Annotated in this window: 50 protein-coding genes (1 of these 50 running past the window's edge); 19 read left to right on the top strand and 31 right to left on the bottom strand. The window is 55.3% G+C overall.

All coding sequences use genetic code 11. The features are described from left to right. Positions 1–81: the end of a YaeP family protein gene (locus IPZ49_RS20460; RefSeq protein ID WP_003856146.1), read on the top strand. Its footprint begins 120 nt before the window's first position; only the last 81 of its 201 coding nucleotides appear in the window; its start codon lies off the left edge, out of view; it ends in the stop codon at positions 79–81. Then, positions 68–328 (top strand): Rho-binding antiterminator, encoded by a 261-nt coding sequence (gene rof, locus IPZ49_RS20455; protein WP_023305471.1) that lies wholly within the window; start codon positions 68–70, stop codon positions 326–328. Before IPZ49_RS20460 ends, rof begins: the two co-directional genes overlap by 14 nt. Positions 329–354: 26 nt before the next feature. Here the strand turns inward: rof and tilS are convergent, their stop codons facing one another. The 20 genes from tilS to rpsB all read right to left on the bottom strand — a co-directional run bounded on the left by tilS (position 355) and on the right by rpsB (position 23,835). After that, a complete protein-coding gene (gene tilS / locus IPZ49_RS20450; protein ID WP_058677791.1) occupies positions 355–1,641 on the bottom strand; it encodes a tRNA lysidine(34) synthetase TilS in 1,287 nt (428 codons plus the stop codon). Positions 1,642–1,699: 58 nt separating this feature from the next. Next, a complete protein-coding gene (locus tag IPZ49_RS20445; RefSeq protein ID WP_063146445.1) occupies positions 1,700–2,089 on the bottom strand; it encodes a VOC family protein in 390 nt (129 codons plus the stop codon). A 66-nt stretch (positions 2,090–2,155) separates the two neighbouring features. Continuing rightward, positions 2,156–4,288 carry a lysine decarboxylase LdcC gene (locus IPZ49_RS20440; protein ID WP_063146444.1) on the bottom strand — a complete coding sequence of 711 codons (2,133 nt, stop codon included), beginning with the start codon at positions 4,286–4,288 and terminating at the stop codon, positions 2,156–2,158. Between the two features lie 100 nt (positions 4,289–4,388). Continuing rightward, positions 4,389–5,348 carry an acetyl-CoA carboxylase carboxyl transferase subunit alpha gene (gene accA / locus IPZ49_RS20435; RefSeq protein ID WP_003856154.1) on the bottom strand — a complete coding sequence of 320 codons (960 nt, stop codon included), beginning with the start codon at positions 5,346–5,348 and terminating at the stop codon, positions 4,389–4,391. 12 nt (positions 5,349–5,360) lie between these two features. After that, complete coding sequence (dnaE, locus tag IPZ49_RS20430) at positions 5,361–8,843, bottom strand: DNA polymerase III subunit alpha (RefSeq protein ID WP_063146443.1); 3,483 nt, start codon at positions 8,841–8,843, stop codon at positions 5,361–5,363. A gap of 38 nt (positions 8,844–8,881) precedes the next feature. Next, complete coding sequence (gene rnhB, locus IPZ49_RS20425; protein WP_022647112.1) at positions 8,882–9,478, bottom strand: ribonuclease HII; 597 nt, start codon at positions 9,476–9,478, stop codon at positions 8,882–8,884. Beyond that, a complete protein-coding gene (gene lpxB, locus IPZ49_RS20420) occupies positions 9,475–10,623 on the bottom strand; it encodes a lipid-A-disaccharide synthase (protein ID WP_023305467.1) in 1,149 nt (382 codons plus the stop codon). Before lpxB ends, rnhB begins: the two co-directional genes overlap by 4 nt. Continuing rightward, a complete protein-coding gene (gene lpxA, locus IPZ49_RS20415) occupies positions 10,623–11,411 on the bottom strand; it encodes an acyl-ACP--UDP-N-acetylglucosamine O-acyltransferase (RefSeq protein WP_003856164.1) in 789 nt (262 codons plus the stop codon). Before lpxA ends, lpxB begins: the two co-directional genes overlap by 1 nt. 3 nt (positions 11,412–11,414) lie before the next feature. Further along, positions 11,415–11,870: a 3-hydroxyacyl-ACP dehydratase FabZ gene (gene fabZ, locus IPZ49_RS20410; RefSeq protein ID WP_003856165.1), complete on the bottom strand. Its 456-nt coding sequence runs from the start codon at positions 11,868–11,870 to the stop codon at positions 11,415–11,417. Between the two features lie 104 nt (positions 11,871–11,974). Continuing rightward, a complete protein-coding gene (lpxD, locus tag IPZ49_RS20405) occupies positions 11,975–13,000 on the bottom strand; it encodes a UDP-3-O-(3-hydroxymyristoyl)glucosamine N-acyltransferase (RefSeq protein WP_038415377.1) in 1,026 nt (341 codons plus the stop codon). A gap of 3 nt (positions 13,001–13,003) precedes the next feature. Continuing rightward, entirely contained in the window at positions 13,004–13,498 is a 495-nt protein-coding gene (gene skp / locus IPZ49_RS20400) for a molecular chaperone Skp (protein WP_006810039.1), read from the bottom strand. Positions 13,499–13,621: 123 nt separating this feature from the next. Beyond that, a complete protein-coding gene (gene bamA / locus IPZ49_RS20395; protein WP_022647109.1) occupies positions 13,622–16,039 on the bottom strand; it encodes an outer membrane protein assembly factor BamA in 2,418 nt (805 codons plus the stop codon). 31 nt (positions 16,040–16,070) lie between these two features. Then, positions 16,071–17,423, bottom strand: a complete 1,353-nt coding sequence (rseP, locus tag IPZ49_RS20390; protein ID WP_022647108.1) for a sigma E protease regulator RseP — start codon at positions 17,421–17,423, stop codon at positions 16,071–16,073. A gap of 11 nt (positions 17,424–17,434) precedes the next feature. Continuing rightward, positions 17,435–18,292 (bottom strand): phosphatidate cytidylyltransferase, encoded by an 858-nt coding sequence (gene cdsA, locus IPZ49_RS20385; RefSeq protein WP_003856175.1) that lies wholly within the window; start codon positions 18,290–18,292, stop codon positions 17,435–17,437. Positions 18,293–18,304: 12 nt separating this feature from the next. Continuing rightward, positions 18,305–19,063, bottom strand: a complete 759-nt coding sequence (ispU, locus tag IPZ49_RS20380) for a (2E,6E)-farnesyl-diphosphate-specific ditrans,polycis-undecaprenyl-diphosphate synthase (protein ID WP_003856176.1) — start codon at positions 19,061–19,063, stop codon at positions 18,305–18,307. A 185-nt stretch (positions 19,064–19,248) separates the two neighbouring features. After that, positions 19,249–20,448 carry a 1-deoxy-D-xylulose-5-phosphate reductoisomerase gene (gene ispC / locus IPZ49_RS20375; RefSeq protein WP_063146442.1) on the bottom strand — a complete coding sequence of 400 codons (1,200 nt, stop codon included), beginning with the start codon at positions 20,446–20,448 and terminating at the stop codon, positions 19,249–19,251. Positions 20,449–20,540: 92 nt separating this feature from the next. After that, a complete protein-coding gene (frr, locus tag IPZ49_RS20370) occupies positions 20,541–21,098 on the bottom strand; it encodes a ribosome recycling factor (RefSeq protein ID WP_003856180.1) in 558 nt (185 codons plus the stop codon). A gap of 167 nt (positions 21,099–21,265) precedes the next feature. After that, positions 21,266–21,991: a UMP kinase gene (pyrH, locus tag IPZ49_RS20365; protein ID WP_008501910.1), complete on the bottom strand. Its 726-nt coding sequence runs from the start codon at positions 21,989–21,991 to the stop codon at positions 21,266–21,268. Between the two features lie 149 nt (positions 21,992–22,140). Continuing rightward, a complete protein-coding gene (gene tsf, locus IPZ49_RS20360; protein WP_015572722.1) occupies positions 22,141–22,992 on the bottom strand; it encodes a translation elongation factor Ts in 852 nt (283 codons plus the stop codon). A gap of 117 nt (positions 22,993–23,109) precedes the next feature. After that, positions 23,110–23,835, bottom strand: coding sequence for a 30S ribosomal protein S2 (rpsB, locus tag IPZ49_RS20355; RefSeq protein WP_022647105.1), 726 nt, complete (start codon positions 23,833–23,835; stop codon positions 23,110–23,112). Positions 23,836–24,156: 321 nt separating this feature from the next. On the opposite strand from rpsB, the gene map reads away from it, so the two are divergent. The 4 genes from map (at position 24,157) to IPZ49_RS20335 (ending at position 29,047) form a co-directional block, all read left to right on the top strand. Continuing rightward, positions 24,157–24,951: a type I methionyl aminopeptidase gene (gene map, locus IPZ49_RS20350; RefSeq protein ID WP_022647104.1), complete on the top strand. Its 795-nt coding sequence runs from the start codon at positions 24,157–24,159 to the stop codon at positions 24,949–24,951. Between the two features lie 62 nt (positions 24,952–25,013). Next, the gene (glnD, locus tag IPZ49_RS20345; protein WP_032676702.1) at positions 25,014–27,689 is read left to right on the top strand and encodes a bifunctional uridylyltransferase/uridylyl-removing protein GlnD; all 2,676 of its coding nucleotides are present in this window, start codon (positions 25,014–25,016) and stop codon (positions 27,687–27,689) included. A 32-nt stretch (positions 27,690–27,721) separates the two neighbouring features. Then, positions 27,722–28,546 carry a 2,3,4,5-tetrahydropyridine-2,6-dicarboxylate N-succinyltransferase gene (dapD, locus tag IPZ49_RS20340; protein WP_003856214.1) on the top strand — a complete coding sequence of 275 codons (825 nt, stop codon included), beginning with the start codon at positions 27,722–27,724 and terminating at the stop codon, positions 28,544–28,546. 111 nt (positions 28,547–28,657) lie between these two features. Continuing rightward, positions 28,658–29,047, top strand: coding sequence for a DUF3461 family protein (locus IPZ49_RS20335; protein ID WP_022647102.1), 390 nt, complete (start codon positions 28,658–28,660; stop codon positions 29,045–29,047). 89 nt (positions 29,048–29,136) lie between these two features. On the opposite strand, the gene IPZ49_RS20330 is transcribed toward IPZ49_RS20335, so the two are convergent. The 3 genes from IPZ49_RS20330 to dgt all read right to left on the bottom strand — a co-directional run bounded on the left by IPZ49_RS20330 (position 29,137) and on the right by dgt (position 33,518). After that, entirely contained in the window at positions 29,137–30,294 is a 1,158-nt protein-coding gene (locus tag IPZ49_RS20330) for a CdaR family transcriptional regulator (protein ID WP_003856217.1), read from the bottom strand. A 146-nt stretch (positions 30,295–30,440) separates the two neighbouring features. Continuing rightward, positions 30,441–31,871, bottom strand: coding sequence for a serine endoprotease DegP (degP, locus tag IPZ49_RS20325; protein ID WP_023299364.1), 1,431 nt, complete (start codon positions 31,869–31,871; stop codon positions 30,441–30,443). A 132-nt stretch (positions 31,872–32,003) separates the two neighbouring features. Then, a complete protein-coding gene (gene dgt / locus IPZ49_RS20320) occupies positions 32,004–33,518 on the bottom strand; it encodes a dGTPase (RefSeq protein ID WP_023299363.1) in 1,515 nt (504 codons plus the stop codon). Between the two features lie 82 nt (positions 33,519–33,600). Between dgt and mtnN the strand changes: the two genes are divergently transcribed. The 3 genes from mtnN to IPZ49_RS20305 are packed head-to-tail and all read left to right on the top strand — an operon-like array spanning position 33,601 to position 35,748. Then, positions 33,601–34,299, top strand: a complete 699-nt coding sequence (mtnN, locus tag IPZ49_RS20315) for a 5'-methylthioadenosine/S-adenosylhomocysteine nucleosidase (protein ID WP_003856223.1) — start codon at positions 33,601–33,603, stop codon at positions 34,297–34,299. Next, positions 34,292–35,101, top strand: a complete 810-nt coding sequence (gene btuF, locus IPZ49_RS20310) for a vitamin B12 ABC transporter substrate-binding protein BtuF (RefSeq protein WP_063146441.1) — start codon at positions 34,292–34,294, stop codon at positions 35,099–35,101. The genes mtnN and btuF overlap by 8 nt, the downstream gene beginning before the upstream one ends. Positions 35,102–35,124: 23 nt before the next feature. Continuing rightward, positions 35,125–35,748, top strand: a complete 624-nt coding sequence (locus IPZ49_RS20305; RefSeq protein WP_003856227.1) for a TRIC cation channel family protein — start codon at positions 35,125–35,127, stop codon at positions 35,746–35,748. A gap of 57 nt (positions 35,749–35,805) precedes the next feature. On the opposite strand, the gene erpA is transcribed toward IPZ49_RS20305, so the two are convergent. Continuing rightward, positions 35,806–36,150 (bottom strand): iron-sulfur cluster insertion protein ErpA, encoded by a 345-nt coding sequence (gene erpA / locus IPZ49_RS20300; RefSeq protein WP_003856230.1) that lies wholly within the window; start codon positions 36,148–36,150, stop codon positions 35,806–35,808. Between the two features lie 85 nt (positions 36,151–36,235). Further along, on the bottom strand, positions 36,236–37,636 hold the full coding sequence (gene clcA / locus IPZ49_RS20295) for a H(+)/Cl(-) exchange transporter ClcA (protein ID WP_038415375.1): 1,401 nt from the start codon (positions 37,634–37,636) through the stop codon (positions 36,236–36,238). 177 nt (positions 37,637–37,813) lie between these two features. Here clcA and hemL point away from each other — a divergent pair, with 177 nt between their 5' ends. Beyond that, positions 37,814–39,094 carry a glutamate-1-semialdehyde 2,1-aminomutase gene (hemL, locus tag IPZ49_RS20290; protein ID WP_015572714.1) on the top strand — a complete coding sequence of 427 codons (1,281 nt, stop codon included), beginning with the start codon at positions 37,814–37,816 and terminating at the stop codon, positions 39,092–39,094. Between the two features lie 93 nt (positions 39,095–39,187). On the opposite strand, the gene fhuB is transcribed toward hemL, so the two are convergent. From fhuB to hrpB, 6 genes are all read right to left on the bottom strand, one after another. Further along, positions 39,188–41,170, bottom strand: a complete 1,983-nt coding sequence (gene fhuB, locus IPZ49_RS20285; RefSeq protein WP_032625558.1) for a Fe(3+)-hydroxamate ABC transporter permease FhuB — start codon at positions 41,168–41,170, stop codon at positions 39,188–39,190. After that, positions 41,167–42,057, bottom strand: coding sequence for a Fe(3+)-hydroxamate ABC transporter substrate-binding protein FhuD (gene fhuD, locus IPZ49_RS20280; protein WP_023299359.1), 891 nt, complete (start codon positions 42,055–42,057; stop codon positions 41,167–41,169). Before fhuD ends, fhuB begins: the two co-directional genes overlap by 4 nt. Beyond that, positions 42,057–42,854 carry a Fe3+-hydroxamate ABC transporter ATP-binding protein FhuC gene (gene fhuC, locus IPZ49_RS20275; RefSeq protein WP_022647093.1) on the bottom strand — a complete coding sequence of 266 codons (798 nt, stop codon included), beginning with the start codon at positions 42,852–42,854 and terminating at the stop codon, positions 42,057–42,059. The genes fhuD and fhuC overlap by 1 nt, the downstream gene beginning before the upstream one ends. 50 nt (positions 42,855–42,904) lie before the next feature. Further along, on the bottom strand, positions 42,905–45,154 hold the full coding sequence (gene fhuA, locus IPZ49_RS20270; RefSeq protein WP_045308079.1) for a ferrichrome porin FhuA: 2,250 nt from the start codon (positions 45,152–45,154) through the stop codon (positions 42,905–42,907). Between the two features lie 237 nt (positions 45,155–45,391). Next, positions 45,392–47,914: a bifunctional glycosyl transferase/transpeptidase gene (gene mrcB / locus IPZ49_RS20265; protein WP_063146440.1), complete on the bottom strand. Its 2,523-nt coding sequence runs from the start codon at positions 47,912–47,914 to the stop codon at positions 45,392–45,394. Positions 47,915–48,111: 197 nt separating this feature from the next. After that, the gene (gene hrpB, locus IPZ49_RS20260) at positions 48,112–50,541 is read right to left on the bottom strand and encodes an ATP-dependent helicase HrpB (RefSeq protein ID WP_063146439.1); all 2,430 of its coding nucleotides are present in this window, start codon (positions 50,539–50,541) and stop codon (positions 48,112–48,114) included. A gap of 73 nt (positions 50,542–50,614) precedes the next feature. On the opposite strand from hrpB, the gene thpR reads away from it, so the two are divergent. From thpR to panD, 9 genes are all read left to right on the top strand, one after another. Then, the gene (gene thpR, locus IPZ49_RS20255) at positions 50,615–51,169 is read left to right on the top strand and encodes an RNA 2',3'-cyclic phosphodiesterase (protein WP_032625550.1); all 555 of its coding nucleotides are present in this window, start codon (positions 50,615–50,617) and stop codon (positions 51,167–51,169) included. Then, a complete protein-coding gene (sfsA, locus tag IPZ49_RS20250; RefSeq protein WP_032625548.1) occupies positions 51,159–51,863 on the top strand; it encodes a DNA/RNA nuclease SfsA in 705 nt (234 codons plus the stop codon). The genes thpR and sfsA overlap by 11 nt, the downstream gene beginning before the upstream one ends. 176 nt (positions 51,864–52,039) lie before the next feature. After that, positions 52,040–52,495: an RNA polymerase-binding protein DksA gene (dksA, locus tag IPZ49_RS20245; RefSeq protein WP_001155232.1), complete on the top strand. Its 456-nt coding sequence runs from the start codon at positions 52,040–52,042 to the stop codon at positions 52,493–52,495. Positions 52,496–52,554: 59 nt separating this feature from the next. Next, positions 52,555–53,445, top strand: a complete 891-nt coding sequence (gene gluQRS / locus IPZ49_RS20240) for a tRNA glutamyl-Q(34) synthetase GluQRS (protein WP_022647088.1) — start codon at positions 52,555–52,557, stop codon at positions 53,443–53,445. A 42-nt stretch (positions 53,446–53,487) separates the two neighbouring features. After that, positions 53,488–54,885: a polynucleotide adenylyltransferase PcnB gene (gene pcnB, locus IPZ49_RS20235; protein ID WP_071892880.1), complete on the top strand. Its 1,398-nt coding sequence runs from the start codon at positions 53,488–53,490 to the stop codon at positions 54,883–54,885. Beyond that, the gene (gene folK / locus IPZ49_RS20230) at positions 54,882–55,361 is read left to right on the top strand and encodes a 2-amino-4-hydroxy-6-hydroxymethyldihydropteridine diphosphokinase (protein WP_038415362.1); all 480 of its coding nucleotides are present in this window, start codon (positions 54,882–54,884) and stop codon (positions 55,359–55,361) included. The genes pcnB and folK overlap by 4 nt, the downstream gene beginning before the upstream one ends. Positions 55,362–55,484: 123 nt before the next feature. Further along, a complete protein-coding gene (gene panB / locus IPZ49_RS20225) occupies positions 55,485–56,276 on the top strand; it encodes a 3-methyl-2-oxobutanoate hydroxymethyltransferase (protein WP_022647086.1) in 792 nt (263 codons plus the stop codon). Between the two features lie 11 nt (positions 56,277–56,287). Beyond that, a complete protein-coding gene (gene panC / locus IPZ49_RS20220; protein WP_022647085.1) occupies positions 56,288–57,139 on the top strand; it encodes a pantoate--beta-alanine ligase in 852 nt (283 codons plus the stop codon). 31 nt (positions 57,140–57,170) lie between these two features. Next, positions 57,171–57,551 carry an aspartate 1-decarboxylase gene (panD, locus tag IPZ49_RS20215; RefSeq protein WP_022647084.1) on the top strand — a complete coding sequence of 127 codons (381 nt, stop codon included), beginning with the start codon at positions 57,171–57,173 and terminating at the stop codon, positions 57,549–57,551. Positions 57,552–57,671 lie beyond the last annotated feature (120 nt).

The following is a 57,671-nucleotide window of genomic DNA, read 5'->3' as shown; positions in this document are numbered from 1 at the left end:
GAGAGCCTTTCTGAATCGGTCAGGGAAAAAGCAGCGTATGCTGCGGCGAATTTACTGGTGAGCGATTATGTCGATGAATGATATCTATCAACCCATCAATTGTGATGACTATGACAACCTCGAACTCGCCTGCCAGCATCATTTAATACTGACGCTGGAGCTAAAAGATGGCGAAGTGCTAAAGGCAAAGGCCAGCGATCTGGTTTCCCGTAAAAATGTGGAATACCTGGTTGTGGAAGATGCAGGTGCAACGCGTGAGCTACGCCTCGACAAAATTGCCAGTTTCAGCCATCCGGAAATCGGCACCGTCGTGGTGAGCGAATCCTGATAACCAACGGGCAGCCAGGCTGCCCGTTACGCTTTCCATTCAAAATTGACACCCGCTTCAGCCCACCCTTCCTGGGTAATAAACACACCTGCCGCCGCGATGAGCGTGTCGCCGTAAAACAGAAGCGGCGTGGTATCACGTCGCCAGGGCGGAACGTTCTGTTCCTGCCAGATTTTCTTCAGTTTACGCCCGCCGTTACGCCCAACGATATGCAGCATGCCGCTGGCCCTGAAGCGTATGGTGACGTTCTCGTCCGGCTCAGGTAGACGCACATTGCCCGAATGGCTTAACGCAACGACACCGGCATTCAACGGTAGCGTTAGTGCTTTTTCCGGCGACGGCCAGTCGAGCACAACGTCAGCCAGCGACGGCACAGATTTCACCCACCAGAGTTGCTCTTTATAGCGCCTGACGTCATAACCATTCAGGTGTATACACGGTGCGGCATCTTCCCGCGCCTGTGCAACTTCTTCCCAGATACGGTTGAGCATCGCCCGGGACGGCATAACCGCACGGTGGGAAGCCAGCCAGCGACGAATCAGAGCAGCCCGACGCACGGGGCTCATCACTTTCAACGGCGCAATGTTCAGGGCACCGTCAGCGGTAGTCAGCGTATTCAGCTCCCCGCTCAGCAACTCATCCAGCAAGCTTTCCTGTTCAGCACAAAGCATGGCACTTCTGGCCACCGCTTCGGAAAAATGGGCCCAGCGCTCACTCAGCAGCGGTAAGACGCGCAGGCGCAGGAAGTTACGGTCGTAACTGTCGTCCTGATTGCTTTCGTCTTCAATCCAGCGCAGATGATGTTGCTGCGCCCAGGCTTCCAGTGATGCGCGCGTCTCACCCAGTAGCGGGCGGATGAGCTCTGTTTCAGCAAAACCAGCACGCTCAGGCATGGCGGATAAACCCGCAGGCCCGCTGCCCCGCTTGAGCGCCAGTAAAAACGTCTCGCACTGGTCGTCCAGATGCTGCGCGGTGACCAACGCTTCTCCAGGCTGTAACGCGCCGGAAAACGCGGCGTAGCGGGCTTTGCGCGCCTGCGCCTCAATACCCAGCCCTTCATCCTCAAGCGTGACGCGTTCAACGATTAGCGGGATCGCCCACCCTGAGCACACCGCTTCGCAGTGCGCTACCCAGTCGTCGGCATGGGGGCTTAAGCCGTGATGGATATGCATCGCCCGCAGCTGGACGTCAGGCTCACGGTCGCGCCAGAGCTTAAGACGGTGCAGCAAAACGGTGGAATCCAGGCCACCGCTGAACCCCACCAGCAGCTGGCGGTAGGGTGAAACGGCGTGCGCGATAGCGGGTAAGGTCATAGGAAATTACACATAAAAAATGCCCGAACTGAACGGGCATTATCACACATGACGGCGATTACTGCTGATAAAGCTCCAGCGGCAGACCGTCCGGATCGTTGAAAAAAGTGAAACGTTTATCGGTGAAGGGATCGATGCGAATTGCTTCACAGGCCACGCCGTGGGCTTCCAGATGCTTTACCGCGCTGTCCAGGTTATCGACGCTGAAGGCCAGGTGGCGCAGGCCGCAGGCTTCCGGGCGCGAAGGACGCGCTGGCGGGAAAGGAAAAGAGAACAGTTCAATCACATATTGTCCGTTTAACGCCAGATCGCCTTTCCAGGAATCGCGCTCCTCGCGGTAGGCCTCGCTCAACAGCGTAAAGCCGAGAATGTCGCAGTAAAAGGCCTTACTTTTCGCGTAATCGGTGGCAATGATCGCAATATGATGAACAGCTTGTAAACCCAGCATAGTTTCTCCTTTTTATGGTGCCCTGAACGTTACAACCGACAACCCGCCCCTGGCAAGCGGCCCCTTTTATTTTAGGACTCTCACCCAGTACACGCCGTTATCATCGCGTTTCGCACCGTGAATATCCGTCTCAAAGCCCGGATAGTGGCGCCCTATCGAACAGAGCATCAGCAGGAAATCGAGCACCGCCCGGCTCTCCTCGGTGATCATCTCGCCCGGCATCAGCAGCGGTACGCCCGGCGGATAAGGCAGGATCATGTTGGCTGATACCCGCCCGACCAGGTTCTCCAGCTCAATGGTTTCAACCTCCCCTTTCACCTGGCGTTGCCACGCCCTGTGCGGCGTGAGCTTCATTTCAGGCAGAACATCAAATGCCTGCAGCATCAGGCGCGGCAGATCGTGCTGGCGGATCAGCCTGTGGATCCCCTGGGCCAGATCCTGAATACGCATATTGCGGTAGAAGTCAGGATCTTCCGCGTAGAGATCCGGCAGCATATTCTTCACCCGCAGGTTAAGATCGTATGCGCGCTTAAACTCCATAAGCCCGCGCAGCAGGCCCATCGCGCGGGTTTTATCGATCCCGATACTGAACAGGAACAGCAAATTATAGGGGCCGGTTTTCTCCACCACCACGCCGCGCTCATCAAGGAACTTCGCCACCAGCGCAGCCGGGATCCCTTCCTCACCCATCACACCCTGCTCATTCATGCCCGGCGTCAGGATCGTCACCTTAACCGGATCAAGGAACATGTGGTCTGCATCAGCATCCCGAAAACCGTGCCAGCTCTCCCCCGGCGCGACGGGCCAGCATTCTGCCTCATCAATCTCTTCCGGCTGCCAGATATCAAAGAACCAGCCGTCCGCTTCATCTTTAAGTCGCTGAACCTCTTTTCGGAAATGCAGCGCCCGCTCCACCGAACGATTAATAAGGCGTTTCCCGGGATTGCCGCGCAGCATCGCCGCCGCCGTTTCGATGGACGCCACCAGCGGGTAGCTGGGCGACGTGGTCGTGTGCATCATGAAGGCTTCGTTGAAGGTGTCCTCGTCGTACTCACCCTTGATGTGAATGAGAGACGCCTGGGAAAACGCGGCCAGCATTTTGTGCGTCGACTGCGTCTCGAAGAACACCTTACCCGGCACCCGCTCGCCGCTCATCCCACTTTTACCCGAGTAAATCGGGTGGAAATTGGTGTAAGGCACCCACGCGGAGTCAAAGTGAATCGACGGCACGTCCAGCGTCTGCTTGATCCAGTTCGTGTTGTAAAGCAGCCCGTCATAGGTGGAGTTGGTGATCACCGCATGCACAGGCCAGCTTGCCTCGGGGATCGCCGCGATCTTATTTTCAATGGCTTCATGCGCGAACTCACGGCGAGGAATGCCGCCGAGGATCCCCAGCGCATTACGCGTGGGAGACAGCCAGAGCGGCACGACGTCACTCATCATCAGCAAATGCGCCAGTGATTTATGGCAGTTTCGGTCAATCAGCAACGTGCTACCGGCAGGCGCGGCGTACATGCCGACGATCTTGTTCGACGTTGAGGTTCCGTTGGTCACCATGTAGCTCTGCTCGGCACCAAAGGTCCGGGCGATGTACTCTTCGGCTTCCAGATGCGGGCCGGTATGATCCAGCAGCGAGCCCAGCTTGGTCACCGAAATCGACACGTCCGCCTTCAGCGTGTTACCGCCAAAGAAATCATAGAACAGGCATCCCACCGGGCTTTTTTGATAGGCCGTTCCCGCCATGTGGCCTGGCGTACAGAAGGTGTACTTCCCTTCATTCACATAGGTGAACAGCGCACGCGTAAACGGCGGGGTGATGTTATCCAGATATTCGCCGGTGTACTGCTGAATGCGGGTCGCAATGTCCTCGGCAACGCCGAGTGAGTATTCGAAGAACCACAGCGCCATACGCATATCGTGGGCGCTGACGTCCATGGTCGAGTGAGTGTTGATAAAGGCGTACAGCGGAAGATATTCGTTGAGCTTATTGATCTCGCTGCACAACTCCATGTCGTATTCGTCCCAGTCGAATATCACGCCACAGATGCGCGGATTGTGTTCGATGAATTTCAGCAGGTCGGCGCTGTTTTGCGGCCAGATTAGCTGATATCCGCGTGCTTTAAGGGCCTGCTCAAGCTCCTTGATGGGTTCGTCTTTATAAAAGACACCGTGTGGCCCCATGATGGCAATGATGTTCATGGTTTACCTCCTTGAAAAACATCAGATAAGCATAGTTAAGGTAAACGGCAGGTATAAAAAAAGCCGCAACAATGTGCGGCTTTTAGGATAATTGTGAGGCTTACGCGTAACCGTAGGTCATCAGACGCTGATAACGACGGTTGAGCAGATCTTCTGTGCTCAGCACGTCCAGATCCGCCAGATCTGCCAGCAGCTGCGCTTTCAGGGAAGCAGCCATCACTTCCGGCTTACGGTGCGCGCCACCCAGCGGTTCAGGGATAACGGTGTCGATCAGCTTCAGCTCTTTCAGACGTGGGGCAATGATGCCCATCGCTTCCGCAGCCAGCGGCGCTTTATCGGCACTTTTCCACAGAATGGAGGCACAGCCTTCCGGAGAGATAACGGAATAGGTGCTGTACTGCAGCATATTCACTTTATCGCCCACGCCAATTGCCAGCGCACCGCCGGAACCACCTTCACCGATAACGGTACAGATGACCGGCACTTTCAGGCGAGACATCTCACGCAGGTTGCGTGCGATGGCTTCAGACTGACCGCGCTCTTCTGCGCCAACACCCGGGTAAGCACCCGGTGTGTCGATGAAGGTGATGATTGGCATATTGAAACGCTCAGCCATCTCCATCAGACGCAGGGCCTTACGGTAGCCTTCTGGTGCTGGCATACCGAAGTTACGACGGATCTTCTCTTTGGTTTCACGGCCTTTCTGGTGACCAATGATCATCACCGGACGTCCATCAAGACGCGCGATACCGCCGACGATAGCTTTATCGTCAGCGTATGCGCGGTCGCCTGCCAGTTCGTCAAATTCGTCAAACGCCAGGCGGACATAATCCAGGGTGTACGGACGCTGTGGATGACGCGCCAGCTGGGCGATCTGCCATGCGCCGAGATCGGCAAAGATTTTGCGCGTCAGTTCTACGCTTTTTTCACGCAGACGATGCACTTCTTCGTCGATGTTAATATCCAGTTTTTCATCCTGACGGCTTACGGCTGTCAGAGAATCGATTTTCGCTTCCAGCTCTGCAATCGGCTGTTCGAAATCAAGGAAATTCAGACTCATAGTATTCCTGTATTAGTCAAACTCCAGTTCCACCTGCTCCGAACCAATGAGGCCACGGAGATCGTTCAGTAAACGATCGCACGGAGAGACACGCCACGTTGCACCAAAGCGCAACCGCGCACGTGCATCCGCCCTCTGATAGTAGAGATGTACTGGAATGGTCCCCGAGCGGTGGGGTTCCAGAGACTGACGGAGTCGGTTTAAAAGCTGGTCATCAATTTGCCTGTCCGTCAGCGAGATAGCAAGCCCGCGAGCATATTTTTCCCGGGCTTCGTCAATGTCCATCACTTCGCGGGCGGTCATTTTAAGCCCCCCGCTGAAGTCATCAAAGCTGACCTGTCCGCTGACGATAAGTATGCGGTCTTTTTCCAGCAATTGCTGGTATTTATCCAGCGCGTCGGTGAACAACATCACCTCCAGACGCCCGGAACGGTCATCCAGGGTACAGATGCCGATACGATTGCCGCGCTTGGTGACCATTACCCTTGCAGCAATCACGAGCCCCGCAGCCGTGGTGATTTTACCACGTTCTGTCGGATGCATGTCTTTAAGCCTGTGGCCGCCGACATAGCGCTCAATTTCTTTCAGATACTGGTTGATCGGGTGTCCCGTCAGGTACAGGCCTAACGTCTCACGCTCCCCATCCAGCACCACCTGTTCTGGCCAGGGCTGGCAGTTGGAATACGACTGCTCGATCTGCTCTGGCTCTTCCGCCAGCACGCCGAACATATCCGCCTGGCCAATGGCTTCCGCTTTAGCATGCTGATCGGCCGCTTTCAGCGCATCGCCGAGCGAGTTCATCAGCGCGGCGCGGTGTGGCCCCAGCCGGTCAAACGCACCGGACATGATCAGTTTTTCCAGCACGCGGCGGTTCAGCTTTTTGGTATCGGTGCGGGCGCACAGGTCGAACAGCTCGCGGAAATAGCCGCCGTTGTTACGCGCTTCGATGATCGCCTCGATCGGCCCCTCACCCACGCCCTTGATCGCGCCGATCCCATAGACGATTTCCCCGTCATCGTTGACGTGGAAATGGTACAGGCCAGAGTTAATATCCGGCGGCAGGATCTTCAGCCCCATGCGCCAGCACTCGTCCACCAGGCCAACCACCTTTTCGGTGTTGTCCATATCGGCGGTCATTACCGCCGCCATAAACTCAGCGGGATAGTGGGCCTTGAGCCACAGCGTTTGATACGACACCAAAGCATAAGCGGCGGAGTGGGATTTGTTAAATCCGTACCCGGCGAATTTCTCCACCAGGTCGAAGATTTTCATCGCCAGTTCGCCATCGACGCCGTTTTTCTTCGCCCCATCTTCAAAGATAGAACGCTGCTTGGCCATCTCTTCCGGCTTTTTCTTACCCATCGCACGACGCAACATATCTGCGCCGCCAAGGGTGTAACCAGAAAGCACCTGGGCGATCTGCATGACCTGTTCCTGATACAGGATGATGCCGTAGGTTGGCTCCAGTACCGGCTTCAGGCTTTCATGCTGCCACTGCACATCCGGATAGGAAATCTCTTCGCGCCCGTGCTTACGGTCGATAAAGTTATCTACCATCCCCGACTGCAACGGGCCCGGACGGAACAGAGCCACCAGCGCGATCATATCTTCGAAGCAGTCTGGTTGCAGACGCTTAATCAAATCTTTCATGCCGCGGGATTCAAGCTGGAAGACGGCTGTCGTCTCGGAGCGTTGCAGCATGTCGAAACTTTTCTTGTCATCAAGCGGGATAGCCGCGATATCCAGCGGCGGCTCGCCGTTCTTCTCACGGCGGGCGTTGATCATCTCCAGCGCCCAGTTGATGATGGTCAGCGTACGCAAACCAAGGAAGTCGAACTTCACCAGCCCGGCGTATTCAACGTCGTTCTTGTCGAACTGGGTGACCGGATGCTGGCCCGCTTCATCGCAGTACAGCGGCGCGAAGTCAGTGATTTTGGTCGGGGCGATAACCACGCCCCCCGCATGCTTACCGGCGTTACGCGTGACGCCCTCCAGCTTGCGCGCCATGTCGATCAGCGCTTTCACCTCTTCGTCGGCTTCGTAGATTTCCGGCAGCTGAGGTTCAGCTTCAAAGGCTTTCGCCAGGGTCATGCCCGGATCGGGCGGCACCAGCTTAGAGATTCGATCGACAAAACCGTAGGGGTGGCCCAGAACGCGGCCCACATCGCGGATAACCGCTTTCGCCGCCATCGTACCGAAGGTAATGATCTGTGAAACCGCATCACGACCGTACATATCGGCCACGTGCTCAATCACCTGGTCGCGTTTTTCCATGCAGAAGTCGACGTCGAAGTCGGGCATGGAGACACGTTCCGGGTTAAGGAAACGTTCGAACAGCAGGTCGAATTCCAGCGGATCGAGGTCGGTGATTTTCAGCGCATACGCCACCAGCGAGCCGGCACCTGAACCACGGCCCGGGCCAACCGGTACGCCGTTATCCTTCGACCACTGGATGAACTCCATTACGATCAGGAAGTAGCCAGGGAACCCCATCTGGTTGATCACCTGGAGTTCAATATCCAGACGCTCGTCATATTCAGGACGCTTCTCTTTACGGACCGCTTCATCCGGGAAGAGGAATTCCAGACGCTCTTCAAGGCCCTCTTTCGATTTCATGACCAGGAAATCTTCCGTGGTCATGTCGCCCGTCGGGAACTGCGGCAGGAAATATTCGCCGAGACGCACGGTGACGTTGCAGCGCTTGGCAATCTCTACGCTGTTTTCCAGCGCTTCCGGGATGTCGGAGAAGAGCTCACACATTTCCTCTTCGCTGCGCATGTACTGCTGCGATGAGTAGTTGCGAGGACGTTTCGGATCGTCGAGGGTGAAGCCGTCGTGGATAGCGACGCGAATTTCATGTGCGTCAAAATCGCCCGGCTCAAGGAAGCGCACATCGTTGGTGGCTACCACAGGCAGGCCACGCGCTTCCGCCAGGGCGACGGCCGCATGCAGATAGCTCTCTTCATCCGCACGCCCGGTACGGATTAGCTCCAGGTAATAGCGATCCGGGAAATACTCTTCGTAGAACGAGACGCACTGATCCACCAGCACGTTGTTCCCGCGCAGCAGACATTTGCCGACATCCCCCATACGGCCACCGGAGATCAGCAGCAGACCTTCGTTCAGCTCCGCCAGCCAGTCGCGGTCAATCCATGGACCCAGCGCGCCGTAGCCGCGCTGGTAGGCTTTTGAGATGAGCAGAGTGAGGTTCTGATAGCCCGTGTTATTCATGGCTAACACGGAAATTTGCGTCATCTCATCGCCGAGCAGGTCGCTCTGCACGTGGAAATCCGCGCCGACGATGGGCTTTAATCCTGCGCCATGCGCCGTTCCGTAGAACTTCACCAGGCCACACAGGTTGGTAAAATCGGTGATCGCCAGCGCAGGCATGCCAAGCGAGGCCGCCTTCTTTACCAGCGGCCCGGTCTTTGCCAGCCCATCGATCATGGAGTAGTCGCTATGCACCCGCAGGTGTACGAAACGTGGTTCAGCCATCTTCAGATCCCGCGTTACTTAATTGCTTGCGTCTTGATTCAGGACACCAGTCCCAGCGCGCGTTTCACCGGGCCAAAGCTGCGCCGATGATGTTCAGTTGCGCCATGTTCAGCCAGCTTTTCCAGATGGAAAGCCGTTGGATATCCCTTGTGCTGGGCGAAACCATACGCGGGATAAGTGAGGTCCAGCGCGGCCATTTCGGCATCGCGCGTCACTTTGGCAATGATTGACGCCGCACTGATTTCTGCGACGCGGCTATCGCCTTTAACAACAGCCATTGAAGGCATCGGCAGCGCCGGGCAACGGTTACCGTCGATCAGCACATACTCAGGCACAATCTTCAGGCCCGCAACGGCACGCTGCATCGCCAGCATGGTGGCGTGCAGAATGTTCAGATCGTCGATCTCATCCGGCTCTGCGCGCCCGAGACTCCAGGCCAGCGCCTTCTCTTTAATTTCATCGAACAGCGCCAGGCGGCGCTTTTCGCTCAGTTTTTTCGAGTCGTTCAGGCCAGGGATCGGGCGGGCTGGATCGAGGATCACCGCCGCGGTCACAACGGCACCCACTAACGGACCACGACCGACTTCATCCACACCGGCAACGAGGTGGGTATGGGGATAAATAAATTCCATCATTGTGCTAACTCCAGCACCGCATCGGCCGCCTGCTCATCAGCATTACAGCGGATCAGTTGATGCAGTTCACGGAAAGTATCATGCATCTGGTGGCTGGTTTTACCGTTGGCCAGCAGCGGCAGTAATGCATCAGCCAGTGCCTGCGGCTGGCATTCATCCTGCAAGAGTTCTTTCACCAGCTCGCGACCTGCAAGCAGGTTTGGCAGGGATACGTAGTCTGTTTTTACCAGACGTTTTGCCAGCCAGAAGGTAAACGGTTTCATGCGATAACCGACCACCATTGGGCATTTTGCCAGCATACACTCCAGCGCAGCCGTGCCGGAAGCCAGCAGTGCGGCATCGCTCGCAAACATAGCTTGCCGCCCTTTCCCGTCCAGCAGGCGGACGTGAAGATCCGGGGCAACCTCGGCTTTGATACGCTCAAACTGCTCGCGGCGTTTGGCATTCACCAGCGGCACGACCACTTCAAGGTCTGGGTACGTCTTGCGGAGAATTTGCGCCGTTTTCAGGAAATCGGCACTTAGCATTTCAACTTCCGCACCCCGGCTCCCTGGCAGCAGCGCCAGACAGTGCACATCATGCGGGATGCCCAGTTCGTCACGCGCCGCATTTTTATCAGGGTCCAGCGGCATGGCATCCGCCATGGTATGACCGATAAAACGGCACGGGACATTAAACCTGTCGTAAAACGCTTTTTCGAAAGGCAGAAAAGCCAGCACCAGATTGGTGGACCGTCCGATTTTGAAAACGCGTTTCTGTCGCCACGCCCACACGGACGGGCTGACGTAATGGATAGTTTTGATCCCCTGCTTTTTCAGGTTCCCTTCAAGGGTAATATTGAAATCAGGTGCATCAATGCCGACAAAGACATCGGGCTTGAGGTCGGTAAAGCGGCGGGTAAGATCGGCGCGAATATGCAGCAGGCGACGCAGGCGGCCCAGCACCTCGACGATGCCCATCACAGCCAGCTCTTCCATTTCATACCAGGCTTCACAGCCTTCGGCCTGCATCAGCGGCCCAGCCACGCCCACAAAGCGGGCATTGGGTACACGGGCTTTAAGCGCGCGGATAAGACCTGCACCAAGAATATCGCCGGAGGTTTCTCCGGCGACCAGGGCGATAGTAAGCGGACGACTGTCGACCATTAACGAATCAGACCACGGGTTGAACGTTCAAAGAATTCCATGAACGTTTTCACTTCAGGGTGCTTATTCGCCAGCTCGGCAATTTCCGGCTTCGCCTCTTCCAGCGTTTTACCGCTACGGTACAGCAATTTGTACGCGTTGCGGATCGCGGTAATCGCTTCGCGGCTAAAGCCACGACGCTTAAGGCCTTCAATGTTCACGCCAAACGGCGTGGCATGGTTGCCCTGCGCAATCACAAACGGTGGGACGTCCTGCGCCACACCGGAGCACCCGCCGACCATCACGTGTGCACCGATGATGCAGAACTGATGGACTGCGGTCATGCCGCCAATAATTGCGAAATCATCGACCGATACGTGCCCCGCCAGCGTTGCGTTGTTGGCGAGAATACAGCGGCTACCCACGGTACAGTCGTGCGCAATATGCGCATTAACCATAAACAGGTTGTCGCTGCCCACCTTCGTCAATCCACCGCCTTGCGTTGTACCACGATGAATGGTGACGCTTTCGCGAATGCGGTTACGATCGCCGATTTCCACGCGGGTCGGTTCGCCAGCATACTTAAGATCCTGGTTAACTTCGCCGATGGAGGCGAACTGATAGATCTCATTGTTGCAGCCAATGGTGGTATGACCATTCACGACAACGTGAGATTTCAGTACTGTACCCTCACCAATTTCGACATGGGGTCCAACAATACAAAACGGGCCAATGTGGACGTTTGCGCCAATGATGGCACCCGTTTCCACAATGGCGGTAGGATGAATAAAGGCGGATTTATCAATCACGTATCAGGCCTCCCGGCTACGCGCACACATCATTGTCGCTTCGCAAACAACTTTGCCGTCAACCATAGCTACGCCTTTGAAGCGAGTCAGGCCGCGACGCGTTTTTTCAAAAGTGACTTCCATGATCATTTGATCACCAGGCACGACCGGACGCTTGAAGCGCGCCTCATCGATACCCGCGAAGTAATAGAGTTCACCCGGCTCCAGTTTACCTACGCTTTTAAACGCCAGAATACCGGTAGCCTGTGCCATCGCTTCCAGGATCAACACACCCGGGAAGATAGGTTTACCAGGGAAGTGCCCCTGGAAGAATGGCTCGTTAACGGAGACATTTTTCACTGCGCGCAGAAAACGACCTTCTTCAAAATCCAGCACACGGTCTACCAGTAAAAACGGGTAGCGGTGCGGCAGAAGTTCTAAAATCTCTTCAATATGCAGAGTATGAGTGTCAGTAGTCAAAATACTCTTCCTGTCAAATGTACTAAGTAGCAATAATAACACGGCCTGCCGGTTTATAAACAAAGCCGACAGGCCGGGAAATTTAGCGTTAAACGGATGAACGCTTAGTCTTGTTGATCGATTTTGCGCTCAATCGCTTTGAGTCGCTTGCTCATATCATCAATATTCATCACCAGTGCAGCTGTTTTACGCCATACCTTGTTCGGTTGCAGCGGGATACCGGAGGAATAAACGCCGGGCTCAGTGATGGGACGCATCACCATACCCATCCCCGTCACCGTGACTTTGTCGCATATTTCCATATGGCCATTGATCACGCTGGCACCGCCTATCATGCAGTAACGGCCTATTTTCAGGCTGCCTGCCATGATAACACCACCCGCAACTGCGGTATTGTCGCCAATCACAACGTTATGTGCAATCTGGCACTGGTTGTCTATGATAACACCGTTACCAATAATGGTGTCGTCAAGTGCACCACGGTCAATGGTTGTGCAAGCGCCGATCTCAACGCGATCGCCGATAATCACGCGACCCAGCTGCGGGATCTTAACCCAGTTACCCCGATCGTTGGCGTAACCGAATCCGTCAGAACCAATCACCGTGCTGGACTGTACGAGGCAATTCTCGCCAATCTCAACCTCATGGTAGACAGAAACATTGGCCCACAGACGAGTCCCTGCGCCAATTTTCGTATTTTTTCCAACAAAGCAGCCTGGCCCAATCACCACGTTATCACCCAGCACAACGCCGGATTCGATAACGGCGTTTGCGCCGACTGCCACGTTGTTACCCAGCTGAGCCGTTGAATCAATCGCAGCGCTGGCTGCAATGTTCTGCGCCGGCTGCGGCGTGGTATCAAGAATTTGGGCCATGCGTGCATAGGTCAGGTAGGGATTTTTCACTACCAGTGCAGCGTTAGTGGCAAACGGAAGATCGTCCTGCGTCAGAACAACGGCAGACGCCTGGCACTGAGCCAGGTGTTCACGGTACTTAGGGCTTACCATGAAGGTAATAGTGCCTGCTTTAGCAGATTGCATGGACGCAACAGCGGTGATGACGATATCGCCATCACCGTGTAATTCTGCATCCAACTGCTGAGCTAAATCAGCCAGTCGAATTGAAGGCATTACTTATTTAACCTGTTTCAGAACATCAGCGGTGATGTCTTTAACATCGCTGCTGTTGAATGCAACGGCGTTCGCATCAACAACCAGATCGATGCTCTGATCGGCTGCTACTGCTTTAACGGCAGACTGAATACGCGTCACCAGCTTGCCACGCTCTTCGTTAGAACGACGCTGACGATCCTGCTCGAAAGCCTGCGCTTTCTGAGAGAAGGTCTGGCGCTGAGACATGACGTCTTTTTCCAGTTTGCTGCGCTCGCTCGCTTTCATGGTAGAACCATCACGCTGTAAACGCTGCATCTTGGACTGAAGATCACCTTCCATACGTTGCAGTTCGCTCGCACGGCCTTTGAATTCGTTTTCCAGCGTTGCAGAAACGCCCGTTTTCTGTGCAACCTGCTGGAACAAATTACCCATGTTGACGATTGCAATTTTGTCCGCTGCCTGAGCAGAAGTTGCCATCGCTAAACCGAGACCTGCAGCTAATAACCACTTTTTCACAATTAACTCCTTACCATCCCATTGGCACCCGAGGGGTGCCGTTCTTTGCGTGGCAAGGCGACCGTTTTACCGATCGCCGGTTGTCAGCGCTACACTGCCAACGCATTCCATTGCAGCGGATTATTACCAGGTTTTACCAATGTTAAACTGGAACTGCTCCGCTTTGTCTCCATCGTATTTCTTGAACGGCTGGGCGTAGGAGAAGACCAACGGCCCCAGCGGTGACATCCATTGTAATGCGATACCTGCGGACATGCGAATGTTGCCCGGATCGCTGTAGTCCGGAACGCCCGCTGCACGCATCTGGGCGGTATTCTCCCAGTTGGTATCCCACACCGTACCTGCATCCATAAAGAAGGAGGTACGGACAGAGTTCGCGTACTTATCACTGATAAACGGCGTCGGCGTGATGAACTCGAGGCTCGCCACGGCCATGGCGTTACCGCCTACCGCATCATCAGAGCTACAGACTTGTTTTGAATCGCGGCTTGCGCAGTTATCTTCGTCATTACCGCCGTAGTAAACCGCTTTCGGACCAATGTTATTGGACTGGAAGCCACGAACGGTGCTTGAACCACCGGCGTAGAAGTTCTCATAGAACGGCAGCTCTTTGCTTCCGATACCGTCACCATAGCCCCAGCGGGTACGACCCAGTACGACCCACTTGTGGTCGTCATCAATTGGGAAGTAGGACGCCGTATCCAGAGTGACCTTGTAGAACTCGTTATCCGAGCCCGGGATCGTCACCTTACCGTTCAGGTTAACGCGTGAACCTTCCGTCGGGAAGTAGCCACGGTCAAGACGGTTGTAGGTCCAACCGTAGTTGAAGGTGAAGTCATCCGCGGCGAAACCGTTGTCATCGCTGGACGTACTTGCAGACTGACCGATGGAGTCCAGGTAACGCCACATCGCCACCTGCGGTTGCATGTTAGACAGGTCGTTATGCACGTACCCTAAACCTGCACGCAGGGTGTTGTATTCGTTAACCGGGAAGCCGAGCGTACCATCCAGACCGTAACTCTTGTTGGTATACGAGGAGAGGTCCGCGTCGTCCGCTTTAAAGTCGTTATAGAAGATACGACCACCCAGGCTTACACCGTCCACGGTGAAGTATGGGTTGGTAACGGAGAACTCAGAGTAGGTCTGGTAGTCGTTTTTCGTCCCGTTGATACCGACAGAGTAACCCGTACCCAGCCAGTTATCCTGCTGAACGCCGACCTGGAAGCTCACGCCACTTTCAGTACCGTAACCAATACCGAAGTTGAAACTACCGGTATTACGTTCTTTAACTTTATAAACAACATCCACCTGATCCGGACGACCTGGTACACGCTGAGTATCGGTATCGACCGTTTCGAAGTAGCCCAGACGGTTCAGACGCTCTTTACCCTGGTCGACCAGATCGCTTCCCAGCCATGCCCCTTCCATCTGGCGCATTTCACGGCGCAGAACGGAGTCTTTAGAGGTATCGTTACCTTCGAAGCGGATTTTACGCACGTAGAAACGGTTGCCCGCATCAACGTTAACGTGAAGCTTAACAGTCTTATCCGCGTCGTTAATTTCCGGCTGCGTTTGCACACGCGGATACGCATAACCATAACGGCCGAGCAGCTTCTTAATGCTGTCTTCCATTTTGGTGACTTTAGATCCGCTATACAGATCGCCCGGCTGAATTTTGGTCAGAGATTCAATTTCAGCAGAATGTCCTGCCAGGTTGCCGCTGACTTCAACACCTGAAAGCGTGTATTTATCGCCTTCTGTGATGTTAACGGTAATGTAGATACCTTTCTTGTCCGGAGTCAGACTCACCTGAGTTGAATCGATGTTGAAACGGGCGTAACCGCGATCCAGATAGTAGCTGCGCAGGGTTTCAAGGTCACCCGCCAGTTTCTGTTTCTGGTATTTACGATCGCCTACCACGTTCCACCACGGCACTTCGTCACGCAGTTGGAAGTTGGAGATCAATTCGTCGGTGCTGAACGCGTGGTTACCCACGATGTTGATCTGCTGGATCTTCGCAGAAACACCTTCCTGGAAGACCAGTTTCAGGTCAACACGGTTACGTGGCAGCGGTGTAACAACCGCTTTAACGCTCGCGCTGTATTTACCGACGCTGTAATAGAAATCTTCCAGACCTTTTTCAATGTCTGCAAGGGTTGTGCGGTCCAGAGATTCCCCCACACGAACACCCGATGCCTCAAGGTTCTGCTTGAGCATGTCATCTTTCACCGACTTGTTGCCGGAGAAAGTGATGCTGGCAATCGTTGGACGTTCTTTTACCTGAACCACCAGCGTATCACCATCGCGCAGGACGCGGACGTCCTCAAAGTTGCCAGTGGCAAACAGAGCACGGATGGTGTTACTGATATCTTCATCATTAACCGTATCGCCGGGGCGCACAGGCATACTGAGGAGGGCCGCACCAACGGCGACACGCTGAAGGCCTTCGAAATGAATATCTTTCACTACGAACCCGTCAGCACCGTATACGGTCGCGCTGCTAAACAGCAGCGACGCTATGAGCAACTTTTTCATCGCCATCGTTATTATGCGTTCTTCCTAACTAACTCTCTTACAACCGAGAGAAATCATTGAAAAGTGCAAGCCCCATTAACAGCACCAGCAAAATCGAGCCAATGCGATAACTAAAGTCTTGAACTCGCTCGGATACCGGTCCGCCTTTTAGCTTTTCAATCGCTAAAAACAGCAGATGGCCCCCATCTAATACGGGAAGCGGGAACAGGTTGATTATCCCCAGGTTCACGCTAATCAGCGCAAGGAACATGAGATAGTAAATCACCCCGAACTCCGCTGACATCCCAGCCCCCTGAGCAATCGAAATTGGCCCACTGAGGTTGTTCAGTTTCACATCACCGGTTATCAATTTCCCCAACATGTTGACCGTAAGCTTCATCAGCTGCCATGTTTTATCCGTGGCCTCAACGATGGCGCTAAACGGCCCATACTGGCGTATTGTCTTGTACTCATCTGGCAGTGGGATCACTTTCGGCACAACGCCGGCAAACCCTTCCGCCTTACCGCCGCCCGATTTAGTATCCGGGGTGAGGGTCAGTGAGAGCGAACTCCCCTGCCTTTCCACTTCCAGCGCGAGCGGCTTGCCTGGATTATCGCGCACCAGAGTAACAAAGGTCATCCATTGTGTTAATGGCTGACCATCGACTTTAACGATCCTGTCACCCGCTTGTAAACCTGCTTTACTCGCTGCCGAATTAGACTGTACTTCGGCTAACACCGGCTCGATCTGCGCGCTGCGCGGGCGAATCCCCAGTGTAGCGACTGGATCCTCTTTGTCTGGCTCAAAGCGCCAGTGGCGTAAATCCAGCACTTTTTCCTGCCGCTGGTCGGAACCAAAAGGCGATACGCTGACGGTTGTCTGCTCATCACCGATTTTCGCAACCAGTTGTAACCTCACGGCATCCCAATCAGGGGTTTCGATACCATCAATCGCTTTAAGTTCCATTCCCGGTGTAATTTGCGCCGTTGCCGCAATGGAACCCGTGGTGATTTCACCCACAACCGGGCGTACGCCAGGCACGCCGATAATAAACACCAGCCAGTAGGCGAAGATAGCGAAGATGAAATTGGCTACCGGTCCGGCAGCGATGATGGCAGCACGTTGGCCAACAGTTTTATTGTTGAACGCGCTATGTCGAAGTTCCGGGGCGACAGGCTCAACGCGTTCGTCGAGCATTTTGACATAGCCGCCCAGGGGGATCAGAGCAATGACAAACTCGGTGCCATGCTTATCGGTGCGCTTCCAGAGCGATTTGCCAAAGCCAATCGAGAATCGCTCTACCCGCACACCACAGCGCCGGGCAACCCAGAAATGGCCAAATTCATGCACGGTAATCAGTACACCCAATGCAACAATGAACGCCGCCAGATTCCAGAGAATGCTCAGCATAAAACCTTCCGTTATATCGTCCCAAACACCAGTAAAAGCAGGCAAGCAAATACGGGAACAGCCGCGGTAAGGCTGTCAATGCGATCCAGTATTCCGCCATGTCCTGGAATCAGGTGACCACTGTCCTTAATCCCTGCTTCACGCTTAAACATGCTCTCGGTTAAATCACCCAGTACCGATGCCAGCGCCGCGAAAATCGAACATACCAGCAGCGTGGAGGGGGCAACCTCAAGATTCGCCCAGACGCCATAGCCCCAGGAGATAATCGCTGCCGTAAACAGGCCGCCGATGAAGCCTTGCCAGGTTTTGCCCGGAGAAACCTTTGGCGCCAGTTTATGTTTGCCAAACAGTTTACCAAACATATAGGCTCCGGAGTCAGCCCCCCAGACGAGAATCATCACATAAAGCAGCCATATTGCGCCGCTGTAGTGGTTTTCGTCATAGTGCCAGGCGCGCAGCGCAACCATACCCCAGAAGAACGGAACAATCGTGAGCAGACCAAAAATAAGGCGCAACACTTTAGAGTTACGCCAGATCGCCGCAGAGCCCGGGTAGAAAAGCACTAAAACAAGCGCAGCAATCCACCAGGCCAGCGATATCCATAAGGATCCGGCAACCAGCGGCTGGTGAACATCGTGATGATATTCAGGCAAGGTATACAGCATCAGGGCCAGTAAAAAACCACAGAGTACCGCCAGCCATACCCGCTGAGTGCGCGAGGTAAAGCCGCTAAGCTGCCCCCATTCCCACGCGGCGAGCATACACACCACCAGCGTAACAATAGCGAATCCCACCGGAGGCAGTAAAAACAGCGCTGCGATAACGACGGGTATTAATACAAAAGCGGAAATCAGGCGATACTTCAGCAAAAGCTACCCCCATCAGGCGTTATCGCCACCAGGCTCGGTGCCGCCGAAACGACGCTCTCGATTGGCAAAGGCATGCAGCGCACCTTCAAAGTCTTGTTCATCAAAATCTGGCCAAAGAACATCCGTAAAGTAAAGTTCAGCGTAGGCAATTTGCCACAGCAAAAAGTTACTTATGCGATGCTCCCCCCCTGTCCTTATAACCAAATCCACGGGAGCCAGTTCATTCATGCAGATTTGCTGACTCAGCGCCTCTTCATCAATCTGGTCGGGTCTTAACAGCCCTTCCTGAACCTGCTCAGCCAAATGCCGAACCCCCTGGATAATATCCCAGCGTCCACCGTAATTCGCCGCGATATTGAGCGTCAGGCCGGTATTATTTTCCGTCAGCGCTTCAGCTTTGCGAATCCGTTCCTGCAAACGTGAGTTAAAACGACTGGTTTCGCCAATAATACGCAAGCGGACGTTGTGGCGGTGCAGGCTTTTTACTTCACTATCGAGCGCCCACACGAACAGTTCCATCAACGCAGTCACTTCTTGCGCAGGTCGATTCCAGTTTTCACTGCTAAAAGCATAGAGCGTTAACGCATCAATGCCGTTATTGGCGGCAAAAGAAACGGCGCGGCGAACAGATTTCGCCCCGGCTTTATGCCCAAAGGCTCGTATCTTCCCTTGTCTTTTCGCCCAGCGGCCATTGCCATCCATGATGATTGCAACATGGCGACAGCCATGTGCTGGCAAGTTTTCGCTTATTGGTTGATTCGCAGACAACATAACGCGTTTTTAGTCCCTGAAAGGATTTAACGGTACACAGGAATACTGAAGCCTATACATAAAAAAGCCGTGTCATACCACGGCTTACCTGACCACTTAAAGCCAAATACCTGCGATCAGGTGGCGCAGACTATATCACTGAAGCCCAACGCTAACAAATAGCACGACGACTAGTGCTTGCTTTATCACCAGCTTGCGAGACGTGTCACCTGTTTACGCGCAACAATACGTGCCTGTTCATCCACGGCCAGCACCTCTTCCACACTCTGCGGCTCACGCAAATCCATCATCTCCAGCACGGATAAATTCAACGCGGCGATATCAGTAAAGCGGATCTGCTGATTCAGGAATGCTTCAACGGTCACTTCATTGGCTGCATTAAGCGCCGTTGTCGCCGCCTGCCCCTGATCGAAGGCCGTCATCGCCAGTTTCAGGCAGGGATAACGGTCGTAATCAGGCTCGCTAAACGTCAGTGAACTCAGCTTGCAAAAATCGAGAGGCTTAACGCCCGATTTTACGCGGTTTGGCCACGCCATCGTATGAGCAATAGGCGTACGCATATCCGGCTCGCCCAACTGGGCCAGCACGCTGCCGTCCTGATAGCGCACCATAGAGTGAATCACCGACTGCGGGTGGATCAGCACTTCCATCTGTTTCGCCGACGCATTGAACAGCCAGCGAGCTTCAATGTATTCCAGACCTTTATTCATCATGGTGGCCGAATCGACGGAGATCTTACGCCCCATTGACCAATTCGGATGACGACACGCCTGATCCGGCGTCATTGCGCTCAATTCAGACAGTGGCGTTTCACGGAACGGGCCACCAGACCCGGTAAGCAGAATCGACACAACGCCATTCTGCTCCAGGTCAGCGTACCCCAGGTTTTGTTGAAAAGGTTGGGGTAAACTCTGAAAAATCGCGTTGTGCTCGCTATCGACCGGCAAAAGACGCGCCCCACGCTGTTTTACCGCCTCCATAAAAAGGCGTCCGCAGGTGACCAGCGACTCTTTATTTGCAAGCAGAACATCTTTTCCCGCATCAATAGCGGCAAGCGTCGGCAGAAGACCCGCCGCCCCGACGATTGCCGCCATTACCTGATCAACTTCATCAAGCGAGGCCATATCGCAAGCCGCCTGTTGCCCGCTGAGCACTTCGGTACGACAGCCCTTCCCCTGCAACAGCGTTTTCACCTGGCGGGCGCTCTCTTCATCATCCATCACCGCAAAACGAGGGGTAAACTCCATGCACTGTTCGACCATTCGCTGCACGTTTTTTCCGGCCACAAGTGCGGTCACGGTGTAGCTGTCGGGATTATGACGTACGACGTCGAGAGTGCTGCAACCGATAGAGCCGGTCGAGCCGAGGAGAGTGAGATGCTTCATGAGATGCCCAAAAGTTAGACCAGATAAAAGCAAAACGCCGCCAGCAAGACTCAATGTCCTTCTGAACGGCGTTTATCAGTGTATAGCGAAAATCAGAACTGCATCAGTTCCGCTTCTTTTTCTGCCAGCGCCGCATCAATTTTCTTGATCGCCGCGTCGGTCATTTTCTGAATGTCGTCCTGAGAACGACGATCGTCGTCTTCGCTGATCTCTTTTTCTTTCAGCAGGGCTTTCACTTTATCGTTCGCATCGCGACGCACGTTACGCACGGAAACGCGACCCTGCTCTGCTTCACCACGTACGACTTTGATCAGGTCTTTACGACGCTCTTCCGTCAGCGGAGGCAGTGGAACACGAATATCCGCGCCCGCTGAGCTTGGGTTCAGGCCCAGGTCAGATGCCATGATCGCTTTTTCAACGGCCGGGCTCATTGAGCGATCGAACACGTTGATTTTCAGGGTACGGGTATCTTCTACCGTCACGCTCGCCAGTTGACGCAGTGGCGTAGGCGTACCGTAGTATTCTACGATGATGCCATCCAGCAGGCTTGGGGAAGCACGGCCAGTACGGATTTTGCTGATTTGGTTTTTGAACGCTTCTACGCATTTGTCCATGCGTACTTCAGCATCTTTTCTGATGTCGTTAATCACGATACGAATCCTTGAAAACTTGTCTCAGGCAGACTATCCGCCAGCACAGCGCTACAGGTGTGCTAAGTATAGTCGCGTTTAATTCATGACAGCGCCAAAGGCGCGTCCAGGTAAGATACCACTACAAAGTAAAGCGGAATCTTACCTGTATTTATCGCCGACGGAAATTATTCCGTGATCAAAGTGCCTTCTTTTTCGCCCATCACGACGCGACGCAGCGCGCCAGGCTTGTTCATGTTGAAAACACGGATCGGCAGTTTATGGTCGCGAGCAAGCGTGAAGGCGGCAAGATCCATCACTTTCAGCTCTTTATCCAGCACTTCGCTGTAGCTCAGCTGATCGTACATGGTCGCTGAAGGATCTTTTGCCGGGTCGGCAGTAAACACGCCATCTACTTTGGTCGCTTTCAGCACCACATCGGCTTCGATTTCGATACCGCGCAGGCAGGCTGCGGAATCGGTGGTAAAGAACGGGTTACCCGTACCGGCGGAGAGGATCACCACGCGGTTGTTGCGCAGCAGGCTGATAGCCTCTGCCCAGCTGTAGTTATCGCATACGCCATTCAAAGGAATAGCGGACATCAGGCGAGCGTTCACATAGGCGCGATGAAGCGCATCACGCATCGCCAGGCCATTCATCACGGTTGCCAGCATCCCCATGTGGTCGCCCACTACGCGGTTCATCCCCGCTTTCGCCAGACCAGCACCACGGAAAAGGTTGCCACCGCCAATGACCACGCCAACCTGAATACCCAGTTCGACCAGTTCTTTGATTTCCTGTGCCATGCGATCAAGGATGCTTGCGTCAATACCGAAGCCTTCCGATCCTTGCAGCGCTTCGCCACTCAGCTTAAGCAGAATGCGTTTGTACACGGGTTTTGCATTGGTAGCCATGTTTCTTTCCTGAGACTGTCAACGATTAAGATGGGGTTAATTCTGGCGACATGATATGTCGCAAATCAGCACAGCGATACTGGAGCCTGTCTGATTTCGTGAGACGGGTGACAAAAAGAAGCCGCCCTCAGGCGGCTCCTTTTCAATCATTAAGACTGCTTGGACATGGCAGCAACTTCTGCTGCGAAGTCAGTCTCAACTTTCTCGATGCCTTCGCCCACTTCGAAGCGGATGAAGCCAGTCACGTCAGCGTTGTGCTCTTTCAGCAGCTGAGCAACAGACTTGCTTGGATCCATTACGAAAGGCTGGCCAGTCAGAGAAACTTCGCCGGTGAATTTCTTCATGCGGCCTTCAACCATTTTCTCTGCGATTTCTTTTGGCTTACCAGACTGCATCGCGATGTCCAGCTGAACCTGGTACTCTTTCTCTACCACTTCAGCAGACACGTCTTCTGGCTTAACGAATTCTGGTTTGCTTGCAGCGATGTGCATAGCCAGCTGTTTAACCAGCTCTTCGTCAGCGCCTTTAGCCGCAACCAGAACACCGATACGCGCGCCGTGCTGGTAAGAGCCCAGAACATCGCCTTCCAGGGAAGAAACGCGACGGATGTTGATGTTCTCACCGATTTTAGCAACCAGCGCAACACGCTCTTCTTCGAACTGTGCTTTCAGCACTTCAACGTCAGTGATTTTGCCTGCAACCGCTGCGTCCAGAACTTTGTTAGCAAATGCCTGGAAACCAGCATCTTTAGCAACGAAGTCAGTCTGGCAGTTAACTTCCAGAATGATGCCGTAGTTGCCGTCGATTTTGGTGATGATCACGCCGTCAGCAGCAACGTTGCCTGCTTTCTTAGCTGCTTTGATCGCACCGGATTTACGCATGTTTTCGATTGCCAGCTCGATGTCGCCGTTCGCTTCGGTCAGCGCTTTTTTGCAATCCATCATGCCTGCGCCAGTACGCTCACGCAGCTCTTTTACCAGGGATGCGGTAATTTCAGCCATTCTTAAATCCTCGGGAGATGTGAACTGCCCGGCCGGGAGCCAAACAGTATAAATTGAAAAAAGGGGCCGATAATGGGCCCCTATTCATACACGGTACTAATAAGGGGTAAAACCTTATTATTCAGCTTCTACGAAGCTTTCTTCCGCCTGAGAAGCCAGATCCTGGGAACGGCCTTCACGAACGGTAGCAGCTACAGCGCTCAGGTACAGGCTAACAGCACGGATTGCGTCGTCGTTACCCGGGATAACGAAGTCAACACCGTCCGGATCGGAGTTGGTATCAACGATAGCGAATACCGGGATACCCAGGTTGTTAGCTTCTTTGATTGCGATGTGCTCGTGGTCTGCATCGATTACGAACAGCGCGTCTGGCAGGCCGCCCATATCTTTGATACCGCCCAGGCTGTTTTCCAGCTTGTCCAGTTCACGAGTGCGCATCAGCGCTTCTTTTTTAGTCAGCTTATCGAAAGTACCGTCCTGAGACTGGGTTTCCAGATCTTTCAGGCGCTTGATGGACTGACGAACAGTTTTCCAGTTGGTCAGCATGCCGCCCAACCAGCGATGGTTCACGAAGAACTGGTCGCAGCTGTTAGCAGCATCTTTCACAGCTTCGCTTGCAGCGCGCTTAGTACCAACGAACAGAATCTTACCTTTACGGGAAGAGATCTTGCTCAGCTCAGCCAGGGCTTCGTTGAACATTGGTACAGTCTTCTCAAGGTTGATGATGTGAACTTTGTTACGTGCGCCGAAGATGAAAGGCTTCATTTTCGGGTTCCAGTAACGGGTCTGGTGACCGAAGTGAACACCAGCCTTGAGCATGTCGCGCATGGAAACAGTTGCCATGTTTAAAACCTCTATATTGAAAGTTGGGGTTATGCCTCCACGTATCCCATATTACCGACCCCGAAGGGCACCCCGGAATATGTGCCGATACGTGTGTGTTGTTACACAAAGTGAGATTTGTCGCTCCCGTCCAGCCTGTGTATCTGAGATGGATCGGAAGTCCGGCGCGCTTTATATCACAAAACACGGCCAGAAACCAATAATTGTTGGCGGAGTGTGCTGTTAATGATTCTCAATTTGGCACGGGGTGCGCCTGACTGATACCATTGACAACACTTACACTAGTATTGTCGAAAAAATCGACACCGATGGACAGATTACATGGCTATCTCTATTAAGACACCTGAAGAAATTGAAAAGATGCGCGTCGCCGGTCGTCTGGCCGCTGACGTGCTGGAAATGATCGAACCGTTTGTGAAACCGGGCGTCAGCACTGGCGAACTGGATCGCATCTGTAACGACTATATCGTCAACGAGCAGCACGCGGTCTCCGCCTGCCTTGGCTATCACGGTTTTCCAAAATCCGTCTGCATCTCTATTAATGAAGTGGTTTGCCACGGCATTCCGGATGACGAGAAGCTGCTGAAAGATGGCGACATCGTCAACATCGACGTGACCGTCATTAAAGACGACTACCACGGTGACACCTCTAAGATGTTCATCGTTGGTAAGCCAACGATTCTGGGCGAGCGCCTGTGTAAAGTCACCCAGGACAGCCTCTACCTGGCGCTGAAAATGGTGAAGCCAGGCATCCGCCTGCGCACCATCGGCGCCGCAATCCAGAAGTTTGTGGAAGCGGAAGGTTTCTCCGTGGTGCGTGAATATTGCGGTCACGGTATTGGTCGTGTGTTCCATGAAGAACCGCAAGTTCTGCACTATGATGCAGACGACGGTGGCGTAGTGCTGCAAAAGGGCATGACCTTCACTATTGAGCCAATGGTCAACGCGGGCGATTACCGCATCCGTACCATGAAAGATGGCTGGACGGTAAAAACCAAAGACAGAAGCTTGTCTGCCCAGTACGAGCATACTATTGTGGTTACAGACAACGGCTGCGAAATTATGACGTTGCGCAAGGATGACACCATCCCGGCGATACTGACGAACATTGAGTGATAAGAAGCCGGCGAATGCCGGCTTTTTTAATGGCGATAGCTTTTTCTTATGGGTGGCGCACGATGAGTAATCTCTTACCCGAACAGTATGCTAACACAGCACTTCCCACCCTCCCCGACCAGCCTGATAACCCGGGCGTCTGGCCACCGCATGAGCTGACCTGCGCACATATCAAATCCCATATGGCGGTTTTCCATCGCTGGCTGGGTAGCGCATTTGATGCAGGCGTCTCAGCCGAACAGCTCATTGAAGCGCGCACCGAATTTATCGACCAGCTCCTGCAACGTCTGTGGATCGACTACGGTTTCGGGCAGGTGAGCGACGTCGCGCTGGTTGCTGTCGGCGGATATGGCCGGGGTGAACTGCATCCGCTCTCTGATATCGACCTGCTAATCTTAAGCCGTAAAAAACTGCCGGACGATCGGGCGCAGAAAATCGGTGAGCTGTTGACCCTGCTCTGGGACGTGAAGCTGGAAGTGGGTCACAGCGTGCGCACGCTGGAAGAGTGTCTGCTGGAAGGGTTATCTGACCTGACCGTCGCCACCAATTTAATTGAAACCCGCCTGCTGATTGGCGACGTGGCGCTGTTCCTCGAACTGCAAAAGCACATCTTTAGCGACGGCTTCTGGCCTTCAGAAAAATTCTTCGCCGCGAAAGTCGAAGAACAAAACCAGCGCCACCAGCGCTATCACGGCACCAGCTATAATCTCGAACCGGATATTAAAAGCAGCCCCGGTGGCCTGCGCGATATCCACACGCTGCAATGGGTCGCCCGTCGCCATTTTGGGGCCACCTCGCTGGACGAAATGGTCGGTTTTGGTTTTCTGACCGAAGCCGAACGTAACGAACTCAACGAGTGCCTGCATCTGCTCTGGCGCATCCGTTTTGCGCTGCACCTGGAGGTCACCCGCTACGATAACCGCCTGCTGTTTGACCGGCAGCTTAGCGTGGCGCAGCGCCTGAATTACCAGGGCGAGGGCAACGAGCCGGTCGAGCAAATGATGAAGGATTTCTTCCGCGTCACTCGCCGCGTCTCTGAGCTGAACCAAATGCTGTTACAGCTGTTCGATGAGGCGATCCTCGCGCTGACGGCAGACGAAAAACCGCGTCCGATTGATGACGAATTTCAGCTGCGCGGCACGCTGATCGATCTTCGCGACGAAACGCTGTTCATCCGCGAACCGGAAGCGATCCTGCGAATGTTCTATACCATGGTGCGCAACAGCACGATCACCGGGATCTACTCCACCACCCTTCGCCATTTACGCCATGCGCGGCGTCATCTGAAGCAGCCGCTGTGTTACATCCCGGAGGCGCGCTCGCTATTCCTGAGCATGCTTCGTCATCCGGGCGCCGTCAGCCGCGGTCTGCTGCCGATGCACCGACACAGTGTATTGTGGGCCTATATGCCACAGTGGTCGCATATTGTCGGGCAGATGCAGTTCGACCTGTTTCACGCCTATACGGTGGATGAGCACACGATCCGCGTCATGCTCAAGCTGGAAAGTTTTGCCAGAGAAGAGACGCGATCCCGCCATCCGCTGTGCGTTGATTTGTGGCCGCGCCTCTCTCACCCCGAACTGATCCTGATCGCCGCCCTGTTCCATGATATCGCCAAAGGTCGCGGCGGCGACCACTCCGTACTCGGTGCCCAGGACGTGCTGAAATTTGCCGAGCTGCACGGCCTGAACTCACGTGAGACGCAGCTTATTGCCTGGCTGGTTCGCCATCATCTGCTGATGTCGGTTACCGCTCAGCGTCGTGATATTCAGGATCCGGAAGTGATCAAACAGTTCGCCGAGGAAGTGCAAACGGAGAACCGCCTGCGCTACCTGGTCTGCCTGACGGTAGCCGATATCTGCGCTACCAACGAAACCCTGTGGAACAGCTGGAAGCAGAGCCTGCTGCGCGAACTGTACTTCGCCACCGAAAAACAGCTGCGTCGCGGGATGCAGAACACCCCGGATATGCGCGAGCGCGTGCGCCACCACCAGTTGCAGGCGCTTGCCCTGTTGCGCATGGATAACATTAACGAAGAGGCACTACATCAGATTTGGGCTCGCTGTCGCGCCAACTACTTTGTGCGCCACAGCCCAAACCAGCTTGCCTGGCACGCCCGGCATCTGCTGAAGCACGACCTGACGAAACCAATGATTCTGCTCAGCCCGCAGGCCACGCGTGGCGGAACGGAGATCTTTATCTGGAGCCCGGACCGGCCTTATTTGTTTGCGGCGGTCTGCGCCGAACTGGACAGGCGTAACCTGAGCGTTCACGACGCGCAGATTTTTACCACCCGCGACGGCATGGCGATGGACACCTTTATTGTACTGGAGCCGGATGGCAGCCCGCTGTCGTCGGACAGGCATGAGGGGATACGCTTTGGCCTCGAGCAGGCGATTACGCAGCGCAGCTGGCAACCTCCGCAGCCGCGACGTCAGCCAGCAAAACTGCGCCACTTTACCGTCGATACCGAGGTCAATTTCCTGCCGACCCATACCGACCGTAAATCGTTCCTTGAGCTGATTGCGCTCGACCAGCCAGGGCTGCTCGCCCGCGTCGGCCAGGTATTTGCCGATCTGGGAATTTCGCTTCACGGCGCCCGAATTACAACCATTGGCGAACGAGTAGAAGATTTATTTATAATCGCGACGGCCGACCGGCGTGCCCTTAATAATGACCTGCAACTTGAAGTGCAACAACGGTTGACAGCAGCCCTCAATCCAAACGATAAAGGGTGACGTGTTTTTTAGTGAAATGGAAAGAGTAAACAATGCAGCAGTTACAGAACGTTATTGAGTCCGCTTTTGAGCGTCGCGCCGACATCACTCCGGCAAATGTGGATACCGTGACCCGTGAAGCGGTAAACCAGGTTATTTCCCTGCTGGATTCCGGCGCGCTGCGCGTGGCAGAAAAAATCGACGGTCAGTGGGTTACTCATCAATGGCTGAAGAAAGCTGTGCTGCTCTCTTTCCGTATCAACGATAACCAGGTTATCGACGGAGCAGAAAGCCGCTACTTCGATAAAGTGCCAATGAAATTTGCGGATTACGACGAAGCGCGCTTCCAGAAAGAGGGCTTCCGCGTAGTACCACCGGCAGCCGTTCGTCAGGGGGCATTCATCGCACGCAACACCGTGCTGATGCCATCCTACGTGAACATCGGCGCCTACGTTGACGAAGGCACCATGGTGGACACCTGGGCTACCGTCGGCTCCTGCGCGCAGATCGGTAAAAATGTTCACCTGTCCGGCGGCGTCGGCATTGGTGGCGTTCTGGAGCCACTTCAGGCTAACCCAACCATCATCGAAGACAACTGCTTCATCGGCGCACGTTCCGAAGTGGTTGAAGGCGTGATCGTCGAAGAAGGTTCTGTGATCTCCATGGGCGTGTACATTGGCCAGAGCACCCGTATTTACGATCGCGAAACCGGTGAAATTCACTACGGCCGCGTTCCAGCCGGTTCCGTTGTGGTTTCCGGCAACCTGCCGTCTAAAGATGGCAAATACAGCCTGTACTGCGCGGTCATCGTGAAAAAAGTGGATGCGAAAACGCGCGGTAAAGTGGGCATCAATGAACTGCTGCGCACCATCGATTAATCGGGTATAACAAAAAGCGGGGGCAACCCCGCTTTTTTTATATCCGAAGGTGGCGAAAATAGATTTTTTCGTTAATTATTCATAGGTTATGTTGAGATCAAGGGTACCGCTATGTACGATAATCTGAAAAGTCTGGGCATTACCAATCCTGATGAAATTGATCGTTATAGTCTCCGCCAGGAAGCCAATAACGATATTTTGAAAATCTATTTTCACAAGGACAAAGGAGAGTTCTTCGCCAAAAGCGTGAAATTTAAATACCCACGCCAGCGTAAGACCGTTGTCGCTGACGGTATCGGTCAGGGATATAAAGAAGTACAGGAAATCAGCCCTAACCTGCGCTACGTTATCGACGAACTCGATCAAATCTGCCAGCGCGATCGCAGCGAAGTCGATCTGAAACGTAAGATCCTTGACGACCTGCGTCACCTGGAAAGTGTTGTTACCCATAAGATCAGCGAAATTGAAGCTGATCTTGAGAAATTGACGCGTAACAAATGAGCCGTTTTATTGCCCGGTGGCGCTTCGCTTACCGGGCCTACGAACGCATGTAGTCAGGGTAAAGCGAAGCCGCCACCCGGCAAAAAGCATCATCTTTGTTCATCCAGCTGCAACGCCACATACAGCAGTAGCCGGTCGTCAAAATTCCCTAAATCCAGCCCCGTCAGTTCCGAGATCCGGTTTAACCTATACTCCAGCGTATTACGGTGAATAAACAGCGCTTTTGACGTTGCCAGCGGCTGCACGTTATGCCGGAACCACGCCTGCAACGTGCGGCGCAGCAGCCCGTTGTTGTCCATCGCTTTCAGACGCACAAGCGGGCGCGCCAGCTCGTTGGCCTGCCAGCCACCGCGCAAACTGTCGAGCAGGACCGGCAGCATCAGATCCTGATAGAAATAACTGCGGCTCTCCGGCATGCGCTGTTTACCCACCATCATGGTGGTGCGCGCCGTTCGCCATGAACGGGCGATACTTCCCGGCCCGGTAAAGTAATTTCCCAGCGCGACGCGAAAACGGAGCTGTCCGTTCTCCTTCATGCGCTCGATGAGCAGCTCAACGCGGCGACGATGATCTTCCGCGTCCCAGCGGCCAAACTGATTAAGCGCAGGCTTGAGCACCACCATTTCCGTCAAAGAGACGATTGCCACCAGGTTGTTACGCTCCGGCGTCGCCAGCATATTTTGCAGCTGCTGTAGCTCCACCATGGCGCTGTCCACGCCAAGCTGGCCGCTATCCACCTCAATAACGGCGACCACGCGCGGCTGATTCAGGTCGATACCCAGACGCTGCGCCCACTCGCTCAGGGCAGGCGTGTGCTCCTCCGCCTGGATCAAATTCATCACCAGCTCTTCACGCAGGCGGCTGTCCTGGGCGAGCAGGTGCATCAGACGCGACTGCTCCAGCATCATCTCCGCCGTCATGCAGACCAGCTCGCCGTATTTACGCAGCGATTCAGGATCGCCGGTCAGACCGATAACGCCAACAATCTCTCCTTCCAGACGCAGCGGCAGGTTGATCCCCTGACGGACCCCGTGCAGATGTTTCGCCACGGCGTCATCAATGTCGACCACGCGCCCCTGAGAGAGCACCAGCAACGCCCCTTCGTGCAATTCACCAATACGCTCACGATCGCCGCTGCCGATAATGCGCCCTCGGGCGTCCATTACGTTGATATTGGTATCGATGATTCGCATGGTGCGCGCCACGATATCCTGCGCCATTTTGGTATCAAGATGCCAGCCAGCCATATAACCCTCCCGTGAGCAGAGCTCAAGCATAGGGAAGTTCAGCTAAGGCTGCATTGTGCAGATGCCCAAAGGCAGAGAGAGATGTATGGAGTTGTGGGAAAGGTCACAGAAAAGAGAAAGCCCCTGCGAACAGGGGCTTAAGAAGATTACTGCATCAGGAGATAAATAGAGGTATCACCACGCTGAATATTCAGTGCCAGCACGGACGGCTTGCTGTCGAGAATTTTGCGCAGTTCAGCGATGTTTTTCACCGGCTGCTGGTTAGCGCCCATGATCACATCACCTTTTTTCAGGCCGATACGGGCAGCAGGTGAGTTCGCTTTCACGTTGTTCACCACCACGCCTTTATCTGCCCCTTTGTTGCTCATCTCAGCACCTTCAATACCGCTGAAGATGGTGCTGGAATCCACCTGATTCTGACTGCTCTGTTGCAGTTCCAGGCTCACGTTAACTGGCTTACCTTCACGCAGCAGGCCGAGGGTCACTTTACTGCCGATTGGCATAGAACCCACTTCCGCACGCAGGGCGGCAAAGCTGCTGATCGGTTTACCGTTCAGAGAGGTGATCACGTCACCCGCTTTAATGCCGGCTTTCGCCGCTGAAGAGTTCGGCATGACCTGGCTCACGAATGCGCCGCGCTGAGCGTCCACTTTCATCGCTTTCGCCAGCTCGGAGTTCAGCTCGGTCCCCATGATACCCAGCTCACCGCGTTTCACCTGTCCATATTGCACCATCTGCGCAGTCAGGTTTTTCACCATGTTGCTCGGGATAGCAAAGCCGATACCGATGTTGCCACCGTCCGGTGCCAGGATAGCGGTGTTGATACCGATCAGTTCACCGTTCAGGTTAACCAGCGCACCGCCGGAGTTACCGCGGTTAATGGCCGCATCCGTCTGGATGAAGTTTTCATAGTTTTCCGCATTCAGGCCGCTACGTCCCAGCGCGGAGACGATACCCGAGGTCACGGTTTCGCCCAGACCAAACGGGTTACCGATGGCGACAGTGTAGTCACCCACGCGCAGCGCGTCAGAGTCGGCAAGCTTAATCGCCGTCAGGTTCTTCGGATCCTGAATTTGAATCAGCGCGATATCGGAGCGCGGGTCTTTACCGACCACTTTGGCATCGAATTTACGGCCATCGCTCATCTGAACCTTAATGGTGTTAGCATTATCTACCACGTGGTTATTGGTCACCACGTAGCCTTTCGCTGCATCAATAATAACGCCCGAGCCGAGTGCCATGAATTTCTGCTGCTGGCCGCCGCCCTGACCGTCATCCCCTGCGCCGCCCTGACAGAACGGGGAGCTCTGGAATGGCGAACCGTCCTGGCAGAATGGCGAATTGTCGCCGAAGAACTGCTGGAAATTACGCGGCATACGCGGCGTATTGACGGTTGTGCTGCCCTCAACGTTAATACTCACCACCGATGGCATCACTTTTTCGAGCATCGGGGCCAGGCTTGGCATCTGCTGCGCAGTCGCTGCCGAGGAAGCTGTCTCGGCCGCCGTCGCCAGAGGGGACAACGCTAAACCTAAACTCAGAGCCAGTGCACTCATTGCTAATGTGGTTTTTTTCATGTTTCTCAATCTCGATTTACCAGATAACGCAAAATTGCTGTGTAACTCAGATTCGTTTTATACCGCTTAGTTCCGGGATTAAGTTTATGGAAAAAGTAAAAATTTATTGGTCGTCTTTACAAAACTCATGGCTTATTCAACGGCCATAAGCTTGCGGTATTCATCCCAGGCATACAAATCTGTCATCCCGCTGATATAGTCCTGGATAAGACGACAGCGATAATAATATTCCATGACTGGCCATTGGGAAGAATGACGATCTATTTTACTGACGGCCTCAATGTATGCCAGCCGGTGACGGGTTGAAAGCTTCTGATAGAGACGAGATTCAATCGGCAGGCGGCGAACACGTTCATTTTCGACCAGCTCGCAAAACTCATCGACCGTCAGCTGGAGCAGCGGGCCATAAATTTCCAGCAACCCGCTGATAACCCGGTATCCTTGCAGCTCCAGCTGTTCGACATCCGGGTGGCTGAAAACATGGCGAACAGCCACGTTTTTATATAATTCAAGCAGCTGACTAAAACTGCTCTCATCTTCCAGCAGGGCGTGATTAAATTCCCCGCTAAATATCATCGGCAAATTATCAATGAAACGGGCGGCCGCATACGGCACCAGTTTATTCAGCGTATTGACCCGCAAATACATAAAGAACTGATCTTCGGTACTGCGGCTCAGCGAATTTGAACGCGATTTATCCCAGGCATTCTCGACGACCTGTGCAAACAGAGAACCTTTTTCATGCTCTCCCCAGGCATCGTGAAGATGCTGATACAGCTCCTCGACGCTGAATATTCTTTTTTCCACTGCGTCTTCCAGATCGGCCACGCAATAAGAAATGTCATCAGCCGCTTCCATAATCCACGTCAATGGAAAACGGCCATTCGGCGTTAGCGAAAGTTCTTTACGCAACCGTTCAATGTACGCTTCTTCCGACAGGTAATAGCCCGGTTTTTTCATCAGGTAGCTATGGGTGGCAGGCGTTTCCCCCATCCACCACGCGGGACGCGTGTATTTGAGAATACAGCCCACCTGCGCCCAGGTCAGATTCATGCGCATCAGGGAGTGCACCAGACGGATCCCCTGCGCGTTACCTTCGAAATGACACAGATCCTGACGCACCTTGCGGCGCAGATCGTTCAGGCTATCTTCGCCCTCACGCAGGCGTAAATCGCGTACCACACAGCGGTCATCGCTGAGCGGCTGGCTTATGGCGTCAGAGGGAAAAAGCCGCTGTTTAAACCAGTCATTGATGGCGGCCTCGCCGAAATGACCAAAGGGAGGATTGCCGATATCGTGCATCAGGCAGGCCATCTCAACGATGCTTTCGAACGGCCCGGTCAGTTCATCCAGCCCGTAGGTTTCCAGCAGACGTTGCTCTTTAAGACGGCTGAGGATCTCTTTTGCAATGTAGCGCCCCACCTGCTGCACTTCCATGGAGTGCGTTAACCGCGTACGCACCGCGGCGTTACGCTCCAGCGGGAACACCTGGGTTTTTTGCTGTAACCGGCGGATGGCGGGCGAATTGATGATGCGTCCGCGATCGCTTTCAAAAATGCGCAGGATCTCATGTTCGCTCTTATCGCCCTGTGGCGAACGGAAACGTCGGTGCCAGTTAATTTTGGTGCGAAAATCGATTGGTGCCATGTGCTCCCCCGCGTGAGAATGCGTTTCCCCTTAACCGCATGATAGACTATGCATCTTAACAAGGCACATCGCGAGTAAATCTATGAAAATCGGCATTATTGGTGCAATGGAAGAAGAAGTTACGCTGCTGCGTGACAAAATTGAGAACCGTCAGACCCTCTCCCTCGGTGGCTGTGAGATCTACACCGGCCAGCTGAACGGCGTTGACGTGGCTCTGCTGAAATCAGGCATCGGTAAAGTTGCAGCGGCACTGGGCGCGACCCTGCTGCTTGAGCGCTGCAAGCCTGACGTTATCATTAATACAGGTTCTGCGGGCGGTCTGGCGCCGACGCTGAAAGTGGGCGATATCGTGGTTTCCGACGAAGCGCGTTACCACGATGCAGACGTCACCGCATTCGGCTACGAATATGGTCAGCTTCCGGGCTGCCCGGCCGGGTTTAAAGCGGATGATAAGCTGATTGCCGCCGCTGAAAGCTGCATTAACGAGCTGAACCTCAATGCGGTGCGTGGCCTGATCGTCAGCGGCGATGCCTTTATCAACGGCTCTGTTGGTCTGGCGAAAATCCGTCATAACTTCCCGCAGGCTGTGGCCGTTGAGATGGAAGCCACGGCCATTGCGCACGTGTGTCATAACTTCAGCGTGCCGTTCGTGGTCGTTCGCGCGATCTCTGACGTGGCGGACCAGCAGTCCCACATCAGCTTCGACGAGTTCCTGGCCGTTGCGGCCAAACAGTCCACCGTGATGGTGGAAACCCTGGTGCAGAAACTGGCGCGTGGGTAAGGTGTCATTCAGGGCGCTGTTCGCCCTGCTTCTGCTCGCCCCGGCCTGGCTCATCGCCGCGCCGCGGGTGATCACACTCTCCCCTGCCAATACGGAACTGGCGTTTGCCGCCGGGATTACGCCCGTTGCGGTGAGCAGCTTTTCCGATTATCCACCGCAGGCCGCCCATCTCGAACAGGTTGCCACCTGGCAGGGAATGAACCTGGAACGCATCGTGGCGCTGAAGCCCGATCTGGTTCTTGCCTGGCGCGGCGGTAATGCCGAACGACAGGTGGACCAGCTCTCTTCGCTGGGAATAACGGTAAAATGGGTAGATGCGGTGAGCATCGAACAGGTGGCGCAAACCCTCCGTGACCTCGCGCCCTTCAGCCCTACCCCCCAACGCGCCGAGCACGCTGCACAGCAGATGCTCAACGACTATGCTGCGCTAAAAACCCGATACGGCACGCAACCGAAACAACGCGTTTTTCTGCAATTTGGCAGCCAGCCGCTGTTCACTACCGGGAAAGGTTCGATCCAGAACCAGGTGCTTGAGATCTGTGGAGGTGAAAATATCTTTGCCGAAAGCCGGGTCCCCTGGCCGCAGGTCAGTCGTGAGCAGGTTCTGGCGCGACAACCGCAGGCCATTGTGGTGGTCGGAAATGCGAGCGAGATTCCTAAAATAGAACAATTCTGGCATCGGCAGCTTAAAATTCCGGTCATCGCACTCAACAGCGACTGGTTTGAACGCGCCAGCCCGCGTATTATCCTCGCCGCAAAACAACTCTGCGCCGAACTGGCAGAGAGTCACTCAAACAGATAAATACCCTATTCGAGGATTTAACGATGCTCGTGTATTGGCTGGATATTCTTGGCACAGCCGTTTTTGCTATCTCCGGCGTTTTGCTTGCCGGAAAACTACGCATGGATCCTTTTGGCGTACTGGTGCTCGGCGTCGTTACGGCGGTAGGCGGCGGAACGATTCGCGATATGGCGCTGGCAAACGGCCCGGTATTCTGGGTAAAAGATCCAACGGATCTGGTGGTGGCGATGGTCACCTGCCTGTTAACCATCGTGCTGGTTCGTCAGCCTCGCAGACTACCAAAATGGATATTGCCGGTGCTGGATGCCGTCGGTCTGGCGGTCTTTGTGGGAATAGGCGTGAATAAAGCCTTTATTGCCGGGACTGGCCCGCTGGTGGCGATCTGTATGGGCGTGTTGACCGGCGTGGGCGGAGGGATTATTCGCGACATTCTGGCGCGAGAAGTCCCGATGATCCTGCGAACGGAAATCTACGCGACGGCCTGTATCATCGGGGGGATTGTTCACGCCACGGCGTATTACACCTTTGCTGTCCCGCTGGAAAACGCGGCGATGCTGGGGATGGTGGTAACGCTGGTGATCCGTTTAGCGGCGATACGCTGGCACCTGAAGCTGCCGACGTTTGCACTGGATGAAAATTCAAGATAGGTATCGTTTATAAGCCCGGTGGCGCTTCGCTTACCGGGCCTACAATTTGCATTCAGGTTAAATACTGAATGAAGAACCACACCCGCAGGTGCTGGTCGCATTCGGGTTAGTCACCACAAAGCGCGAACCTTCCAGACCTTCAGTGTAGTCCACTGAACCGCCCACCAGATATTGCAGGCTCATCGGATCAACCACCAGCGCGACGCCCTGTTTCTCGATAGTCATATCACCATCGTTAACCTGGTCGTCAAAGGTAAAACCATACTGGAAGCCACTACAGCCGCCGCCGGTAATATAAACACGCAGTTTCAGATCCGGATTGTCCTCGTCGGCAATCAGGGTTTTCACTTTTTTCGCTGCTGCTTCGGTAAATTCCAGCGGCAACGCTACGTCATCACTCATCTTATGCTCCCATGAATACTGCGACTGCTATTGGGTAAAAATCACCCAATTCTTTTTGTCATTATCTAATACCCTGGTAATTCATTCAAGTATTCTGCTTCAGGGCCTGTTCAGCTTCCTGTTTCGCCAGGGTACGGGCAAGAATGGTCGAGTATAGCGGTTTTCCACCCAGGAATTGGGCTAATAGTGTCGCGCCGAGGCAGGTAATGATCATTGGCAAAATGAGCTGGTAATTGTCGGTCATTTCCAGCACCAGCACGATCCCGGTCAGCGGCGCACGCAGGGAGGCCGCCAGCAGCGCCCCCATTCCCGCAACCGCAAACGTTCCCGCATCCAGATGGTAGGCCGGGAAGCCTGCCGCCGCCGCCATCCCGAACGCCGTACCCAGCAGCGTTCCCAGCGCCAGCATCGGGGCGAAAATGCCGCCCGGGGCACCAGAGGAGAAGCACAATACCGTGGTGATGACGCGTGAAATAAACATAAACAGCAGCAGGCCTACGCTGAAATTCCCCGCCGCGGCAATGGGAATCAGACCGAAACCGCCGCCCGCCGCATTCGGTTCGATAAAACCGAGGATCCCGCACACGCCACCAAGCAGGCCCCCCACCAGCACCCATTTCGTGGTATTTCCGCCATGGATGCGCTGAAACATATCCTGAACCCGTAAAATCAGGGTGTTAAAAAGCGGGCCAACGACGCCAAAAATCATCCCAAGAATCAGATACAGCCACAAAGTATTGACCGGCGCATTAGTTAGCTTGCCAACTTCAATCACCGCCCCTTCGCCGTTAAAGACGCGAAAGACAATGCTCGACATAATCACGCCGGTAAACACCGCTTTAATGGAGATCAGGTTGTAGCGGAACTGGGCGCGCATCTCTTCAATGATAAACAGGATACCCGCCAGCGGCGCGTTAAACGCGGCAGACAGCCCGGCCGCCGCCCCCGTTGCCAGCAGCGTATGGCGCGCTTCGGCGCTGCGCATACGGAACAGATCGCCGACCATGCGTCCGACGTTACCGCCCAGCTGTACCGTTGGTCCTTCCCGACCGAGCACCATGCCCGCCCCAAGCGTTCCCATCCCGCCGATAAATTTCACAGGAAGCACGCGCCACCAGCGAACCGGGCGTAGCTCTTCCAGCGCCCCCTCAATTTCAGGGATCCCCGAGCCGCCTGCTTCAGGTGCGAATTTACGCACCAGAAAATAGCCCACCATGGCAAACAGGGCCGAAAGGCCAAAGGCCCACACCCAGACCAGCCATTCACGATCCGCAAAGCTGGCGACGGTACCTATGCGCCAGTTGAGCACCGCATTGACGGCTTTCTCAAACGCGACGCCTACCAGCCCGGCCAGCGTGCCCACAACGGCGGCTGCCACCAGAATGGCTAACGGGGTTTTGTCACGGTTGAGCAGTCGCCGGATACTGACCCGGTGCTTCGCGCGCGTAAACTGTTGTTGTTCAAAAGAAGGCGTGTTCTCGTTCATTACCTGTTCTGTTTCGTCATACAAAAGGCCGCAGGGATTCTACCAGAGACAATCCCCTCGTCCCCTGAAAAATACTTAACAATTGTTAAGCCTTCTATGGGGCAAAAATTTTATAACCTCTTCCGAATCACTTAGAATAGTTGCCTTAACTCATTTCTACGAACCAGGAACGACGCCATGAGCAAGTCTGAAAACCTCTACAGCGCAGCCCGCGAGCTAATCCCAGGCGGCGTGAACTCACCCGTGCGCGCCTTTACCGGCGTGGGTGGCACCCCGCTGTTTATCGAACGTGCGGATGGCGCATATCTGTATGATGTGGATGGTAAAGCCTATGTCGATTACGTCGGCTCCTGGGGCCCGATGGTACTGGGCCACAACCACCCGGCGATCCGCAATGCGGTGATTGAAGCCGCTCAGCGCGGCCTGAGCTTCGGCGCGCCAACCGAGATGGAAGTCAAAATGGCGGAGCTGGTCACCGAACTGGTGCCAACGATGGACATGGTGCGTATGGTGAACTCCGGTACCGAAGCGACCATGAGCGCTATCCGTCTGGCGCGCGGTTTTACCGGCCGTGACAAGATCATCAAGTTCGAAGGTTGTTATCACGGCCATGCCGACTGTCTGCTGGTGAAAGCCGGTTCCGGCGCGCTGACCCTCGGCCAGCCGAACTCCCCGGGGGTGCCGGCTGATTTCGCGAAACACACGTTGACCTGCACCTATAACGATCTGAACACCGTTCGCGCCGCGTTCGAGCAGTATCCGCAGGAGATCGCCTGCATCATCGTTGAGCCAGTTGCGGGCAACATGAACTGTATCCCACCGCAGCCTGACTTCCTGCCGGGCCTGCGCGCCCTGTGTGATGAGTTCGGCGCGCTGCTGATCATCGACGAAGTGATGACCGGCTTCCGCGTGGCGCTGGCGGGTGCCCAGTCTTATTATGGCGTGGAGCCGGATCTGACCTGCCTCGGCAAAATCATTGGCGGCGGCATGCCTGTCGGCGCGTTCGGTGGACGTAAGGACGTCATGGACGCGCTGGCGCCAACCGGTCCGGTTTACCAGGCGGGTACGCTCTCCGGTAACCCGATTGCGATGGCGGCGGGCTTTGCCTGTCTGACCGAAGTGGCGCAGCCGGGTATCCACGAAACCTTGACGGACCGGACGACGCAACTGGCAAACGGTTTGCTGGAAGCCGCAGAAGATGCGGGTATTCCACTGGTGGTGAACCACGTGGGCGGGATGTTCGGGATTTTCTTCACCGATGCGAAAACCGTGACCTGCTATCAGGACGTGGTGAAATGCGACGTGGAACGCTTCAAACGCTTCTTCCACCTGATGCTGGAAGAAGGCGTGTATCTTGCCCCGTCAGCGTTTGAAGCGGGCTTTATGTCCGTGGCGCACAGCGAAGAAGATATCAATAACACCATCGACGCAGCGCGTAAGGTATTTGCGAAGCTGTAAAATGTGCGGCTTGATGCCCTCACCCCAACCCTCTCCCACAGGGAGAGGGAGCAAACACTAAAACGGCAATCTAAGGATTGCCGTTTACTTTTATTACCGACTCTGCTTTCTCAACAGATAAATAAAGTAAGGCGCGCCGATAAAGGTCGACAGGAGGCCCGCCGGGATCTGATACGGGAACAGCACCATCCTTCCGCACCAGTCAGCAAAGACCAGGATCGCCCCGCCCGTCAGCGCAGAGATCACGATATGCGGCAAAGTCCTGCGGAAACCCATCATACGGGCGATATGCGGCGCCATTAATCCGACAAAACTGAGCGGGCCGATAGTCATGGTGGCCGTCGCCGTCAGGCACGCGGCCAGCAGCAACAGCGCAATGCGCGTTGGCGTCAGCGCCACCCCGACCGCGCGGGCGGTATCCCCACCCAGCGGCAGAATGGTCATCCAGCGGCGGCACAGCGGCACAATCGCCAGCAGCACGATCATCACAATCCCGGTATGCACCACCTGACTGCCGGTGGCGTTGTATGTTGAACCGGAAATCCATGTCAGGATCTGCGCCATGCGCGGATCGCCGCTCGCCTGCAACATCATCAGCAGCATAGTAAACGCGGTGCTGAGCGCCATCCCGGCCAGCAGCATGCGGTGAGGTGAGAAACCACCTCGCCCGGAGGCGATCAGGATAATCATCAGCGTGACTGCCGCACCGATACTCCCGGCAGGCATCAGCCAGCCGAACGCATTTCCCGGTACGAGGAACAACATCAACACTACGCCAAACGCGGCCCCGGAGCTGATCCCTAATACTTCCGGGCTTGCCATCGGGTTGCCGGTGAGACGCTGGATAATACAGCCCGCCACCGCCAGCATGACGCCCGCAATCAGCGCGGAGAAAATCCGCGGCCAGCGCCACTGCATGAGTTCATGCAGCAAATCCCCCGTTGCCCAGTGCCAGCCCGTGGCGTCGCGTCCCAGCGAGAGTGCGGCAAACGAGGCGATAACCAGCACTGCCAGCCCGGCAAGGCTGAACCACACCACCGACTGACGCTCGGCATGCACTTTATCGCCGGCATCCATCGCCGGAGCGCTAATGCTGCGCAGGCGCGGCAAGAGCCACAGCAGCAGCGGCGCGCCGATCAGGGCCGTCACCGAGCCCGTGGAAACTTCCATCCAGACGCGCGCCAGCCAGAGAATGAGCTGATCGGAAAGCCAGAGTATCAGCGCACCAATCAGCGGCGCCAGCATCAGACGCGCCAGCAGACGGCGCGCGCCGAGCATTTTTGCCAGCAATGGCGCAAACAGGCCGATAAACCCGATGATGCCGACGGCGTTAACCAGTAACGCGCTCAGCACAATCGCCAGGGTCAGGGCCGCCAGACGGGCCAGCGACAGCGCCAGCCCGAGATTGCGCGCCACGCCGTCATCGAGGCCCATCAGCGTGAGCGGACGCAGCAGCAGCAGCGTCAGCACCACGCCGCCAAACAGCTGCGGCCACAGGCGCTGGACGATACTCCAGTCGGTCTGGGTGAGCGTGCCGGTACTCCACATAAACATGCTTTGCAGCTGATCGTGGTGAAACAGCACCAGCAGCTGGTTGATCGCCCCACAGTAGAGGCTGACGACCAGCCCCGCGAGGATCAGCGTGACCGGCGAGAGACGTTTTCCCCAGGCTACGCCAAAGACCAGCGCACCGACCACGCATGCGCCTGCCAGCGCGGCAAACTGCGAGGTTAACGCTCCCGGCAGGGTCCAGAGCGTGGTGATGGTGATCCCCAGCTGAGCCCCCGTCGCCACGCCCAGCGTGGTTGGCTCCGCCAGCGGGTTACGTAGCACCTGCTGAAACAGTACGCCCACCAGTCCCAGTCCCGCCCCGACCAGCAGGGAGATAGCCAGACGCGGCAGCAGGCTGTAGTGGAACAGCATTTGCTGAATATTGTCGATATCCGGTGCGGCAAACGCGGCTGCCCACTGATCGCGCGGTAACGCCGTGGTCAGGTTAAAGCCGGTTAATGCCAGGGCAGCCAGAAAAATGAGCGCTAACAGTAACATCGGGAAACGGGCCATACGCGTGCTCATGCCTTGCCTCCCAGTGCATTGTCCAGCACGCGGGCAAAATGCATGGCCGACAGCGTCGCGCCGTAGAACCATACCGCTGGCGCGCGCAGGAAGCGCTGCTCGCGGACGAACGGCATTGCCTGCCAGAGCGGAGTCGCCATCAGGGTTTGCATTTCGCGCTCATTGCCGTGGTCAAAGCACAGCACGTCCACATCACGAAACGCCGCCAGACGGTCAATCCCCACGGCGGTACTGCCCCAGAACGTCATCTCGCCTTCCCAGGCATTGCGAATGCCAAAGCTGTCGAGTACTTCCTGGAACAGACAGTTATTTCCAAAGACCAGCATATGGCGGGCATCCAGCAGGGTCACCATCAGCAAAGGCCGATCGCCACGGTGGGCAAAGCGCGGCTTAAGGGAATCAATCAGCGCATCAAATTCATTGAGATGTTTTTTCGCCTCAGCCTCACGGTTGAGGAACTGCGCCATCTCGTGGATGGAATTTTTTGCCATGGTCAGCGGCTTTTTACCGTCGCTAAAGGAAAAGCCCCGTCCGGGCGCAATCTTCGCCATGGTCTCTTCCGACGGGCCATACCCCGCAGACCAGAATAAATAAGACGGTTTCATCTGGGTGAGAAGCTCGAGGTTCGGCTCCGTACGCAGACCGATGTCGATGACGGAGTCCGGCAGTTTTGGCTCATTCACCCACAGGGTGTAGTTAGGAATATCGGCCACGCCGTAAGGCGTCACGCCCAGCGCCATCATCAGTTCGACGGGCAACCACTCCAGCGCCACGATGCGGTGCGGATCGACTGCGGCAGCGCGGGCCGGGCCCATCTTTAACAGCAGCGGTGAGAGTGCCATGGCCGTCAGCAGGCGACGGCGGCTAATTAATGTTGGATCCAGCATCAGTAGACAAAGCTCACGGGTGCAGCCCCGGCAGGGTGAGGCAGAATGCCCATAGGAATACCGTAGATATGTTCCAGCGTTTCGCTGCGCATCAGTTCGGCAGGCGTACCCTGAGCGATCATTTCACCGCCGCGCAGCGCTACCAGATAGTCGCAGTAGCGTGCCGCCATGTTGATATCATGCAGAACGGCAATCACCGTCAGGCCGCGCTGCTGGCTTAAGCGATGCACCAGCGCCAGGACGTCAACCTGATGAGCAATATCCAGCGCTGAAGTGGGTTCGTCGAGCAGCAGGCAGCGGCTGTCCTGCGCTACCAGCATCGCGATCCATGCGCGCTGACGCTCGCCACCGGACAGGCTATCCACCAGACGGTGCGCCAGCGGTTTTAACCCAACCAGCGCGATCGCCTCTTCCACTTTCTCTCTGTCAGCGACGCCAAAACGCCCGAGCGCACCGTGCCACGGATAACGTCCAATCGCCACCAGCTCGCGCACCGTCATCCCCTCCGCCTGCGGCAACTGCTGCGGCAGATAGGCCACCTTGCGGGCAAAGGCCTTACTGCTCCAGCTCGCCAGCGGCTGGTCATCCAGCAGAATGTCGCCCTCGGACGGCGGCTGATGACGGCCCAGCATCTTCAGCAGCGTCGATTTACCGGAACCATTGTGCCCGATTAAACCGGTCACTTTACCTGCGGGAAACGTCAAAGAGAGCGGATGCAGCAAGGTGCGCCCGGGAACGCGAAAGGAGAGATTGTTGAGCGTGAAGGTGGAGTCGGATTGCGTTTTAGTATCCTGCATGTCAGCCAACTTAAATAAAAAGGGCACGGCGAACCGTGCCCATAAAGAGGTTAGAAGCGGAAGGTCGCCGTGGCAACAACCTGGCGTTCAGCACCCCAGAAGCAACCGTACGTGTTGAAGCAGCTTGCAACGTACTCACGATCGAACAGGTTGTTCACGTGAAGCGCGACGTTTGAGCCGGCCATGCCTACACGCGCCAGATCGTATCTGACCAGTGCATCAACCAGCGTATAGCTTCCAACAGTGAAGCTATTCGCCGGGTCACCTTTGCTGGAGCTGGTGTAACGCACACCAGTACCCAGCGTCAGGCCAGACAGCGGGCCATCAAACATCGTGTAATCACCCCACACGGATGCCATATGTTTTGGCACCTGCGCCGGTGTGTTGCCTTTGTAGTTAGTGTCGGTGGTGTATTCAGCATCGGTATAGGTATAAGAACCTACAACGTTAACGCTTGCAGAGAGCGCCGCTTTCGCTTCCAGCTCTACGCCACGGGCGCGGATCTCTCCGCCTTCAACGGAGAAGAATGAGCCCGCCGGGTCAGCCATCAGGTTGTTGGTTTTGGTCAGCTGATACACTGCACCGGTGATCACGATCGGACGATCGTTCGGCACGTATTTCACGCCCGCTTCGTACTGCTTGCCTTTAGACGGTGAGAACAGTTTACCCTGAGCATCGGTCTGTGAAGCCGGTTCAAAGGATTCGCTGTAGCTGAAGTAAGGGGTTACGCCGTTATCGAACAGATAGTTAACGCCGCCACGCCAGGTAAACTGGGTATCATCACGTTTGGAGGTGGTATTCAATACACGGTTGTAGGACTCCTGATCGGCCCAGTCGTAACGGCCGCCTAGAGTAACCAGTACTTTATCCCACTGCGCCTGATCCTGAACATACAAACCGGTCTGTTTCTGACGGTTGAGGATCTGATATGCACCGGAGGTTGCAGGATCTTTTGAGCCAAAATCGAAATCGCTGCTTACCGGATTGTAGAGATCCAGCAACGGTACCGAGTCGTCATAGCCAAACCAGGAGTTGATATCATTGCGCATACGCATAAAGTCAACACCAGTCAGCAGGATATGGTCTACCTGCCCGGTCGCAAATTTGCTCTGCAACTGAGTATCAACGGTGAAGTTTTGCAGTTTTTCATTATCAACAACATATTTACGTGCCAGATAATGACCTTTATCGGCAGGAGCTAACGCAGCACACTGTTTGCTGCCGCTATTTGCCGGATCGGTACATACACCGTAGCCGTAAACGCTGTTTTGCGAGGTTTTATTCTCGGCAAAACGCAGGTTCTGACGCACGGTAAAGGTGTCGTTAAATTCGTGGTCGAAGCTATACCCAACCATTTTCTGGTTACGGGAATAGGTATTGTTCTTCGCACCTTCGTTGAAGTCCGTCGACAGACGATCACCGTTTGGCAGCGGATCGACCGTTCCCTCTTTTGGCAGCCAGCCGTAATAGCCTGTTTCAGGCTCGTTCTGGAAGTAGGAAAGGAAAGTGAAAGTCGTTTTATCATCCGGACGCCAGGAGAAAGATGGCGCGATGGCATAACGCTGCTCGCCTTTATTTTCCTGCTGTGCGTTGTTAGAACGCGCAACCCCCGTCAGGCGGTAGGAGTAAACGCCGTCATCGTCGATGGCATCGCTGAAGTCAAAGCCGGTCTGGAACAGGCTGTCAGTACCAGCTTTAAACTGGATCTCTTTCAGCGGCTCTGTTGTTGGACGCTTACTCACCATGTTCAGCAGGCCACCAGGGCTGCTTTTTCCGTACAGAACGGAAACCGGACCGCGCATGATTTCAGCGCGCTCCAGCATATAAGGATCAATCACCGCGTCGTTATAGAAGTTGCCCTGCATCTTCATACCGTCGAGGTAGTTGTTCTGGCTCTGACCATCGGCCGCGAAACCGCGAATAACCAGGTAGTCGTAAGTATTAGAAGCACCACGGGTGCCTACCGCAACGCCCGGGGTATAGCTCAGAGCTTCTTTAACGGAACGTGGCTGATGCAACGCCATCTCTTCGGAAGTTACCACAGAAATAGACTGTGGAACCTTTTGAATTGGCGTGTCTGTTTTGGTTCCAGTCGCAGAATGGCGAGCGGCGATAGTCGCAGCAGGACCCCAGGCACTTTCCTGTGCAGCCGGTGCGGCAGTCACGGTGATGGTTTCTTCTTTCTTGGGGGTTTCAGCGGCCTGTGCATAAGCAGACATGCCAGCAACCGCTGTGGCTACGACGGCTGCGATTTTACGCAGCGACGTGTTAATTGGCTGAGCAGTATTGGAAAGCGCCATGATGGATCTCTGATGAAAAAGGTGAATGATAACGTAAACGAGAATTATTATTATGACCGCAGAATAATATGCGAAACGCTGACGGCATAGCAAGCGATATGCGGCCCTACAAGAATTGAGGGTTTAAGAAATAATCAACGGAAAACGGGTCGTTAATAAGGATTGAAAACAGGGTTAAGGAAATGAGTTGCTGAGGTGAAAAAATACCCCCTTCCAGGGAAGGGGGTGTCATAAAGGCTAGTTGCCGCCGAACATATCCTTGATCCAGCCGGCGACGCCGTCGCTGTCTTTCTTCTCGTTCTGCTGCTGCGGCTGCTGCTGCGGCTGCTGAGGTTGAGAAGACTGATCGAACGGGTTACCTGTCGGTTCTTCTGGCTGGCTTTGCTGGCACAGCGCATCCGGGTTGGTCGTCCAGACCGGCAGCGAACGCACGCCGCCGCCACAGATGAAGTTACCCGAGCTGTCCACGCCCATATCGACGATATCTTCCGGGGCAACGAGGTTCAGCGGCACCGGAGACTGATTGGCCAGATAGCGCTGGTAAATCGACATCGCGCCGCTCGCACCATACAGTTTGGTCGGCTGGTTGTTATCGCGGCCCACCCAGGTGATCACCACTTCACGGCCATCAATACCGGCGAACCAGGTATCGACGTTGTTGTTGGTAGTCCCGGTTTTACCCGCCAGATGCAGACCAGGATACTTCGCCCCCAGCTGACGCCCGGTACCGCGCTGGACCACCTGCTGCATGGTCCACAGCGTCATATAGGCCGCCTGCGCCGGAACAGCGCGCTCCGCCTGCGGGAAGCTCTGATACAGCACGGAGCCATCTTCGGCAATCACCGAACGCAGGGCGGAAAGCGGCGCTCGGTTACCGCCGCTGGCGATGGTCTGGAACGCCTGGGCCACTTCGATTGGCGTCAGGTTAAGCGCCCCCAGGATCATCGCTGGCACAGGGTGCAGCTGATCTTTCGGTACGCCCAGCTTCTGCCAGGTGTCGGTGATGGCGGGGAGGCCCAGCGCCATGCCGAGGTTAACAGTCGGCACGTTCATCGAGCGGGTTAACGCATCCACCAGCATCACCTGGCCGCTGAACTGCTTATCATCGTTCTGCGGAGACCACACCTGGCCGTTAGGCTGGCGCAGGGAGATTGGCGCATCGGCAATCCAGGTGTTCAGTCGATAGAGATTCGGCTGGCTCAGCGCGGTCAGGTAGGTTGCCGGTTTTGCCAGAGAACCAATCGAACGACGCGCCTGCATCGCGCGGTTATAGCCCGCATACTGCGGCTCGGCGCCGCCCACCATGGCGCGAACTTCGCCGGTGTTGCGATCAACTACCACCATCGCGGTTTCCAGATCGCTCAGCTTACGCTGCTTCTTCAGAACCGGAATACCTTCAACCGCCGCTTTTTCTGCCGCATCCTGCGCCACGGAGTCAAAGGTGGTGAAGATCTTCACCCCGGAGAGATCTTTCACTTTATCTCCGAGCTTAGACTGCAACTCCTGACGTACCATCTGCATAAAGGCAGGCTGCGGAGAGATCACCCCACCGCGCGGCTGAACGCCCAGCGGACGCGCGCTCAGCATGTCGTACAGCTCCTGGTCAATCACCTGCTGTTGTTGCAGCAGACGCAGCACCAGGTTACGACGCTCCAGCGCCAGTTTCGGGTTACGCCACGGGTTGTAGATCGACGCGCCTTTTACCATGCCCACCAGCAGCGCCTGCTGGTCAAGGCTCAGCTCTTCTACCGGACGGCCAAAGTAGTACAGGCTCGCCAGCGGGAAGCCGCGGATCTCGTTATCGCCGCTCTGACCGAGGTACACCTCGTTCATGTACAGCTCAAGAATACGATCCTTGCTGTAGCGCGCATCCATCAGCACGGCCATGTACGCTTCGTTGGCTTTACGCCAGTAAGAGCGCTCGCTGGAGAGGAACAGGTTTTTCACCAGCTGCTGGGTCAGGGTACTCGCCCCCTGCACCGTACGCCCCGCGGTCAGGTTAGCCAGTACCGCACGACCAATGGAGTAGAGGCTAATCCCGTCGTGCTCGTAGAAGTGGCGGTCTTCGGTTGCCAGCAGGGTATCCACCAGCAGATCCGGGAAGCCGTTACGCGCCACGAACAGGCGCTGTTCGCCGTTTGCGGACGACAGCATGGTGATGAGACGTGGATCGAGACGGAAGAAACCGAACTGGCGATCGTTATCCATGTTCTCAATGGTTTCCAGGCGATCGCCGTCAAAGGTCAGACGCGCGCGCACCTGCCCCTCTTTACTGTCCGGGAAGTCGAACGGACGGCGGATCATCTCAATGCTTTTCGCCTGGACGGTAAATTCACCCGGACGGGTCATTTTCGTGACCTGACGATACTGCGTGGCTTGCAGCAGCTTCACCATCTCATTCTTGCTGATGGACATGTCCGGCTCAAGGTTCACCATGCGGCCGTACACTGCCGCAGGCAATTGCCAGACTTTCCCGTCGATACGGCTGCGGATCTTCTGATCCAGATAAACGCCGTAAATCGCGATCAGGACAACAAAAACAATAAACAGCTTCAGCAGCAGCCAGAACCAGCCGCGCTTACCACGAGGCTTACGCCCTTTGCCTTTCCCTTTACGCGGCATCGGTTCTTCATCCTCATAATCGTCTTCATAGTCATCGTCATACTCCTCATCTCTGAGGCGACGACGGCTTACCTTTTCTTTCGCCGGACGCGTCGGCTTTCCCTTACGTCCTATTGGCTCGCGGTCATTCCCCGCCATGCTTTTTCTCCGCAACATTCAGGCGCAAAGGCCAGATTTTCTTATCTTGCACAGGTCAGTGAAAGAAGAAATCTCTCAAAATAAACAGCAAGACTTTCCTGACAGGAAAGTCTTTAGTGTTTTCTCCCTCTCCCTGTGGGAGAGGGCCGGGGTGAGGGCATCAGGCCGCACTTTACCTTTCAGGCCGCACTCCCCCATTACGAATATTTCTTCGTGCGCCGTGTCGGCGCGGTATTCGCCGGATCGTCCGGCCAGACGTGTTTGGGATATCGCCCCTTCATCTCTTTCTGCACTTCACGATAGCTCCCCGCCCAGAACGCACCCAGATCGCGGGTGATCTGCAAGGGACGATGCGCAGGCGAAAGCAGCTCAAGCACTAACGGCACGCGCCCTTCAGCGATGGACGGCGTGGTGGCCTCACCAAACATCTCCTGCATCCGAACCGCCAGCGCTGGCGGATTATCCTCATGATAACGAATGGCAATCCGGCTCCCGGTTGGCACAGTGTAATGCCCAGGCAGTTCACTATCCAGACGTTGACGTAACGACCAGTCCAGTAAATTCTGTAACGCTGCCTTAACATCAAGCGCCTTAAGGGCGCGCAGGGAGTGTACGCCGCTCATCTGCGGCAACAACCACTGTTCAAGCGTCGCGAGCAGCGTCTCATCATCCACCGCTGGCCACCCCTGTTCCGGCAGCCACTTCGCGGCGCAGTGCAGACGTATACGATATTGTTCAGCCTCAGGCGTCCAGTTCAATACGCTCAGCCCTTTTTCCCGAATGCCGTTCAGCATCGCCTGGTGTAACTCTTCCTCCGACGGCTTCGCCAGCGGTTTTGTCCCGAGCGTCAGTTTGCCAATCTGGCTACGACGGAACGCCTTCAGCGTGCCCTGGGCATCATCCCATTCGACAATGTCAGATTGCTGAAGCAGCTGCGGGCAGGCACGCGTCAGGGCGTCAATATCTACGGCAACCGCCTGCAAGATGCGCGCATCCGGGGAGTGACTGCCCTGGAGTAAGAGCGGCGCGATCAGCCATTCATGACGCGTCAGAGCATCATCGCTGTCCAGCATCGCGCCCATCCCATTTGCCAGTTGATAACGACCATCCAGCCCGCGACGGCGCGCGATCCTGTCCGGGAAGGCCTGGGCCAGAAGAGGGATAACTTTATCGCTGTCAGGCGATCCTCCCCGGCTCTTCAGGCGGTGACACAACTGCTGCGCGCGCTGTTGCCAGTTTCCCTGCTGGCGTGAAAAGGCCTGTCCCAGATCGCTGCTGCCACCGCGCGGCGGCTCCTCAAGAATAGCCGCCAGTTTTGCCGCCGTGGCAATTTCATCGTCGCCTTGTGCTGCCACCAGCATCGCTGCCAGACGCGGATCGTTGCCCAGCGCCGCCATTTTCTGGCCGCGCGCCGTCAGTCGCTCGCCTTCCAGCGCGCCAAGCTGGGTCAGCAGGCTGCGCGCGGCGGAAAGGTTCACAACAGGCGGAGGATTAAGCCAGGTGAGCTGGTCAGGGTCCGGGCAGCCCCACTGCATCAGATCCATTACCAGCCCGGAGAGATCGCTTTGTAAAATCTCAGGCGTACTCTGCAATGCCGCACGCTCCGCCTGCTCGGCGCTGGTTAAATGCAGGCAAATACCCGGCTCAAGACGCCCTGCTCGGCCTGCGCGCTGCACCATTGAGGCCTGGCTGATGCGCTGCGTCAGTAGCCTGGTCAGCCCGGTACGCGGATCAAAACTGGCCACCCTCTCCTGCATACTGTCCACCACCAGGCGAATGCCTTCGATGGTCAAACTGGTTTCGGCGATATTGGTCGCCAGTACCACTTTGCGCTGCCCCGCCGGTGCGGGAAGGATCGCCTTGCGCTGGTCAGCCAAATGCAGCGCGCCGTAGAGCGGGCACAGCATAACGTCACTGCTCACCCTGGATGCCAGCTGCTCCTGTACGCGCTGGATTTCGCCTACGCCGGGTAAAAACAGCAGCAGCGAGCCGGGTTCCTGACGGAGCAATTCGGCGGTGGCGATGGCAACGGCTTCGTCAAAACGCTGATGGGCAGGCAGCGGCTGATAGCGGCGCTCGACCGGGAACGCACGCCCTTCAGAGGAGATCATCGGCGCGTCAGGGAGCGTCTGCCGGAGCCGCTCGTTATCCAGCGTCGCCGACATAATCAGCAGCCGAAGGTCGTCGCGCAGCCCCTGCTGAACGTCGAGCAGCAGCGCAAGGGCCAGATCGGCCTGGAGGCTGCGCTCGTGAAATTCATCAAGGATCACCAGCCCGACGCCGCTCAGCTCCGGATCGTTTTGCAGCATACGGGTAAGAATGCCTTCAGTGACCACCTCCAGCCGCGTAGACGGGCCAATGCAGGTTTCGGCGCGCATCCGGTACCCTACCGTCTCGCCCGGTTTTTCATTCAGCAGTTCCGCCAGGCGCTGCGCCACATTGCGCGCCGCCAGCCTGCGCGGTTCCAGCAGGATAATTTTCCCGCTGATGCTCCCCTCGCGCAGAATTTGCAGGGGCAGCCAGGTGGATTTACCCGCTCCGGTGGGCGCGCTGAGCAAAACCTGTGGCGCATGTTCTAAGGCTGCGAGAAGCTCAGGAAGGACGACGGCGACGGGCAAAGAGGACACTTACGGCTCCAGAGGGTTAACATTAATCGGCGTACATTGTAGCATCGGCGCATATCATTACCGAGTCTTGCGCATGTCTGAGTCAAAACGGCTATTCTTCGCCATTGAATTACCCACCACGCTTCAACGGCAAATTGTTCGCTGGCGCGCCAGCCACTTCCCCGCGGAAGCGGGCCGCCCTGTCGTCGCCGCCAATATGCACCTGACGTTAGCTTTTCTTGGCGAGGTGAGCGCAGAAAAGCAGCGCGCGTTAAGCGCAATGGCCGGACGCATTTCTCAGCCGGGTTTTACGCTGCATCTTGACGATGCCGGGCAATGGCTGCGCTCTCGGGTGGTCTGGCTGGGGACGCGGCAGCCCCCTCGCGGACTGCTCCAGCTCGCCAACATGCTGCGGGCGCAGGCCGCGCGCAGCGGCTGTTATCAGAGCCCGCAGCCGTTTCATCCCCACATTACCCTGCTGCGCGATGCGGGTCAGGCTGTTGCCATCCCGCCACCGGGCTTCCACTGGTCCTTTCAGGTGAATGAATTTGCGCTGTACGAATCTGCCTTTGTACAAGGACGCACCCGCTACACTCCGCTCCAGCGCTGGTCGCTGGGCGACACGTTAAGGAATCCTGATGAAGTTTAGCCCTGCACTCCAGCCCGCCACGCTGATCCAGCGTTACAAACGCTTTCTCGCTGACGTGATCACCCCTGAAGGCGAAACGCTCACGCTGCATTGTCCTAACACCGGTGCCATGACCGGTTGCGCCACGCCGGGTGACACGGTCTGGTATTCCACATCAGAAAATACTAAACGCAAATATCCTCATACCTGGGAAATGACCGAGACGCAAAGCGGGGCATTTATTTGCGTTAATACCCTGCGCGCAAATCAGCTGGTTAAGGAAGCCCTGACAAATGGAATCCTTCCTGAACTGGTGGGTTACGGCACGCAAAAAAGCGAAGTGAAATATGGCGATGAAGGCAGCAGAATTGATTTTATGTTACAGGCGGAAGACCGCCCTGAGTGCTATATTGAAGTGAAATCAGTGACGTTAGCGGAAGAGGAAAACGGCTTCTTTCCGGATGCGGTAACGCTACGTGGCCAGAAGCATCTGCGGGAGCTAATGAGTGTAGCGGCGGCGGGCAAGCGCGCCGTGTTGCTGTTTGCGGTTCTGCATTCAGCCATTGAACGGTTTTCCCCGGCCCGTCATATTGATCCTAAATACGCGCAATTGTTGAATGAGGCACAAAAGCAGGGGGTAGAGATTTTCGCTTATAAAGCGGAACTTTCTGCCGATAATATGACTCTGAGATCCTCTCTTCCCATTGTCCTATAAGGGATTAGACGATTGACTAATAAGTGTTCTGGCCGCGTGCGCAAATACGCTTTTCCTCACAGGGTTGTCAAGTGTTACGTTTAGATAATTGCCATACGGAAAAGCATCTGCTATTTATAGCGACCTGATTTTTCCCCCAACACGGGGATCGATAGTGCGTGTTAAGGAGAAGCAACATGCAAGAAGGGCAAAACCGTAAAACATCGTCCCTGAGTATTCTCGCCATCGCTGGGGTGGAGCCGTATCAAGAGAAGCCGGGCGAAGAGTATATGAACGAAGCCCAGCTGTCGCACTTCAAGCGTATTCTTGAAGCATGGCGTAATCAACTCAGGGATGAAGTCGATCGCACCGTTACACATATGCAGGATGAAGCTGCTAACTTCCCGGATCCGGTCGACCGTGCCGCTCAGGAAGAAGAGTTCAGCCTCGAACTGCGTAACCGTGACCGCGAGCGCAAACTGATCAAAAAGATCGAGAAAACGCTGAAAAAGGTCGAGGACGAAGATTTTGGCTACTGCGAATCCTGCGGTGTTGAAATCGGTATTCGTCGTCTGGAAGCGCGTCCAACAGCCGATCTGTGCATCGACTGTAAAACGCTGGCAGAAATCCGCGAAAAACAGATGGCTGGCTAACGCCTTCCCTCTCACTACTCTGCTAAGGCGGGAGTTTCTCCCGCCTTGTTACCGTTGATATGTCTGAATCTCACTATATCGGGCGCTTTGCGCCATCTCCCTCCGGTGAATTACACTTCGGCTCATTAATTGCCGCGCTCGGCAGCTACCTACAGGCTCGCGCCCGTCAGGGTAAATGGCTGGTTCGCATTGAAGATATCGATCCTCCGCGTGAAGTTCCCGGTGCGGCAGAAACTATTCTGCGTCAGCTGGAACATTACGGTCTTCACTGGGACGGCGACGTACTCTGGCAGTCTCAACGCCATGATGCCTACCGTGAACGTCTGGCGTGGCTTGCTGAACAGGGCCTTTCCTATAACTGCACCTGCACGCGTGCGCGAATTCAGAGCGTGGGTGGCGTTTACGACGGCCACTGCCGTACGCGGCACAACGGCCCTGAGAATGCCGCCGTACGGCTGATACAGCGCGCTCCGGTGACGCAGTTTACCGATGTCCTCTCAGGAACCATTCAGGCGGATGATCGTCTGGCGCGTGAAGATTTTATTATTCACCGTCGTGATGGCTTGTTTGCCTATAACCTGGCGGTGGTTGTCGATGACCATTTCCAGGGCGTCACGGAAATCGTGCGTGGGGCGGATTTGGTTGAGCCTACCGTGCGGCAAATATCGCTTTACCAGCAGTTTGGCTGGACGGTGCCGGATTACATCCATCTGCCGCTGGCGGTCAATGAACAGGGGAGTAAGCTGTCAAAACAGAATCATGCCCCGGCGCTGCCTGACGGCGATCCGCGCCCGGTATTGATCGACGCGCTGCGATTTCTCAACCAGAATGTAACGCAGGAATGGCAGGATCTGAGTCTGGATGAATTGCTGAAAACGGCCATTGCTGACTGGACGCTTATGGCCGTGCCAAAAATCCAGCATTCTCAAATGCGTTGCGCTGAGCTATGATTAGCCGCTTTTTTGATAACAAAACACACTACGAGGTGTACTATTTTTACCCGAGTCGCTAATTTTTGCCGTAAAGTGCTGAGCCGCGAAGAGAGCATGGCGAATGATGCTATTGCACAGCCACACATGTCGGTCATTCCGCGTGAGCAGCACAATATTTCCCGCAAAGATATCAGTGAAAATGCCCTCAAGGTGCTCTATCGTCTGAATAAAGCAGGCTACGAGGCCTATCTCGTCGGCGGCGGGGTGCGCGATTTACTGCTGGGCAAAAAACCAAAAGATTTCGACGTGACGACCAGCGCCACGCCTGAACAGGTGCGTAAATTATTCCGCAACTGCCGTCTGGTTGGCCGCCGTTTCCGTCTGGCGCACGTGATGTTTGGGCCGGAAATTATTGAAGTGGCGACCTTCCGCGGTCACCACGAAGCGGGCATCAACGATCGCACAACTTCCCAGCGCGGCCAAAACGGCATGCTGCTGCGCGACAACATCTTTGGCTCTATTGAAGAAGATGCTCAGCGTCGCGATTTCACCATCAACAGCCTTTACTACAGCGTGGCGGATTTTACCGTGCGCGATTACGTCGGCGGTATGCAGGATCTGAAAGACGGCCTGATTCGCCTGATCGGCACGCCGGAAACGCGCTATCGCGAAGATCCGGTCCGAATGCTGCGCGCCGTGCGTTTCGCCGCCAAGCTAAACATGCGTATCAGCCCGGAAACCGCAGAGCCGATCCCGCGCCTGGCGACGCTGATTAACGACGTCCCCCCTGCCCGTCTGTTTGAGGAGTCGTTAAAGCTGCTCCAGGCAGGCTACGGGTTTGAAACCTACAATTTGCTGCGTGAATACAACCTGTTCCAGCCGCTGTTCCCGACCATTACCCGCTACTTCACCGAAAACGGTGACAGCGCAATGGAGCGGATGATTGCACAGGTGCTGAAGAACACGGATACCCGTATTCATAACGATATGCGCGTGAATCCGGCGTTCCTGTTCGCGGCCATGTTCTGGTATCCGCTGCTGGAAACGGCGCAGCGCATTACCCAGGAGAGCGGCCTCGCCTATTATGATGCGTTCGCGCTGGCGGCAAACGACGTGCTGGACGAAGGCTGTCGCACGCTGGCGATCCCGAAACGTATTACCACGCTGGTGCGTGATATCTGGCAGCTTCAGCTGCGTATGTCACGCCGTCAGGGTAAACGTGCCTGGAAACTGATGGAGCATCCTAAGTTCCGCGCCGCGTTCGATTTGCTCTCTCTGCGTGCTGAAGTCGAAAGAAACCAGGAGCTACAGCGCCTGGCGCAGTGGTGGGGAGAATTTCAGGTCTCTGCACCACCGGAGCAAAAAGATATGCTCACGGATCTCGATGACGAGCCGGCACCGCGCCGTCGTCACCGTCGCCCGCGCAAGCGCGCGCCGCGTCGTGAAGGCACAGCATGACCCTTGCGTATATTGCCATCGGCAGCAATCTGGCCTCTCCGCTTGAGCAGGTTAACGCTGCCGTTCAGGCGCTGGGGGAGATCCCGCAAAGCCATATCGTGGCGGTCTCCTCCTTTTACCGTACGCCCCCGCTCGGCCCGCAGGATCAGCCTGATTATCTGAACGCCGCCGTGGTGCTGGAAACAGCCCTTGACGCAGAAACGCTGCTGGATAATACCCAGCGTATTGAGCTACAGCAGGGTCGCGTACGTAAAGCCGAACGCTGGGGACCGCGCACGCTCGACCTCGATATTATGCTTTTCGGCCACAAGGTGATTAACACCGAGCGCCTCACCGTTCCGCACTATGACATGAAAAACCGTGGGTTTATGCTCTGGCCGCTGTTTGAAGTCGCCCCCGATCTCACCTTCCCTGACGGCACCTCGCTGAACGCCGTTCTGCAAAGCCTCAACGCGGAAAAACCGGTCCGCTGGTAATCCCGTGTCACCCCCGATTAGCCATGTGTCAAATATGGTTAATCGATTGCCTAAAATCATTGTTCCCTCGAATGTTACTGTTAGAATGCGCAAAGATCCGCTTTTGGGCCATCAGGAAACAGTATGAAACCAACTACCATCTCCTTATTGCAGAAATGTAAACAGGAAAAGAAACGCTTCGCCACTATTACCGCGTATGACTACAGCTTCGCAAAACTGTTTGCCGAAGAAGGGATCAACGTCATGCTGGTCGGAGACTCGTTAGGGATGACGGTACAAGGACATGATTCTACTCTGCCGGTCACGGTCGAGGATATTGCTTACCATACCCGCGCCGTGCGCCGGGGTGCGCCCGCCTGCCTGCTACTTTCCGATCTGCCGTTTATGGCGTATGCCACCCCGGAACAGGCCTTTGAAAATGCGGCAACTGTGATGCGCGCCGGCGCCAATATGGTCAAAATCGAAGGCGGCGACTGGCTGGTCGATACGGTGAAAATGCTCACCGAACGGGCCGTGCCAGTTTGCGGGCACTTAGGGCTGACGCCGCAATCCGTGAATATCTTTGGCGGTTATAAAGTTCAGGGGCGTGGCGATGCGGCGCAGACGCTGTTTGATGATGCCCTGGCGCTGGAAGCCGCTGGTGCACAGCTGCTGGTGCTGGAGTGTGTGCCGGTTGAGCTGGCTAAGCGTATCACTGAGGCGCTGTCGATTCCGGTGATCGGCATCGGCGCGGGCAACGTCACCGATGGCCAGATTCTGGTCATGCACGACGCCTTCGGGATCACCGGCGGTCACATTCCAAAATTTGCTAAAAATTTCCTGACAGAAGCAGGCGACATGCGTGCTGCTGTGCGGCAGTATATTGCCGAGGTTGAGTCCGGCGTTTATCCGGGCGAAGAACACAGTTTCCATTAAGGAGTCCAGGTGTGCTAATCATAGAAACTCTGCCGCTGCTGCGCCAGCATATCCGCCGTGCACGTCAGGAAGGTAAACGTATCGCCCTCGTCCCGACCATGGGCAATCTGCACGACGGCCATATGAAGCTGGTCGATGAAGCGAGAGCCCGTGCAGATATCGTGGTAGTCAGTATCTTCGTTAACCCGATGCAGTTCGATCGCGAAGACGATCTGGCGCGCTATCCACGTACCTTGCAGGAAGATTGCGAGAAGCTCAAAAAACGTCATGCGGATATCGTCTTCGCACCGGCCCCCGCAGATGTTTATCCTCAGGGTACCACTGAAGCGACCTACGTCGACGTACCGGGTATTTCGACCATGCTGGAGGGTGCCAGCCGTCCGGGCCATTTCCGCGGCGTTTCCACCATCGTCAGCAAGCTGTTTAACCTGGTGCAGCCGGACATCGCCTGCTTTGGCGAGAAAGATTTCCAGCAGCTGGCGCTGATCCGCAAAATGGTTGCCGATATGGGCTACGACATAGAGATTGTCGGCGTGCCGATTGTACGTGCGAAAGATGGCCTGGCGCTTAGCTCCCGTAACGGCTATCTGACTGCGGAACAGCGTAAAATTGCGCCAGGCTTAAGCAAAGTCATGAATACCATGGCAGAGCAACTGCTGGCAAAAGAATTAACCGCAGAAGAAATCATCGCTCTGGCTGAACAGGCGCTGAACGAGAAAGGTCTTCGTGCTGACGACGTTCAAATTCGGGATGCCGATACGCTTCTGGAACTCTCAGATACCAGCAAACGTGCGGTAATTCTGGTGGCGGCTTGGCTCGGCCAGGCCCGCCTTATCGACAACAAAGTGGTTGAACTGGCGTAGTTTTACTACCCGGAAGTGAAAGGTAAACGTAATGATTCGCAAAATGCTACAAGGTAAGCTTCACCGTGTGAAAGTCACCCAGGCCGACCTGCACTATGAAGGCTCCTGCGCGATCGACCAGGATTTTCTCGACGCGGCGGGTATTCTCGAAAACGAAGCTATTGATATCTGGAACGTTAATAACGGCAAACGCTTTTCAACGTACGCGATTGCCGCTGAACGCGGGTCTAAAATCATCTCCGTTAATGGGGCAGCGGCGCACTGCGCGGACGTGGGTGATATCGTCATTATTGCCAGCTTTGTGATGATGTCTGACGAAGAGGCACGTCGCTGGCAGCCAAAAGTGGCATACTTTGAAGGCGATAATGAAATGAAACGTATTGCGAAGGCAATTCCGGTTCAGGTTGCCTAAGCCAATAGTACTGTTATAAATTACCCGACAAATAGGTTGGGTAATTTATACATAATTAAAATGAATAGCATTCTTTTTATATATTTTTATTAATATATTCAAGTCACCCTGCTGAACACC

The organism is Enterobacter cloacae complex sp. S2 (assembly GCF_015159675.1).
GTDB classification, from domain to species: Bacteria; Pseudomonadota; Gammaproteobacteria; order Enterobacterales; family Enterobacteriaceae; genus Enterobacter; species Enterobacter intestinihominis.
This window is presented reverse-complemented; position numbering and strand designations above follow the sequence as displayed.

Excerpts from the sequence above, each read along its gene's own strand:
- rof (WP_023305471.1), top strand. The coding sequence starts at position 68 with ATGTCGATGAATGATATCTATCAACCCATCAATTGTGATGACTATGAC.
- tilS (WP_058677791.1), bottom strand. The coding sequence starts at position 1,641 with ATGACCTTACCCGCTATCGCGCACGCCGTTTCACCCTACCGCCAGCTG.
- IPZ49_RS20445 (WP_063146445.1), bottom strand. The coding sequence starts at position 2,089 with ATGCTGGGTTTACAAGCTGTTCATCATATTGCGATCATTGCCACCGAT.
- IPZ49_RS20440 (WP_063146444.1), bottom strand. The coding sequence starts at position 4,288 with ATGAACATCATTGCCATCATGGGGCCACACGGTGTCTTTTATAAAGAC.
- accA (WP_003856154.1), bottom strand. The coding sequence starts at position 5,348 with ATGAGTCTGAATTTCCTTGATTTCGAACAGCCGATTGCAGAGCTGGAA.
- dnaE (WP_063146443.1), bottom strand. The coding sequence starts at position 8,843 with ATGGCTGAACCACGTTTCGTACACCTGCGGGTGCATAGCGACTACTCC.
- rnhB (WP_022647112.1), bottom strand. The coding sequence starts at position 9,478 with ATGATGGAATTTATTTATCCCCATACCCACCTCGTTGCCGGTGTGGAT.
- lpxB (WP_023305467.1), bottom strand. The coding sequence starts at position 10,623 with ATGGTCGACAGTCGTCCGCTTACTATCGCCCTGGTCGCCGGAGAAACC.
- lpxD (WP_038415377.1), bottom strand. The coding sequence starts at position 13,000 with ATGCCTTCAATTCGACTGGCTGATTTAGCTCAGCAGTTGGATGCAGAA.
- bamA (WP_022647109.1), bottom strand. The coding sequence starts at position 16,039 with ATGGCGATGAAAAAGTTGCTCATAGCGTCGCTGCTGTTTAGCAGCGCG.
- rseP (WP_022647108.1), bottom strand. The coding sequence starts at position 17,423 with ATGCTGAGCATTCTCTGGAATCTGGCGGCGTTCATTGTTGCATTGGGT.
- ispU (WP_003856176.1), bottom strand. The coding sequence starts at position 19,063 with ATGTTGTCTGCGAATCAACCAATAAGCGAAAACTTGCCAGCACATGGC.
- ispC (WP_063146442.1), bottom strand. The coding sequence starts at position 20,448 with ATGAAGCATCTCACTCTCCTCGGCTCGACCGGCTCTATCGGTTGCAGC.
- pyrH (WP_008501910.1), bottom strand. The coding sequence starts at position 21,991 with ATGGCTACCAATGCAAAACCCGTGTACAAACGCATTCTGCTTAAGCTG.
- tsf (WP_015572722.1), bottom strand. The coding sequence starts at position 22,992 with ATGGCTGAAATTACCGCATCCCTGGTAAAAGAGCTGCGTGAGCGTACT.
- rpsB (WP_022647105.1), bottom strand. The coding sequence starts at position 23,835 with ATGGCAACTGTTTCCATGCGCGACATGCTCAAGGCTGGTGTTCACTTC.
- map (WP_022647104.1), top strand. The coding sequence starts at position 24,157 with ATGGCTATCTCTATTAAGACACCTGAAGAAATTGAAAAGATGCGCGTC.
- glnD (WP_032676702.1), top strand. The coding sequence starts at position 25,014 with ATGAGTAATCTCTTACCCGAACAGTATGCTAACACAGCACTTCCCACC.
- dapD (WP_003856214.1), top strand. The coding sequence starts at position 27,722 with ATGCAGCAGTTACAGAACGTTATTGAGTCCGCTTTTGAGCGTCGCGCC.
- IPZ49_RS20335 (WP_022647102.1), top strand. The coding sequence starts at position 28,658 with ATGTACGATAATCTGAAAAGTCTGGGCATTACCAATCCTGATGAAATT.
- IPZ49_RS20330 (WP_003856217.1), bottom strand. The coding sequence starts at position 30,294 with ATGGCTGGCTGGCATCTTGATACCAAAATGGCGCAGGATATCGTGGCG.
- degP (WP_023299364.1), bottom strand. The coding sequence starts at position 31,871 with ATGAAAAAAACCACATTAGCAATGAGTGCACTGGCTCTGAGTTTAGGT.
- dgt (WP_023299363.1), bottom strand. The coding sequence starts at position 33,518 with ATGGCACCAATCGATTTTCGCACCAAAATTAACTGGCACCGACGTTTC.
- mtnN (WP_003856223.1), top strand. The coding sequence starts at position 33,601 with ATGAAAATCGGCATTATTGGTGCAATGGAAGAAGAAGTTACGCTGCTG.
- IPZ49_RS20305 (WP_003856227.1), top strand. The coding sequence starts at position 35,125 with ATGCTCGTGTATTGGCTGGATATTCTTGGCACAGCCGTTTTTGCTATC.
- erpA (WP_003856230.1), bottom strand. The coding sequence starts at position 36,150 with ATGAGTGATGACGTAGCGTTGCCGCTGGAATTTACCGAAGCAGCAGCG.
- clcA (WP_038415375.1), bottom strand. The coding sequence starts at position 37,636 with ATGAACGAGAACACGCCTTCTTTTGAACAACAACAGTTTACGCGCGCG.
- hemL (WP_015572714.1), top strand. The coding sequence starts at position 37,814 with ATGAGCAAGTCTGAAAACCTCTACAGCGCAGCCCGCGAGCTAATCCCA.
- fhuB (WP_032625558.1), bottom strand. The coding sequence starts at position 41,170 with ATGAGCACGCGTATGGCCCGTTTCCCGATGTTACTGTTAGCGCTCATT.
- fhuD (WP_023299359.1), bottom strand. The coding sequence starts at position 42,057 with ATGCTGGATCCAACATTAATTAGCCGCCGTCGCCTGCTGACGGCCATG.
- fhuC (WP_022647093.1), bottom strand. The coding sequence starts at position 42,854 with ATGCAGGATACTAAAACGCAATCCGACTCCACCTTCACGCTCAACAAT.
- fhuA (WP_045308079.1), bottom strand. The coding sequence starts at position 45,154 with ATGGCGCTTTCCAATACTGCTCAGCCAATTAACACGTCGCTGCGTAAA.
- mrcB (WP_063146440.1), bottom strand. The coding sequence starts at position 47,914 with ATGGCGGGGAATGACCGCGAGCCAATAGGACGTAAGGGAAAGCCGACG.
- thpR (WP_032625550.1), top strand. The coding sequence starts at position 50,615 with ATGTCTGAGTCAAAACGGCTATTCTTCGCCATTGAATTACCCACCACG.
- sfsA (WP_032625548.1), top strand. The coding sequence starts at position 51,159 with ATGAAGTTTAGCCCTGCACTCCAGCCCGCCACGCTGATCCAGCGTTAC.
- dksA (WP_001155232.1), top strand. The coding sequence starts at position 52,040 with ATGCAAGAAGGGCAAAACCGTAAAACATCGTCCCTGAGTATTCTCGCC.
- gluQRS (WP_022647088.1), top strand. The coding sequence starts at position 52,555 with ATGTCTGAATCTCACTATATCGGGCGCTTTGCGCCATCTCCCTCCGGT.
- folK (WP_038415362.1), top strand. The coding sequence starts at position 54,882 with ATGACCCTTGCGTATATTGCCATCGGCAGCAATCTGGCCTCTCCGCTT.
- panB (WP_022647086.1), top strand. The coding sequence starts at position 55,485 with ATGAAACCAACTACCATCTCCTTATTGCAGAAATGTAAACAGGAAAAG.
- panD (WP_022647084.1), top strand. The coding sequence starts at position 57,171 with ATGATTCGCAAAATGCTACAAGGTAAGCTTCACCGTGTGAAAGTCACC.